The sequence below is a fragment of the Rothia mucilaginosa genome (assembly GCF_964210535.1).
GTDB lineage: Bacteria > Actinomycetota > Actinomycetes > Actinomycetales > Micrococcaceae > Rothia > Rothia mucilaginosa_F.
Genome location: NZ_CAXOMR010000013.1, coordinates 1 through 57,668, shown reverse-complemented (window position 1 = coordinate 57,668; position 57,668 = coordinate 1). Strand labels below are relative to the sequence as shown.

Here is a 57,668-nt window from a genome sequence, read left to right as displayed (position 1 = left end):
CTGTACCCAAAAACCTGGCACACATATGAATGTGCCTCCCCGGAACTTCCGGGGAGGCGTATTTATTCAATACCTAGAGCTTAGGCACCCTCAGTGATGGGGGTGTTCAAGGTTGCGTTCTCGGTACAGCTGTACAGCGCCGCCGAACCGGGGGAGCGCACACCCGCGGTCGGGTTCGCGTTCTGTGCGGTGGCAAGAGCGAAGTCAGAAACCACCTCGTGGTTAATGTAGCTGCCGCCTGCGCCGCCGCCGCTGCTCAGGGCGCTGAGCGAGTAGATGTTGCCTTCGCCCTCGAACTGCACCTGACGGCCGAAAACGCCCTCGTAGTATGAGCCAACGGTCCAGATGTTCAGGCCTGCGCCTCCGCCGCCGTAGCCGGCGCCACCACCGGATGCTACGGAGGTGAGGGAGAGCTTGCCGTGGGTTCGGGAAAGCAGCGCGCCGGAGCCGCCCTTACCGCGGTAAGAGCCGGTTGCGTTCGCACCGCCGGTGCCCTTCTCTCCCTCATGCACGGAGTCGCCCTGGTAAAGGTAGTAGCGCGGGAAATCGTACGACTCAAACCAGGAGGTAGACATGGGCATGAGCTTCAGCTCGTTATTCTCGTCGAGGACGCCGACCAGTGCCTCGCCGAGGGTGCCCGCTACGCCGGAGCGGCCGGCGGTACCGCCGGTGACCATGAAGCGCATGTCGAGGGTCTTGTCGTCCTCGTCGAGGGGCTTGAATTCCTGGTAAGGGCTTGCCATGAGCATGCCGCCCTGGCCGGGGTTGTCGGTGCCCAGGTCGCCGCCTGCGCTACCGCCCGCGGTGTTGTTGGCATCGCTGTGTTCCATGGCGATACGCAGTGCCGGGTTCAGCTGGTCCTTGGGCTGGGTGTCGAAGATGTGCTGGTGGGTGGTGAGGGTGCCCAGCTGTGCACCGCCGCCGCCCGCGCCTGCCACGGCTACGACGGTGACTGAGCCGTCACGAACGAGCTCGACCGCGGAGGAACCGCCGCCGGACGCGCCGTACACGTAGCCGCTGTCGGTGCCCACTACCTGCGCACTGCCGGTTGCATTGCTGGAGCCGGTGGAGTCGCCGCCTGCAGCGTAGCCTTCGCCGCCGAGTGCGGGCTGCGCGCCGGATGCAGAGCCGACGCCGCCGTTACCCGCCCAGACGCGCAGGATATCGCCGGACTTGACCGCCAGAACGCCGCTGAGCTGTGCACCGGCACCGCCGCCAGCCAGGGAAGCGTTCGTGACGTCAGTCAGGTAGCGGGGGGTGAAGGAAGTTGCGGCACCGCCGGCACCGCCTACAAGGTCGAAGCGGACTCGTCCAACGCCTTCGGGGACGAGCCATTCGGTGTATGCGCCTGCCTTGTCGTCGTAGCCGGTTGCGGTGGGCTTGAGGGTCAGGGCGGGGGAGCAGGTGGGCTCGCCGCTTGCCGCCCATGCGGGGACGGTTGCGCTGGCGAGGATGACGGGGGCACTCCATGCAGCGCCCTGTACGAGGCGACGGCGCGAAATGCGTGATGCAGTGTTGTGATGTGTCATTTTTGGGGTCCTCCGGTAGTTCGCGGATGCAGCCGCGAAGTAACCTGTGGTTGGTTGCGATGCGCCGTGGTTTTCGGTTGACTTTCGAATATTTACGGTGATGTTGAAGTGAATTTTTGAAGTTGAAGTGAACCAGGAAGCCGAACCGTTTTAGTTGGGCATCATCGCAAGGTTGTATGCAGTGTTTGCACGCCCGTTCCCTGCCGTGTGGCCCCGTACTGCGAGGAGCAACGGCAATGCCGGCGCCGATGCCGCAGTTGAGAGCTGGTTGGCTTCTCCTTGAGAGTGGAGGCGCCGCTCAGCGGGCACGAGTGTGCACGTTATTGTAGGGGTGAGGTTGCTCTCAAGTTCAAATTCGTGCGTCAAAAAGACGAAACTAGCGTCAAATTTCGGTGAAGAACTAGAAAATGTTTGCATTAGTGTGAATGTTTGTGTATCTTTTTGTTTTTTCCGGCTCTGATTCTGAGGGTTCAGACCGGTTTTTCACATACACAAAAATCCCAGTCACGAGTTCCAAAGGTTCTTCAGTGTTTGGAGCACCTTTACGCAGGGCTTAGAATAATGATGAATATATGCGCCCGTTTCGCCCTGCTACCGGCAGGGGCGCGGCACGACAGAACGCGGCGTATCGGCACACTGTTAAAGTTCGGCGTAAACCAGCCGACTCCACAAAGGATTTTTAATGACTGAGAACATCAGCAAGCTTCGCATTGAAGGTGGCACTCCGCTCGTTGGTGAGGTTCACGTTCGAGGCGCCAAGAACCTGGTGCCCAAGGCGATGGTCGCAGCACTGCACGGTTCGACCCCCTCGACCCTGCGTAACGTCCCTGACCTGAGCGATGTCGAAATCGTTACCACCCTTGTGGAGCTGCACGGTGCGAAGGTCGACTACGACCGTGAAGCCGGTGTTCTCACCCTCAACCCCGCACAGGATGCAACCACCGCGGCAAAGAACGCAGAGGAGATTCAGCTCTTCGGTGGTAACTCCCGCATCCCGATTCTGATGGTGGGTCCGCTGCTGCACACCCTCGGCACCGCGCGCATCCCCAACCTGGGTGGCTGCAAGATCGGTGACCGCCCCATTGACTACCACATGTCTGCACTGCGCAAGTTCGGCGCGGTCGTTGAGAAGGACGACGAAACCGGCACCACCCTGATCGTTCCCGAAGAGGGTCTGAAGGGCGCAGAGATTGTGCTGAACTACCCCTCCGTGGGTGCTACCGAGCAGGTTCTGCTCACCGGTGTGCGCGCTAAGGGTAAGACCATCCTGCGCAACGCAGCGATTGAGCCCGAAATTATTGACCTGATTGCTGTTCTGCAGAAGATGGGCGCGATTATCTTCATTAACGAGGACCGCACCATCGTCATTGAGGGCGTGGACGAGCTGACCGGCTACGATCACGCGTCCCTGCCCGACCGTAACGAGTCTGCTTCTTGGGCTTCTGCGGCGCTGGCTACCGGCGGCGACATTTTCGTGCGCGGTGCAGCCCAGAAGGACATGACCGCGTTCCTGAACCAGTTCCGCAAGATGGGCGGCCTGTACGAGGTGACCGCCGAGGGCATCCGCTTTACCCACCCGGCTCAGCGCACCCCCGGAGCTCAGCTGAAGCCCATCGTCTTTGAGACCAACGTGCACCCCGGCTTCATGACCGACTGGCAGCAGCCCCTCGTCGTGGCGCTGACTCAGGCTAAGGGCGCGTCCATCGTGCACGAGACCGTGTACGAGGAGCGTTTCGGCTTCACCAACGCGCTGAAGCAGATGGGCGCAGATATTGTCGTCATGCGTGACTGCGTGGGCGGCACGCCCTGCCGTTTCGAGGGTAAGGGCTACGGTCACTCCGCTATTATTTCTGGCCCCACCCCGCTGACCGGTGCCGACATTGAGGTTCCGGACCTGCGCGGCGGCTTCTCCCACATTATTGCTGCTCTGACTGCTAAGGGCACCTCTCACGTGAGCGGTGTTGAGCTGATTGCTCGCGGCTACGAGAACTTCGAGGAGAAGCTCAAGGGCCTGGGTGCCAACTTTGAGGTGCTGGCACGCAAGGCGTCGAAGGCTCCCAAGCCCGATGCAGCAATCGTCGTTGTTGAGCCCGAGGAAGTTGAGGTTCAGGACTAGTGAGCGGACAGCAGGGAAAGCAGGCTCTGCCTGAGATTGAGCCCACCGCCTCCGGTGATGCTCTGTACAAGGTGCTCGGTAACGCTGCGCGCGGGCTGTACAAGCTCATCGCGCGCGTTGAGATTACCGGCCGTGAGAACCTGCCTAAGAGCGGCGGGTACATTATCGTGGCTAACCACACCACCGAGCTTGACCCGGTGACTGTGGCTTTCCCTGCTTTCGTTGAGGGCGCCCTGCCGCGCTTCTTGGCGAAGGATTCGCTGTTCCGCGCCCCCGTGCTCGGCTACATTATGCGCAAGCTCGCGCATATTCCTGTGGTTCGCGGTTCGGTGGATGCGCGTAAGTCCCTGATTACTGCCCGCAAGATTGTTGAGGCTGGCGGTGCCGTCGTGATTTTCCCGGAGGGCACCACCACCCATGATCCGCAGCTGTGGCCCATGCAGGCGCGTACCGGCGCGGCTCGTCTGGCTCTTGCGACCGGTGCGCCCGTCTACCCGGTGGCGCACTGGGGTGATGAACAGATTCTCGGTTACGTGGATGAGGCTGGCGAGGACGGCCGCATCAAGGAGAAGCGTAAGATTTCGCTGTTCCCGCGCAAGACCGTTCGCGTAAAGGTTGGCAAGGCGCTGGATATCGCCTCCCTCGTTGAGGATACCAGCCCCGAGGCTAAGCACACCCGCACCGAACTGGGCGTGGTCACCGACGCCATGCTGGACGCTATTACCGCCGAGCTGGAGACGATCCGCGGTGAGAAGGCTCCTGAGGGTCGTTGGAACCCGCGCACGAAGCGTCGTGAAGCACCCGGTACCCCCTCGGGTCCGGTTGGTGGCGCGCTCGGCGAACCGGACGAAAAGTAGCATCCCAGATGGGAAAATCGTAGAGGCCCTGACAGAAGCCGCGGCTATTTGCTGAGGCGCCTGTCAGGGACTCGCACAATAACCTCACAAGGAAGAGAGGCAGGTGTTTTCGTGACCTTCTTTGGACGCACCCCCGCAGCAAGCCCTGAATTTACCCCTCCGGCAACCGTACAGTCTATTGCGGTGCTCGGTGCCGGTAGCTGGGGCACCGCTTTCGCTAAGATCGCGGCGGACGCTACCCGCGAGCGCGGCGATGACACCCGCGTGACCCTCATCGGTCGTGATGAGCAGGTGATGGCTGAGTGCGAACGCACCCGCGAGAACGCCCGCTATTTTCCGGGAATGAAGCTGCCGGATAACATGCACTTCACGGCGGATGCCCCCGCGGCGCTGACCGGCGCCGATATCGTGGTTCTTGCCTTGCCCGCGCAGGTTCTGCGTTCGCAGTTGCAGAGCTTCGCCCGCTATATTGAGCCGAACGCCATGCTGGTGTCTTTGGCGAAGGGCTTGGAGACCGGTACGGGTCTGCGCATGTCGCAGGTCATTACCGAGGAGCTGGAAGAATCCATGGCTCTGCGCGGTGCTGATCTGCGCGCGATCGGCCATATTCCGCACCGCGTGTGCGTGCTCTCGGGCCCGAACCTGGCGAAGGAAATCATGGGGGAGGAGCCTACCGCCTCCGTGGTTGCGGCTCGTACCCTGCCGGTGGCTGAGGCTGTTGCTCACGCGATTGCGTGCGGTTACTTCCGCCCTTACACCAACACGGATGTGGTTGGTACTGAAATTGGTGGCCTGGTGAAGAACGTGATTGCCCTTTGCGTGGGTATTTGCGAAGGCCGCAATTATGGCGATAACTCGAAGGCGTCCATTATGACGCGCGGTCTGGCGGAGATTACCCGCCTGGCGGTGGCGTTGGGCGGCGAGGCTGCGACGATGAGCGGTCTTGCCGGTATGGGCGACTTGATTGCGACCTGCTCTTCGCCGCTGTCTCGTAACCACACGGCGGGCCGCCTGCTGGCTCAGGGTGTTACCCCTGACCGCCTGCACGAGCACATGAGCCAGACGGCTGAGTCGATTAAGTCGGCACCGGTGGTGGCTGAGCTGGCTCGTCGCCACGGCGTGGAGATGCCCATTGTTGAGGCTGTGGTGGCTGTGCTTTCGGGCCGTATTGGCATTGAGGAGTTGGCGCCTCAGCTGCTGGGTCGCCGCCTCAAGCATGAGGGCCACTAGGTTTTGAAGCTTTCTGGTGTGCTGGCACCCCTTGATTCGGGTTGTGTGCCAGGACATACTAGAAGAAGATTGAATGTAGACATCCGAGGACGGATACCGTTGCGGAAAACCGGTGCGTGAGAAACGCATCAGTGACCGCGACGGTATTCGTGCGTTAGGATTATTGACGCATTGCCGTTCCACCTTCCGGACCTAAGGGTAGGGGAACATTGACTAGGAGAAATATATGACCGAGAAGAAGACCGTCGCCCTGCTGTGCGGTGGCCGCTCCTCCGAGCACCCGATTTCGCTCATTACCGCTGCCGGCGTTCTGGGCGCTATTGACCGCACCGCCTACGACGTCATCACTATCGGTATTACCCGTGACGGCCGCTGGTACCTGACCGACGAGCAGCAGCTTGCCGAGCTGACCGCTGGCACTCGCGGTACCGCAGAGTTCCCCGAGGGTACCCAGCAGGTGTTCCTGCCGATGGGCGCCGGCGATTCCCGCCTGACCCTGGTGGATGCTGAGGGTAACGTTACCCGCACCGCGCCGGTGGACGTTGTGTTCCCGCTGCTGCACGGCCCCTTCGGTGAGGACGGCACCGTGCAGGGTCTGCTGGAAATGGCTGACCTGCGCTATGTGGGTTGCGGTGTGACCGCATCCGCTGTGGGCATGGATAAGCACTTCATGAAGGTTGCTTTCGAGTCCGCTGGCCTGGAGGTCGGCCCCTACGAGGTTGTTACCAACCGTCAGTGGGAGCACGAGGACCGCGAGCAGATTCTGGAGCGCGTGCTGAAGCTGGGCTTCCCCATGTTCGTGAAGCCGACCCGCGCAGGTTCTTCCTTCGGTATTACCAAGGTGGATTCGGTGGAGGAGCTCGTGCCCGCGATTGAAGAGGCGCGCCGCCACGATCCGAAGATCATTATTGAGGCGGGTATTGTGGGCCGCGAAATCGAGTGCGCTGTGCTCGATGGCCACCACGGCGAGATGCCCCGCGCATCCTACCCCGGTGAGATTGAGGTTGTGGACGAGGATCACGGCTTCTACGACTTTGAGGCGAAGTATGTTTCTGAGTCTTCCGCTGTGACCGTGTGCCCGGCGAACCTGCCGCAGGATGTGCAGGATCGTCTGCGTGAGCTGGCTGTGAAGGCGTTCCTGGCGCTGGATGGTGAAGGTCTGTCTCGTGCGGACTTCTTCTACACCGAGGATGGCCGCCTGGTCATCAACGAGGTGAACACCATGCCCGGCTTCACCCCGATTTCGATGTACAAGACCATGTGGGAGAACACCGGCATCTCTTACACTGACCTGATTAGCGAGCTGCTGACCCTGGCGATGGAACGACCCCTGGGTCTGCGCTAGTTCTTGAGGCTGCGTTAGTTCTGAGACTGCGTTAGTTGTTCTTGAAGCTGCGTTAGTTCTTGGGCACGCTGTCGTTTTGACTGCGCTCAGTTATTGAATACGTAACGGTGGGGGAGTAGCCCCTGCTGTAAGGCGCCTCGGTGCGGATTCTTGAGGGATTCGCGCCGGGGCGCTTTTTGCGCGGTGGGCAAGTTCAGTCTGTGCGGGAGGGGTAATTGGTACGTATTGAGCCCCAAAAGCTTATGAGAATCGCTCGTTTTTCACTCATGAGAAAAATCACTTACACCCACCTCGGGGCTGCTTGGATGGTGGAGTGCAAGTTTTAAAGCGGTATTGATAAGGCAAAACGTAATTCTGCTCATAAGTGCATGAAATGATGCTTCTAGGTAACGAAAAGATGTCGTTGATGGTCGTTGCACATCTTGAAGCTCAAAGATTGGTATGAAAGCGCTAAAATGAGTAATGAAGAAAAAGCCGATTCGGTAGAATAGATGAAGGCATATCCAATCTGCCCTAGCGATTGGGTATCTATTCACTCACAACGTATCAGAAAGTCAAGGACAACCTTTGGGAAAACGAAACCGTAAGGTGGTCTCTGCGAGTCTGGCGACAGCACTGGTTGCTTCCGGAAGCCCCTACGTAGCCTCATTTGCTCAAGATGTGCAGGAGGCAGCGTCTCAGGTTCCGCCCAACCCTACCGCCACCGCAAGCCAAACCCTGGACCCCACCGCAAACGCGGCATCTTCCTCTCAGACGGCAGTACCCACGCTCGCAACCGTGAGCGCATGGCCCACCGCTCAGGGGGACAATAAGACTGACAAAGCGCAGGCAGAGCCCACCGCTCAGCCTAGCGCTTCTTCGAGTGCTCAGCCCACCGCTAGTGCTGAGCCTTCCGCAAGTGCTACGCCCAGCCCGGATGCGACTCCTACCCCGAACGCTACCGCGCAGCCTACTGCCGAGCCCACCGCTTCTGCTAGTGCGACTGCAAACCCGAGTGCTACAGCGAGTCCTAGCGTAGAGCCCTCTAAGGATGCGACCGCTGAACCTACTGCTACGCCGACCGTAGCTCCTAGCGCAAGTGCTGAACCGAGTGTTGCTCCTACCGCAACTCCGACGGTTGAGCCGACTGTAGCTCCGACTGCGGAGCCGACCGTTGCGCCTACTGTGGAGCCCACCGCAGAACCCACCAAGGATGCAACTCCTGAGCCTACTCAGGATCCGACTCCTGAGCCTACGGTAGAGCCCACCCCGGAACCTACTCCCGAGCCGACCCCGGAGCCTACTCAGGACCCCACTCCGGAACCGAATCCGGAGCCCACTCCTGAACCTACTCCCGAGCCGACGAAGGACGTAACTCCTGAACCGACCCCGGAGCCGACCCAGGATCCCGCTCCTGAACCTACTCCCGAGCCGAATCCGGAGCCCGCTCCTGAACCGACCAAGGACGTAACTCCCGAGCCGACTGAGGCACCCACCCAGGATCCTTCTCAGGTTCCGGTCGTCCCGGCCCCGGTTCAGGATCCGACTCAGGAGCCCTCCAAGGAAGCTAAGCAGGAGCCGACCAAGGATGCGGTCATCCCCGTGATTCCGGTAGCTCCGGTAGAGGATAACAAGGACAGCTCGGACTCCAAATCGGTTACCCCGATCGAGACCGAACCTGTTGCTCCGATTCCTCCGGCGAACAACCCGGTGACCGTCCCCGGCAATCGTCAGGAAGTCTCTGGGGAAGATGTCATCATCTCCATTGAGCTTCCGCGACCGGGCAACTCCTCTGAATCCTCAAGTTCCTCTTCGGGATCTTCGAGCTCTTCACCGAGCAAGGCACCGAGCGACAGGCTTGATGGCGACGATGACGATCCGTTGCGTTCCGGCGGTACCACCCTTGGACGAATTGCAGCCAATAACGGCTCGAATGACTCCATCCCGGGTGCGGCAGACTGGGTTGCTGGATACCTCTCGCGCAATAAGACCGAAGAGGACCACTCCCACGAGGTAAGCCCCTCGAGCTCCTCAAGCTCGGTATCGGCTTCGAAGTCGCCTAGCTCCTCCACCTCGGCTAGCGCCAGCCGCTCCGCAAAGAGCGTGGCAAAGGCTGACGGCGCGAACGCCGCCCAGGAGCAGGCCGTGAAGAATGCGGATGCGGACGATTCCGGACTTTCCGGTATTGCACCGCTGATCCTCTTCTCGCTCATCGGTTTGGTGCTGATTGCTCTGGCAATCCGCTACTTCAGCCGCGGAGCATAAGGCGAACATAACGCGTAAGAATACGCGATAATAGAGGATGTGAATCCTCAGACTTTTAGCGAAACGCGGGACAACCCCATGCGAGAGACACCTCTCTCAAAGCTGGGGGAGTCCCGCGTTCTGCGCGCTTTCATGCCGATTATCAACGCCCACAACGAGCAGGTTGCCGCAGCGGCACGCCAGGCGGGGCGCATCGAACCCCTCGAGGTGGGCCCCGGTGACGATTGTGCCGTCCTTGCCGTGCCTGCGCCCGGTCAGCGTACCGTGGTCACCACCGACACTCTCGTTGAGGACCAGGACTTTATGAACCTGTGGCCCGGCGGTATCGCACGGGCGGGTGAGGCCGGTGAGCTCATTCTGGAACCCGCCCGCAGTAGCGGCTACGATGTGGGGCGCAAAGCCGCGACCCAGAACCTCGCCGACGTTGCCGCCATGGGTGCGCGCCCGGCGAGCCTCTTCATCTCCTTGAGCCTGCCCGGTAGCACTCCTTACGGCTGGATTGACGACTTCGCCCACGGCATTGTGGACGGAATCAACGCCTGCGGAGCCACCGAATGCGTGATTGGCGGCGGCGATATTGGCGACTCCACCGAAATGTCGGTGACCGTCACCGCCCTCGGCTACACGGATCGCGCTGTACTGCGCTCCGGCGCACGCCCCGGCGACACTATCGCCCTGGCGGGACGTACCGCCTGGTCCGATGCCGGTCTGCGCCTGCTACTCAACCCGCTCTCCCTGCCCGCCACGGCACTGTTGCGTGCCATTGCCACAGGTCAGGAGGCTGAGGCGGTGCTGGGCACGGTCAGTCGGGCGTGGGCTCAGCAGCAACCGGAAGGTGCTGGCGCTCTTCCCGAAGGGCTCATCGAGCTTGCCCGCACCCTCAGCCCCGAAGAGGCCGCGCACATGATTGCGGTCTGCGAGCGCGCCGTCGACTCGCAGCACCACCCGGTCAGCCCCATCCCCGCCGGTGAGGTGGCGCGCCATCATAAGGCAAGCTCCATGCTGGATCTCTCCGACGGACTCGTCAAGGACGCCGGACGAGTTGCCGCCGCCTCCGGGGTGCAGATGCGCCTCGATCGCACCGCCGTGGATGCGTTCGCCGAGCCGTTGCTACCGCTGGCGCGCCTGCTGTTGGCGATTGGTGAGCGCAACGAGGCGGGGGAGAGCCCCGCATCCCTGGCGCGCACCTTCGTGCTGGTCGGCGGAGAAGACCACGGCCTGCTGGCGACCTTCCCCGGTGAGGTGCCCGAAGAGTTTGTGCCCCTGGGTACCTGCGTTGCGGACACCCCGGAACGCGGCCTGAGCGCCGAACTCTACGGTGCCGAACGCCGCCACAATGCGGTGACCGGCGCGGCGGTGGTCATGGACGGCCGCTCCCTGGACGGCATGGGCTGGGAGCACTACGGGGCTTCCGCGTAGGAGCTTCACCGAGTGCCGCGAGGTGCGTGCGGTTTATATGTTTAGTCCGTGCTTTCAGCCCGCGGGATAGACGACGGACAATACCGTACATTTAACCGAAATTGCCTAGAATAGAAGTACGAAATAGGCTGGATCCCGCCCGTGCCGCGGGCGCTGAGAAATCAGTCGGGAACTAACCGGGAAATCAGTCGGGAACTAGCCACAAACTCAGCCGAGAACCGCGCGAAACTGACGAAACCGACGAGGAGGGTAGCGTGAACGCAGAACAGAACCAGCGCACCGAAGAACGCGAGATTTACCGCCGCGCCTGCGTGCGCGCCTACCGCTTCGGCGTAGCGTGGTCCACCGCCGCCCGCACCACCATCGAACGCTACCGCGAGGCGCTCAACGAACTCAACGGGTTCCCCGTGCCCGATAAGGACACCGGCTCCAATATTGCCCACACCCTGCTGACCCTGACCGAAGAGTTTGAGCGGGGCATGGAACAGGTTCTGCCCAGTGAGGATCTGCCCCGTAAGGTTCTGCCCAGCGAGGTTCTTCCCGCTGGCGAAATTCCCGTCGGGGAGGGTGCGTGCGTGCCCGAGGCGGCGGGCGCCTCCGAAGAGGAAACCCTCGCCCACCTGTGGATTCAGCTGGGCGGAATCTACGAGCACGCGATTATGCGCGCATCCCGCGTGGCACGCGGCAATTCCGGTACCCTGCTCTGCGCCTGGGCGCTGGAGGCGGTGCGCAGCTACTGGTTCCTGCCCGGAAACCTCGCCCAGGAGCTTGGCGATGCGGCTGCCGAGTTGCCGCTCGTGCGCGCCCTGGAAGCAGACTACGAGCGTGTGCTGGCTGGCGGTTCCCTGCCGAAGCACCGCGAAGTGAAACTGGAGTACGCCCACGCGGAGGCGCGCGCGATGGCGTTCGCGGCTGAGCGTATTCGTGCCAGCGTGGGGGAGCAGATGGTGCCCTCCACGATGCTGTCGGTCATGGTGGAGCTCGCCCGCCTGGACGCACACTATGATGCATCGCAGGACGCAGAAGTTGCCGATGAGGTGCTGAAAGAGCGTCGACGTGCGCTGATGCGTGCCGCGCTGGAACGCACCGCGCAGTTCCCGCCCTCGCCCGAGCTTGCCGGTTTCGTGGATGCCGGCGCGCTCGGCTTCTACCTTGCCGTGGTGCACTCCAACCCGCGTTGGGAAGGTGCGACCCTGAACGAGGCGCAGGTGGAGTCCATGCTGCGTGCCCCCTCTGCCGATGTGACTTCTGTAGCCGGTTCTGCGGCACGAGTGGGTTCTGAACAGGCGGGCGCTGAACCTGCCGAGCACGCAGAAGGTGGGCACGCAGAACAGGCGGGGCAGATCGGCTGGGAGCTCATGGGTACGCTGACCTGCGAGCCCCTCGCCCTGGCGCAGTTGCGCCCCGAACTTGAAGCCATGGGTGACAGTCTGCTCATTACGCCCCTGGACATGGCGGCTGGACTCTGGGCGCTGCACGTGCATGTGCCCGACATCGACCCCGCCCGCGAGCTGATTATGGGCTACGGTCAGTGGTCGGATGAGCGTATTTCCTCCCTGGTGGATGGTCGTCACGCCGACCACGCGTGCGGTGCGGAGGGCGGAGCATGAGCCCCGCCCGACGTTCCGTGAACCCGCAGCAGGAAGCCCTGGACTTGGGTCTTCCTGAGCCTGCTCCGGTCAAAACTAAGCCGACAAATAAGCCCGCGAAAGCTGAGGCAGCGCAGAGTGAGCCCGTAGATTCTGAGTCCGTAGATTCAACGGTTGTGGAGCCTGCCCGTGCCGGTTCTGCGACCCGTGCTGATTCCGCGACCCGAGCTCGGCAACGGAAAAAGGATGCGCCGCTACTGAGCGATGAACAGCTCCGCACCACCGCCGAGCTGACCGTGCGCGATCTTGCCGCCTACGCCCGGGGCAAGGCGAGCCGCGCCGAGCTGAGCGAACGCGCGGCACAGCGCGCCAGCGCACCCTACCGTAAGGCACTCAAGACGCTCAAACATTCGCTGGGTCCCGCCGCGCACACCATGACCGACGACGCTATCTACGAGCTGGTCGATATTGCGTTGGCGGCACGGCAGGCAACTCAGCCGGAAGCACATCAGCCGGGGGAACCTGCCCGGAAGAAGCCTGCTCAGAAGAAGTCAGCGCAGAAGAAAACAGCTCAGAAGGAACTAACTCAGAACGAACCGATCCCGCAGGAGAGCGAAACTGCCGCGCGGGATATTTCGGCGCGCCCGCAAAAGGTAACGAAGGCAAGCGAAAAGGGCGAGCAGAAGCCTGCGCCGAAGAAGAATGCGCCGAAGAAGAGCGCGCCCGAGGCGGAAGCTGAAAAGCCCGCGACCAAGAAGACCATAGCGAAGAAGACGGCTTCCGCAGAGAACACGCCTGCCGCTCAACCCGCTACCACCGAGAAGACTCCGGCAAAGCCGAAGACCGCTGCGCCGAAGAGCCCAGCGCAGAAGAGCTCTGCGAAGAAAGCCCCCGCCCAGAAGACTTCCGCGAAGAAGGCAACGACTGCGAAGGTTGCGGCCGAGAAAGTTACGGCTGAGAAGCCCGCATCAGCCGCCGCGGAGGCTAAGAGCCGTGCCCTGGCGCGCTACGCCTCCGAAGACCGCATCGAAAATGCGCCGCTCAAAAAGTACCTGCCCGCGCCCAGCGCCAAGGCAATCTCCACGCACCTGGACCTGCACACCGTCGGGGAGATGCTCGAATACTTCCCGCGCAAATACCTGCCGCGCGGTGAGCTCAGCTCCTTCGCCGAACTCGTTGAGGGCCAGGACGTCACCATCATCGCCCGCGTGGTGCACGTGAGCACCCGAACCATGGCGGCGCGCCGCGGCAAAATCACGGAAGTGACCATCACCGACCGGCTTTCCGACGCCACCGGGCAGGAGGCACCCGCCGGTTTTGGTGCCGCTGGTTTTGGTGCTGGCGGTCCCGTATCCGTGGTGCCCGGCCGTGCTAACCGCCCCGGCGCATCCGGAGTATCCGGCGTGCCCGCGCAGAGTTGGCAGGCGACCGGGATGCACAACCCGCGCATCAACGCGCTCGCTAACTCCACGCACAACCCTGCCGCCCAGATTCCCAGTGCCCAGATTCCCAGCGCCCAGAACCCGGCACAAGGCAGGGGAACGCAACCCGCCTCCTATAGCGGCTACTCAGACAGCTACGGCCAGGATGATTTCTCGCAGGGAGGCCTCTTTGGCGTGCCCGCACCCAGCATGACGAAACCCGGCGCGCTCATCGGTTCGCAGATGAAGCTTTCCTTCTTCAATGCCTGGACCGCCGCCCGCGAAATCCGCGAGGGTGAAACCATGATGTTCTCGGGCAGGGTCGGCATCTACCGCGGCGAATACACCCTCACCAACCCGCACTACGCCCTGCTCTCGAAGGACGCCTCCGACGCGGACGTCACTGACGCCGCCACCGCCCCCGTGCCCGTCTATCGTGCACCCGTGAAGCTGCCCACCGACCGCATCAGCGGCTACATGGCGCAGCTGCTCGAAAAGGTGCCGCTCAAAGAGCTTGAAGACCCTGTGCCGTACACGATTCGTCGCGCCCGCAAGGTGCCCTCGCTGGAGTGGACGTACCGCGCCCTGCACACCCCCGATTCGGAGGACACCTGGCGTGCCGCGCAGGCGCAGATGCGTTACCGCGAGGCGTTCGTGCTGCAGAGCGCGCTGGCTCGCCTGCATTCGGTGCGTGCCGCGCACCTGACCCAGCCGCGCCCCGCCGTGGAGGGCGGCCTTGCCGATCAGCTGCTTCAGGTTCTGCCCTATGAGCTGACCGAGGGGCAGCAGAAGGTGGGTGCTGAGATTGCCGCCGACCTGTCGAGTGAATCGCCCATGAACCGCCTGTTGCAGGGCGATGTGGGTTCCGGTAAGACCGTGGTGGCTCTGCGCGCCATGCTGCAGGTTGCCGATGCGGGCGGCCAGTCCGCGATGCTCGCCCCGACCGAGGTGCTTGCCGAGCAGCATTTGCGTTCGGTGTTGGACATCCTGGGGGATATGGCGGCGCCCGAAGACTCTGACGGCTCGACTGGCGGCGGGGAAGAAACCGGTCGCGTGCGCGCGCGCCTGCTGACCGCCTCCATGGGCACCCGCGCCAAGCGCAAGGTACTGCAGGAACTCGCCGACGGCACCGCCCAGATTGTGATTGGCACCCACGCCCTGCTTTCCGACGAGGTGAGCTTCCACGATTTGGGTCTGGTCGTCGTGGACGAGCAGCACCGTTTCGGCGTGGAGCAGCGTGATGGCCTGCGCGGCACCGACGGTGCCCTGCCGCACCGCCTGGTCATGACCGCAACGCCCATTCCGCGTACCGTCGCCATGACCGTGTTCGGTGACCTGGATGTGTCCGTGCTCGACACCCTGCCCGCCGGTCGACAGAAAATCTCGACCCACGTGGTGCCCCTCGCCGAGAAGCCCGCCTGGGCGTCCCGCCTGTGGAGGCGCGCTCGCGAAGAAATCGACGCGGGCCACCAGGTGTATGTTGTCGTACCCAAAATCGGGGAGGACGGCGACAGCCTGGAGGAGGGCACCGCGTTCTTTGGCGCATCCAGCCTGAACGGTGCTGGAACCGGCGCGGGCAACTCAGCCCAGGGCTATTTCGGCCAGGGCGGTAGCGCCAGTAGCGACGGCAAGGTTCAGCTGACCTCGGTCGCCTCAATGTACTCCTACCTGAGTGCCGAGGACGCCCTCGTCGGCGTGCGTATCGGCACCCTGCACGGCCGCATGGACCCGGCTGAGAAGACCGCCGTCATGACCGCTTTCGAGCGCGGAGAAATTGACCTGCTCATCAGCACCACCGTCATTGAGGTGGGCGTGAACGTCCCGAACGCCACGCTCATGATCATCATGGATGCCGACCGCTTCGGCATCTCGGGCCTGCACCAGCTGCGCGGTCGTGTGGGCCGCGGCGGCTACGCGGGCACCTGCCTGCTGGTTACCCGCCAGGAGGAGGGCGGCGTGTCCCGCGAGCGCCTGGATGCGGTTGCCTCCACCACGGACGGCTTTGAGCTTTCCCGCATCGACCTGGCTCAGCGCCGTGAGGGTGATATTCTGGGTGCTGCACAATCGGGCTCGAAGAGCACCCTGCGGTTCTTGCGGGCGCTCGCCGATGCCGACATTATTGAGCGTGCCCGCGAGGATGCCCGCTCGGTGGTGGAGAAGGACCCGACGCTGGCTAAGCATCCGTCTTTGGCGCGTACGATTGACCGTGCCCTGGACGCTGACCGTGAGGCGTTCCTCGGCAGGGGATAAGCGCCTAACGGGGCAGAACGCCCTACCAGCCCCGCCCACCAACCTGCGTTGCCCACCACTCGCTGAAACCGTGACGTCAACACACCACACTAGTTAAGAGGAGAGACCTATGAGCCGTATTATTTCCGGTGCCGCCGGAGGCGTTCGCCTTGCCTCGGTTCCGGGGGATAATACTCGCCCCACCACCGACCGGGTGAAGGAATCCCTCTTCTCGAAGCTAGAGAGCTACGACATTATTCGTGGCGCCCGCGTGCTGGACGCTTTCGGCGGCTCGGGTGCGCTGGGTTGCGAGGCGCTCTCGCGCGGTGCCGCCTCCGTGACTCTGCTGGACACATACCCGAAGGCTGTTGCGGTGATCCGCAAGAACGTTGCCGCGGTGGAGAAGGCGATGGGCCGCACCGGTTCTTCTGGCGCTACCGGTTCTGCGGCGCGCGTACAGCAGTCTCAGGCGCTAACCTACGTGAAGTCCGCTTCCGGTCCGTGGGACCTGGTGTTTGTTGACCCGCCCTACGCCATGCCGAATGAGCAGGTCAGTGAGCTGCTGGAGGCGCTCACCCCCAAGCTCGCCGAGGGTGCCGTGGTCGTGGTGGAGCGTTCTTCGCGCGATGCGGAGCCGGTGTGGGGCGAGGGCCTGTACTGTTTTTCGACCCGTCAGCACGGCGAGACGGTTCTCTACTATGTGGAACCTGACGAGGTGGAGGAGCAGGCGGGCGACGAGTCTGGCGAGGATGCTGAAGAGCTCGCCGCCTAAAATTGCCGCCTGACCTTTCCGCCCGCATCCTGCGCTCGTCCGCATGCCACTAATCCGCATCCTAAATTCGCCCGCATCTACTCATTCCAACGTCTGATATTTATTTCGTGAAGGGACCGCCATGATTGCCCTCTGCCCCGGATCTTTTGACCCCGTGCACCACGGCCACCTGGAAATCATTGCCCGCGCCGCTCAGCTCTTTGACGAGGTGATCGTGGGCGTGGCGCACAATAGCTCCAAGAAGTACCGTTTCTCCCTGGAGGAGCGTGTGCAGCTGGTGCGTGAGTCTCTGCAGGAGCTCGGCATTGAGGGCGTGAGCGTGGAGCCGATTCCGCCGGGCGTGCTGCTTGCCGAGTACGCGGCGGAGCGTGGCGCGAAGGTGCTGGTGAAGGGTCTGCGTTCGGCGACGGACTACAGTTATGAGGCTCCGATGGCGAGCATGAACCGCCACCTGGCGCAGGTTGAGACGGTGTTCTTGGCGGGTGAGGACCGCTACGGTGCGGTGTCGTCCACGATTATTCGTGAGGTGGCGTCGCTGGGTGGTGACGTGACCCCCTTCGTGCCGGAGTCGGTCGCCCGCGCGCTGAAAAACCCCTAGAAAAGCGCCTAGGAAAACGCCTCATCAACCCAGGCGCACACCACCTTGTGCGCACCCATCCGACACGCCCGACATGCCCACCGGCAGGGCCCCGGCAGAATAACTCGCACCGCCAACCGGGTGCTTAACTATCTCTGCAGTACCCCCGACCGTCCGATTAAAAGCCGCGCGGCGCCTCCTTAAGGGGATATTTAAGAGGTGAGCGCCACTTAAAGAGATTTAAAAGGCGCTTAATCTTGATTAACGGTGCGAATGACCCCTAAAATGGGACTTTGGTTTATACATTTCGTAAGGAGAAACGCCATTTCACGTGCAGACGCATCGCCGCTGGTGGTATCGGTTACTAACCTGATTCACCGCCCCGGCACCATGGAAACTCTCGCTGAGGTCCTGCCCGCACCGGCAGACCTGGGTAACACGCTCATCGGCGTGGAAGAGGGTTCGGATATTGACCTCGATATTCGTATGGAGTCTGTTGTTGATGGTATCCTAGTTACCGGCTCCGTCGTTGTGGATGTACACGGCGAGTGTAGCCTCTGCTTGGATCCGATTGATTACGAGATGTCGGCCAATATTCAAGAGCTTTTCGTCTTTGAGAAGGCCCCGGCTGGCGGCCCCGAAGACGAAGTAGATGAGCAGTACGCCGTTGAGGATGATTCCATCGACCTTGAACCGGCTCTGCGGGACGCAGTAATCCTTCAACTGCCGTTCCAGCCTGTTTGTAGGGACACCTGCCAGGGTCTGTGCGCCGATTGCGGTGCGCGCCTGGAGGATGACCCCGGGCATCATCACGAGGTGTTGGATCCGCGCTGGTCGGCCCTGCAGGGCCTGCTCGGTGCAGATACCGAAAACTAAATTGTTGTTACTAGAGATTGTGAGATAGCTGTGGCTGTTCCCAAGCGCAAGATGTCCCGCGCTAACACCCGCGCACGCCGTTCCCAGTGGAAGGCATCCGTGCCCCAGCTGGTTAAGACCGTTGAAAACGGTCGCGTGACCTACAGCCTGCCCCACCAGGCAAAGGTTGTAACCGACGCTGCAGGCAACGCCCTGTTCCTGGAGTACAAGGGCCGTAAGGTTGCAGACGCCTAAGAAGCGGTGAATCCTTATGACTGAATTTCCTAGTGTTGATACTAGGGAGTTGCGTAAACGTCTCGGAGTCGATATCGACGCCGAGACGTTTTTGCTATCCCTAACCCACCGCTCCTACGCCTTCGAGAATCCCGGAGTGGAGCATAATGAGCGCCTGGAGTTCCTGGGCGATTCGGTGCTTTCCCTGGCGATCGCTGAAGAAGTGTACCGACGCTACCCTGACCTGCCCGAGGGTGAGCTCGTGAAGCTGCACCACGTGGTGGTGTCGACTGTGGCGTTGGCGAAGGTGGCACGCGACCTGGATCTGGGTAGGTACATCCTGCTCGGTAAGGGCGAGATTCACACCGGCGGCGCCGATAAGGACTCGATCCTTGCCGACACCATGGAAGCGATTTTTGGCCTGACCTACCTGGAGTGCGGTCGCGAGGCGGCTCGTGACCTGGTGCTGCGCCTGATTGCGCCGCTGCTCGACGACGAGAAGGTCCTGAACTCTGGACGCGACTGGAAAACCGAGCTGCTGAACCTCGCCACCGCCCGCGGCTGGGGAGACGTGCGCTACGAGGTCACCGGCGAGGGCCCCGACCACGCGCGCGTGTACACTGCGGTCGCTATTGTGGCGAACCAGCAGGCCGGTACCGGTGTGGGTCCGAGCAAGAAGGAGGCGGAGCGCCTTGCCGCTGAGCAGGCGTACCGCGTTCTGGTGTAGGCCCGCCGCATTACCCGCGGGCCGTTGAAGGGAGAGAACCCATGCCCGAACTGCCCGAGGTGGAAACCGTTCGCGCAGGTCTAGCCGACCATTCGTTGGGTCGGCCCGTGCAGGCGGTGCGCGTGGTCGATGCCCGTTCGCTGCGCAGGCACCTGCCCGGTCCCGCCCACTTTGAGGCGGCACTCACCGGCAGGACGTTGCGCGGTGCATACCGCCGCGGCAAATACCTGTGGCTGACCCTGAGCGAGTCGGATGGCACGCTTGCCGACGAGGCGCTCGTGGTGCATCTGGGCATGAGCGGTCAGCTGCTCGTGCGCGATGAGCCGGGCGGCAAATCGGACAGCAACTCGGGCGGCGACTCGGGTAATGAGTTGGGGGCTCGTGCGGCGTTTGATGAGCAGCCGCGGCACCTGCGCGTGGCGCTCGAGCTAGGACCGGCTGGAGCTACCGGTAGCGCGGCGAGCACCAACCGGGCAAGCGCTGGGCAGCGTCTGCTCTTCGTGGACCAGCGCATCTTCGGCGGTATGTTCCTCAGCCCGCTGGTACCGGACGTACCCGCTGCGGTTGCAGCGAATGAAGTAGCGCCCGGTGAATTGGGGCAGAGCGAAGTACCTGAGCGTTTTCTTGTGCCCGAGGCGGTCAAACACATTGCCCGCGACCCGCTGGACGAGTTCTTCGACCCCGCGGCGGTGCGCCGTAAGTTCCTGCGCACCTCCAGCGGCATTAAGAAGGTGCTGCTGGACCAGTCGGTCATCTCCGGGGTGGGCAATATCTACGCCGACGAGGCGCTGTGGCGTGCGCGGTTGCACTACGCGAAGCCCGCACGCACCCTCAGCGCCGCGCAAACCCGCGAACTGCTGGAGGCTGTCACCCAGGTGCTGCGCGAGTCCCTGGCGGCTGGCGGCACAAGCTTCGACGCCCTGTACGTGAACGTGCTGGGGGAGTCGGGCTACTTTGAGCGCTCGCTGAACGCCTACGGGCGTGCCGGGGAGCCCTGCCACCGTTGCGCGGAGGCGGGTCGCACCTCCCTGATAGTGCGTGAGCCCTTCCAGAACCGCTCGTCCTACCGTTGCCCGCACTGCCAGCGGGCGCCGCGTTCTCGCTAGATAAAGGCTCACGCTAGGTAGAAGCTTACGACAGGTAAAGGCTTACGACAGGCACAAGCTCACGCTAGATATGCGAATGACGGCGTAGCTACGTTCCTCCCGTACGGGGGATGTAGCTACGCCGTCATTTGTATAAACCTCAGTTGTATAAACCGGGGGCCGGGGAGTCAACCCGAAAACCACCCTAACAAGAAGCAACTGGCGGCTGTACCTATCGCCTGCACCTAGCGGCTGTACCTGTCCCCGTAGAACAGGCCCAGGCGCTCGTAGCCTTCCTCAATCGACACGGAGGGCTCCCACTGCAGCAGTTCACGGGTGCGGCGCTGATCAAACCAGTGCGCGGTCGAGAGCTGCTCCGCAAGGAACTCCGTCATGGGCGGCTCGTCACCGGCGGTCACGTTCTTCGGCAGACGCTCCCAGACGCGCTCAATGACCTTACCCGCCAGAGCCGCAACCTTCGCCGGAACCGAGAAACGCGGGGCGGGAACGCCCACCGCCTCACAGAAACCACCGAGCAGCTCGGCGATAGTGCGCGGCTGACCGTTCGTCACCACCAGCGCCTTGCCCGCAAAAGCGTCGAGGCGCTGATAGCCGCGTACCACGGCATCCGCGGCGTTATCAATGTAGAGCGTGTCAATCAGGCCCGTACCGCCAGAGAGCAGCGGCAGACGGCCCGCGGCGGAACGCTCCAGAATACGCTCGACCAGCTGGGTATCGCCCGGACCCCACATCAGGTGAGGACGCAACGCACCCACGCGCAACATCCCGCCACCGGGCAGGGTGGTGCCGTTTGCCTCCAGCGCCAGGAGCTCAGCGGCAGCCTTCGAACGAGCGTAGTTACCGCGCGCATGCTCCGGGGACGCCACGCCGGCACCGTCACCCACAATCGCCGCGCCGGCATGAGCCACCGACGGCGACGAAATGTACAGGAACGAACCCACCGAATGGTTCAGCGCCGCCTGCAACAGGGTGCGGGTACCCTCAATGTTGATGCGCTCATAATCAGTCCACTCGCCGCTGACCGAAACCTTCGCCGCGGCATGCACCACGCCGTTCACGCCGGTCATCGCCAGATCCACAGCCTGCGCATTCGTAATATCGCCGCGCACCTGCTCAAAACGCGGGCGCACCGAATCGGGCAGCAGAGCCGCAATACCCGAATCGCCACGCTGAAAAACGCGCACATCGTAGCCGGCACGCAGCAACGCCAGCACGCTCTCACGACCCAGCAGGCCGCTCGCACCGGTAAAGAGGATGCGCTCGCCAGTGCGCGGCGCGAAATCGGGCTCCTCAATCGGGCGCAACGAACGCGGGGCGGGGTCGGTGTAGCGTGCCGCCAGCGGCTGCGCCGGCTTGCGGAACCGAGCCGTCGGGGAAGTCACCGCATGCGAGGTCGACAGGCGGGGTACAGACTCACGGGACGCAGACAAACGGGGTGCAGACTCACGCGAAGAATGAGGGGACATCATACTCCTTAGACTTAGGGATCCGGCAGGCGCTTACGCCCCCGCAAGGACCTTCGACGCCCACTCACCCAGGGCGGGGCGGTCAATCTTCGAATTGTGGCGAATATCGGTAGGATGCTCGTGCACCACCAGCACCGCGGCAAGCTCCACGCCGGTATCCTCGGCAACCTTCTGACGCACTAGCTGCGACAGCTCGAAGGGCGCCACACCCTCCGCAATGGGGAAGCGGCGAGCGCCGGGCACGCGATCGAGCAGGGCACGCTTGAGGCCCGACGCCGACTGGCGCGCCTCCAAAGCGGCAGTATTCGCGGACGCTTCAATGACCAGCACCGGGGCGGCAGTACCTGCAGGACCCACAGCGACCAGGGCGGCGCGGCGCACCTCGGGCAGCGACTCGGCGGACTGCTCAGCCGCAACCGGGGTCAGCACGCCCTGCGAAGTCAGCAGCACGTGCGCGAGGCGACCCTCAACCCACAGGCGACCCGAAGCATCCAAGTGGCCGACGTCACCGGTATGATGCCAACCCGGAGTGCTAATGGACTGCTCCTCAGTCACCCACAGGGTGTCGTAGCGGTCCTTCACATGCGGCGCCGACACCAGAATCTCACCGGTCACACCCGGCTCATGGGTTAGCTCATCCGCGACCGAACCGTCCTGCAGCAGCGGCGCAATAGCCACCGCCGCACCGTACACCGCGAAACCAACGCACACGCCGTCACGGGCGAACGGGTCAAGCACCTCACCGGCAGCATTCGGGGTGCCCTCAGCAATCGCCTGGCGAATCATCTCGAAAGACACATCGGTCACCGGCAGACCCTCGGTCATACCGTACGGGGTGTGCAGGGAGGCGTTCGGCACCAGGGCGGAGAGGGCCTCCAGCAGCGGCACGGGAATCGGCGCGCCAGCACTCAGCACGGTCTGAACCTTAGCCAACGCCGCACGCTGCTCAGCGTTCAGCTCATCGGCGGTCGCCACCACATTCACCAGGGCGGCGGGGGAAGCAAACACGACCGACGCATCAATAGCCGCCGCAGCCGATGCCAAGGCAGAAGCCGTCAGAGTCTTCGGGCGGGTCACATCCATCGTCGGGGTCACGCTGGTAGCACCCAGCGCCGGGCCCAACAGCGCAAACGGCGCGAAGCCAGCCACCAGGCCGCTACCGGGCGCAAAACCGTACGTATTCGCAATGGCATCGCGCATACCCGCCAGCTGACGCTGCGTGTACACCACACCCTTAGCCGGGCCGGTCGAACCGGAGGTGTACAGCACCGCCGCATCAGCATCCGGCACGGGGGAGGGGAACTCCACCACGGTCGGGGTGGGCACCGGCGCGCCCGGAGTACCGTCAGCGGCGGGCGCGGTAAACACCGAACCGGCAACGCCCAACAGCTTCTCCTGCACCGAACCCAGCGGCTCCACAGAAATACGCACGCCCGGCCACAGCAGGGTACGGGCGGCACTGAGCGCGGCGGGAATACCCACCAGGAAGCTCGGGTTAGCGCCCTTCAACGCGCGAGTTAGCCCCGGAATACCCAGGCCGGTATCAGCCACCACAATGACAGCGCCCAGCTTCATGCAGGCGTAAATCAGGGTGGTCAGGCGGGCACCCGGAGGCACCATCAGGTTCACGCGGTCGCCCGGACGCACACCCAGGGCGTGCAGGCGGGTCGCGGCGGCGTTGACCTGCTGGTTCAGCTCAGCCCAGGTCAGGGTCACAGAAACGGAGGTGCCGTCACCCTTGGGATCCATGTCCACCACGGCGGTGGAGGCGTCGTCGGCGCGTTCGGTGAGGGCTGCGAGCATGGGGCGGAACGCCGCGGGAACAGCACCCTCAGCGGCAGTGCCCTCGCCGGTAGTCAGACCGTGGCGGCGTGCGCGGGCGGCACGATGCTCCGCCTCAACGTTGTGCGGGGGCACCAGAGCGCCATCCTCCAGCGTGCCGAAAGTCTGCGCAAGCCACGAAATCATGGGGGAGGCAATATCGTAATCCTCAATGACCAGGTGCGAGGCCTTCTCGTAGCGGTGCACCTTCGCCTGCGGCATGCGCTCCATCAGGTCGAACAGGTAGCGGCGCTGGAACACCGGGTCCTTCGTGCCCCACTGGAAGAACGCGGGCACATCCAGGTCACGAATCTGCTCGGCAATACGCTGCATCGGAGCGTAGGAGGGGATATCAGTACCGGTCGGAATATCACCCACAAAATTACGCACACCCTCACGCCACGCCGAATGAGTGTACGGCGCACGGTACGTACGGTAAATCGCCTCGTTCAGAGGGCTCGGGTACAGGCGCTTAGGCTGCTTGCCCACCGGCTGCGGCAGGGCACCATCAAGCGCCCCGGCACCGGCAGAACCCGGCGCAGGCAGGCGACCCTCATTCTGAGCCAAACCCAAGGTCACATCAATAAATGCGGTCGAATCGTGAGTACCCCACTCGTGCACTCCCAACGCCAGGCGCAGGGCGGCAGGGATATTCTCAATGCCGTCATGGTAGACCGCGGTGTTCGTCAGCATCACGCCCGAAAGAATCTCGCGATGCTCCAGCGCCCAACCGAAGGACACCAGCCCACCCCAGTCGTGAGCGAGGGTCACGACCGGCTTATCGGTCTCATCCAGACCGAGTGCCTTCGTGAAATCACCCAGGTCAGCAATACGGTCGGTCAGGGAGCGGCGCTCACCCTCCAAATCCAGGTGGGTGCGCTCCGAATAACCCATATCAATCTGATCAACCGCAACCACACGCCACGGGGCGCGCTCATTCACGCCCGCATCCAGCACGGTACGCCACAGGTACGACCAGGTCGGGTTACCGTGCACGCACAGGATCGTGCCAATCGGCTCCAAACCCTGCTCGACCAGCACCGGAAGGTTATCCAGGTAGTGCCAGCGGCGCGCGCCAGCCTGCTGCGCCCGCTGCTCAATGGGGGCGGTGGTGGGCACCTCCAGAAGGTGGGAGTAGCGCGGGTTCACGCCCGCCCATTCCTCCGGGTTATACGGGGGCTGAGCCTTAGGGAAGTTCAAATGGCGCATGCTGGGAATCCTTCCGGATCGAATCGGTGAATGTCTACCGCAAAAGCTAACGGGTTACCGGCTAAAGGTTGCTGGCTACCGGGTTACCACTGAATCTCAAGCAGGGCAGTGTTCAGGCCAGAACCCACACCCATGCACAGAATACGGTCGCCCTCCGTGTAGGTCGGCGCGCACTCGGCGAGAGTCATCGGCAGAGCCGCCGCAGCCACATTGCCCCACTTCGGGAAGGTCAAGGGGATGCGCTCACGCTCAATACCGACCGCCTCAATAATGGCGTTCGTGTGGGCGTTAGAAATCTGATGGGTCACGTAGGAGGTCATGTCGTTCCACTCCCAGCCGTCCTGATGCGCCTGCTCCCACGCCTGCGCCACCAGCTCCAGGCCGTGCTTGAGCAGGCCCTCGGCGTCAGTGTTCATGCCCTGATCCGCCTCGCCACCGATGCACAGGTTACGGTGCTCAGTGCCCGCGCGGGACACCGAACCGACGATGCGGTGACCCTCCGGGTGGCGGTCAGCACGGCCAATCACAGCCGCCGCCGCACCCGAACCGAGGGTCAGGGTCGCGAACTGAGCCAGCACATCCTCGCGGGTCGAATCGGGGTTGTTCAGGATGCGCACCGCGGTACGGTGCCAGGGGGAGGGGTCCTCACCGGCGACGATGAGGGCGTAGTCGATAGCGCCCGCATCAATCATGGTGGAGGCGACGGTCATCGCGTTCACGAAGCCCAGGCAGGCGTTCGTAATATCGAAGTTCAGGGCGTGACGCGGCAGGTCCAGGCGGTCGTGCACACCCACCGAAACGGCGGGCTCAAAGTTATCGCGAGTCACCGAAGCGTTAATCAGCAGACCAATCTGGGAGCGGTCAATACCCGCCTGCTCAATAGCCTTCTCGGCTGCGGCAACCACGCCGTCCTCGAAGGTCTGGCCCTCAGCCCAACCGCGGCGGGTGCTAATACCGGCTAGACGCTCCAGCAGGCCCTTCGGCATGCGCAGACGCTTATAGGTTTGGGCCAGCTGCTCATCGAAGTAGTCGCTCGTGACGACCTCCGGAGGTAGCTCATGGGTAATAGACAGCAGAGCTGCATTAGCGTGGCGAATGTCAGAGTTCGTGCCGACCTTATCGGCGGATGCATTCATCAATGGTGTGGCCCTTGAAAATAGAAGTCAGTGGGATACATAGAAAAACGCGGGGATGCGAACAGCGGCCCCGCAGAATTCGTGATGCTCATTCCAATCTACCGCACCGACCGGGCGAACCCGTATCCGTAGACCCAATATGAACGCGCCCGTTCACCCCGCGCGTAAGATGATGCACAATGAGGAACTTTGAACCCCCTTCACCCCGTGCACGTTCACGCCGCTCGCCTGCCGCACCGCGTACACTAGAGGGATGCCGCCACGCACCACAGAACGTGCCCGGCACACACCAGTTCTTCTGCAGAAAGGCCCCTTGTGCACCTGATGTCGCTGACCCTGCGCGGGTTCAAGTCTTTCGCCTCCGCCACCACTTTTGAGTTCACCCCCGGCATTAATGCGGTGGTCGGCCCCAACGGCTCCGGCAAGTCCAATGTGCTGGATGCGCTCGCCTGGGTTATGGGCGAGCAGGGCGCTAAGAGCCTGCGCGGCGGCAGCATGAAGGACGTTATCTTCGCGGGCTCCGGCGAAGCGGGTTCGGGCGACGGCGCCCAGCGTGCACCCCTGGGCCGCGCCAAAGTCACCCTGACTTTCGATAATTCTGACGGCACCCTCAGCATTCCCGCTGATCGGGTGCAGATTTCGCGCACCATGTTCCGCTCCGGTGGCAGCGAGTACGAGATTAACGGCTCCCCGGCGCGCCTTGCCGACATTCAGGACCTGCTCTCGGAGGCGGGTCTGGGTCAGCAGATGCACGTGCTTGTCGGCCAGGGTCAGCTGGATGCGGTCCTGCACGCCACCGCGCAGCAGCGCCGCGACATGATCGAGCAGGCGGCGGGCGTGGTCAAGTACCGCCGCCGCCAGGAGAAGACCAGCCGCAAGCTGGAGTCTGTGGCATCGAACGTTACCCGCCTGAGCGACCTGGTTGCCGAGCTGGATTCGCAGCTGCAGCCGCTGAGCGAGCAGGCAGAATCCGCCGCGACTGCACGCCAGCTGCAGGCACGCATCCGCCAGCTGGAGGCGGTACTTTTGGCCCGTCAGCTGGGTGTTCTGCAGGCTGAGCAGGCGCAGGCGCTCGCCTCCGAGGCAGAGGGTACCCGCCGCGCCGAAACCCTGAAAGAACAGCTGGAGGCGGCACGTGCCGCGTCCGCGAAGCATCAGCAGGAGCAGAACCGCCTGAACGCCGAGGTCACCGCCTGCCAGAAGGCTGTGTCGACCCTGCGCGAGTCTGCCGCGCGCGTGCGCACCGTGCAGTCCATCGCCGCCGAGCGCGTGCGCACCTACCGTGTGGAACTGACCGAGGCGACCGCCGCCGCCCGCGCCGGATACGAACGCGCCCTGGAACTGCTGGAGGAGCGCCGCGAAGAGGCAGAGCGCGCGGTGGAAAGCTACGCCAGCTTTGAGGAGCGCTACGATGCGGCGCTGAAGAATGTTGAGAAGGCGGCAGGCGAGGTGGCTCAGACTGAGCGCGCCTCGGGTGAGGCGGCGCAGTCTCGTGCCCGCGCGCAGGCTCGGCTGGATGCCGCCCGCGCCGCGGCGGTGGAGGCGACCCGCGCCTACGCGGCAGCGGCTGAGCGTGCCGCAACCCTGCGTGAGGCGCTGGGTCAGAGCCTGGGTGAGGCGCCCGCCGAGCCCGGTGCTGAATCTGCCGAGGCGGTGTTCGACCCCGAGACCGGCGAGCTCCTGGATTCTTCGAGTGGGGGCGCGAGCCTGCTGCGCGTGCTGGATGCCGTGCAGATTGACCCCGAGTATGCCCGTGCGGCGTCTGCGGCGCTGACCTCGCTGGCGACCGCGGCGTTGAGCGCGCCGGTTGAGGGTGCCGAAGTGTCGCAGCTGCGTGGTGACATGCACGGCGACATGCGTGGTGATGCCGGTGAATCTGCCGCGAAGGAATTTTCAGTAGAACTGCCCGAGTCCTGCGCCACCGAACTGCGCGAGCTGGGTATCCGCCCCGCAACCGAAATCATTGAACCGCTCAGCGAGGACGCCGCCGCGCTCGCCGGCATTGACGAGCACGCCCTGGCGCGCGTCACTGCGGCGCTGAGCGAGCGCCTGGCGGGCGTGCTGTTCGCGCCGGATGCCGCATCCGCAGAGCACGCCCTGCACCTGCTCGCAGAGAATACCCGCGCAGGTCAGTGCACTATCTGGCGTATTTTTGACCCCGCGGGCACCGAGCACACCCGCTACAGCCTGCTCTACCCGGCTGAGGGTGCCAGCCCCCTGGAACTTGCCGCCGCATACCGCGCCGCATCCCAGGTCGTGACCCGCACCCGCGCCGAACTAGACGAAGCCGAGCAGACCGTTCAGAAGGCTCAGACCGCGGCAGAGGCAGCGGTTGAAGCAGAACGCGAGGCTGCGAAGGCGGCGGGCGTGGCGAGCGCCGAGCATGCCCGCGCCCGCGCCCAGGCAGAGTCCCTGGAAGCATCCGCACAGAATATTCAGAATGAGCGCGCCCGCCTGAATGAGCGCCTCACCGCCGCGGAGGAATCCGTGGCACAGGCGCGTACCGCCTACGAGTTGGCGCGCACCCGCGAGGATTCCTACCTGGCGGGCACGGGGGAGCAGGCTCCCGCTGCGACAATTGAGCGCCGCGCCCAGCGTCTGAGTGAGGTGCTTGCCGAGCAGGTGGGCGAGCGTGAGCAGCAGCTGCACGAGCTGAACGGCGCCCTGAAGAACGCCCAGGAGGGTCTGACCAGCACGAACGAGGAGGCGCAGGATTTGCAGGCAGCGCACGCGGCGGCGCTGACCCTGCTGGCGCGCACCCAGACGGAGGCGGCACGTGTGCAGGAGCGCGTGCAGGCGCTGGCTGAGCGTGCCCGCCTGATGACCGGTTTGACCCTGGAGCAGCTGGAGGAGGAGTACTCCGAGCAGCTGCCGGTTGATGTGCCCGCTGAGGAGGCTTCCGAAAACGACGCTACCGAAACGGCATCAGAGACTACCGAAGCTTCCACCGAGAGCGTGCGCGCTCGCCTCAAGGCAACCCGCGCCGAACTGGAGGCGCTGGGCGCCATTAACCCCCTGGCGCTGGAGGAGTACGAGGCGCTGTCCGAACGCCACGCCTACCTGAACCAGCAGATTGAGGATTTGAAGGCGACCCGCCGCGACCTGAACACGGTCATGGACGAGGTCAGCAGCCACATTGCGGAGGTGTTCACCGCCGCGATGGAGGACATTAACACCCACTACCGCCGCATCTTTGAGACCCTGTTCCCGGGAGGCGAGGGCCACCTGGAGCTGGACGATCCGTCCGATCCGCTGAATTCGGGTGTGGAGATTCACGCGCGCCCGGCAGGTAAGAAGGTTAAGCGCCTGTCGTTGCTATCTGGCGGTGAGCGTTCGCTTGCTTCGCTGGCGCTGTTGATTGCGATTTATATGTCTCGCCCGTCGCCGTTCTACGCCCTGGATGAGGTTGAGGCGGCGCTGGATGACCGCAACCTCTCGCGCCTGCTGCAGGTGATTGGTGAGTTGGGGGAGCGTTCGCAGCTGATTGTGGTGACGCATCAGAAGCGCACGATGCAGATTGCGGAGACCCTGTACGGGGTGTCGATGCGCGGTGGTGTGTCGACGGTGCTTTCTCAGCAGATGGAGGAGTTGCGCGAGCTGCTGTAGCCCGCCGCGCTTGCCAGACCCTGCCCGACCCGGCCAGACCCAGCCGAGCGCCCCTGCCTCGCCGCTTCTTCCCAGCGTTTAAACCTTCCCATGCGAACCACCCACACCCGCGAGCGCCCGCATCCCGGCGAACGTCACATGTCCTAGGAATGGTCATGTGCACCTCAAGGTATTGTTCACTGCCCGCACCCGGGTACTATAGGGGGATATGTGCGAACGCCGCCCCGCCCTATTCGCGGTTGGCGTGGTGTTTCGTTGTGATCAGGCCTGATGCCCCGCCCTACCCGCGGCGCGCGTCCGGCGGCAACCATCCAGGGAAGGAATAGTGATGAGCGAGAACCTGGCAGAAGCTTTCCTCAACGGCGAGTCGTTGAAGAATGCCCCCGGCCCCTATTTTGGTGAGTACGGCGGGCGGTGGATGCCCGAGTCGCTGATTGCCGCCATGGATGAGCTGGAGGCGACCTTCAACGAGGCGAAGAACGACCCCGAGTTCATTGCCGAGTTCCAGCGTCTGTCTGCTGAGTATTCGAACCGTCCGTCGCTGTTGACTGAGGTTCCGAAGTTCTCTGAGCATGCTGGTGCGCGTGTGTTCCTCAAGCGTGAGGACCTGAACCACACCGGTAGCCACAAGATTAATAACGTGCTGGGTCAGGCTCTGCTGGCTAAGCGCATGGGTAAGACCCGTCTGATTGCGGAGACCGGTGCGGGTCAGCACGGCGTTGCGACTGCGACCGCTGCAGCCCTGTTCGGCATGGAGTGCGTGGTCTACATGGGTGAGGAAGACACTGAGCGTCAGTCACTGAACGTGGCTCGTATGCAGCTGCTGGGCGCGAAGGTGATTGCGGTTCAGAACGGTTCCCGCACCCTGAAGGACGCCATTAACGAGGCGCTGCGCGACTGGGTTGCGAACGTTGAGAACACCCACTACCTGCTGGGTACTGCGGCTGGTGCGCACCCGTTCCCGGCGATGGTGCGTTTCTTCCACGACGCTATCGGCGCGGAGGCGCGCGAGCAGATTCTGGCTGAGACTGGCCGCTTGCCCGATGGTATTGCTGCCTGCGTGGGTGGCGGTTCGAATGCGATTGGTCTGTTCCACGCGTTCTTGGACGATTCTTCGGTTGAGATTTACGGTTTTGAGGCTGGCGGCGACGGCGTGGAGACTGGCCGTCACGCGGCAACCATTACTCTGGGCCGCCCGGGCATGCTGCACGGCGCGATGACCTACCTGATGCAGGATGAGGACGGCCAGACCATTGAGTCCCACTCGATTTCGGCTGGTCTGGATTACCCCGGCGTGGGTCCGGAGCACTCCTACCTGTCCGATATTGGTCGCGTGACCTACGAGCCGGTGACCGATACCGAGGCGATGGATGCGCTGAGCCTGCTCTGCCGCACCGAGGGTATTATCCCGGCGATTGAGTCCTCGCATGCTCTGGCGGGCGCGTTGCGCGTGTGCCAGCGTTGGGCAGCTGAGGATCCGGAGGCGGCACGCGAGAAGACCATGATTGTGTGCCTGTCGGGTCGTGGCGATAAGGACATGGAGACCGCGCTGAAGTGGTTCGGCCTGGGTAAGGCGATTCCGTCTTCGACCCTGATGACCGGTAATAAGGAAGCGGCCGCATCCGCTGCTGCAGAGAACGCACAGGCTGAAAGTGAGGCTAAGTAATGAGCTACCAGGACGCTATTTCTCAGGCGGCACCGTTTGAGGTGCTGGATGGCACTTTCCCGACTGCTAACCCCGATTCGCCCCTGGCGACTCGTCTGGCTGAGTGTGAGAAGCAGGGTCGTGCGGCGCTGATTGGCTACCTGCCGGTGGGCTTCCCGTCCCTGGATGAGTCGATTGATGCGGCGATTGCTCTGGGCAATAACGGCGCGGACATTATCGAGCTGGGCGTGCCCTATTCTGATCCGGTCATGGATGGCCCGGTGATTCAGAAGGCGACCGGCGTGGCGCTGGAGAACGGTTTCAAGCTGTCTCAGCTGTTTGAGGCGGTTCGCCGCATTACCGAGGCTACCGACGCGGTGGTCGTCGTGATGACGTACTGGAACCCGGTTCTGGCGTACGGCGTAAAGAACTTTGCGCGCGACCTGGCGGCTGCCGGCGGCGCGGGCATGATTACCCCGGACCTGGTTCCCGATGAGGCATCGGCATGGTTTGAGGCGTCGAACGAGTACGGTCTGGATCGTATTTTCCTTGCCGCTCTGTCTTCTTCGCCGGAGCGCCTGGCGACCATTGCGAAGGCGTCGAGCGGCTTCGTGTACGCCGTGTCCGTGATGGGCGTGACCGGTGCCCGCACCTCCGTGTCGGAGGCGGCTCGCACCCTGGTTGCGGACATTAAGGCTGCCGGTGCGCCTCGTGCGTGCGTGGGTCTGGGTGTTTCGACTCGTGCCCACGTTGAGGAGATCGGCGAGTATGCGGACGGCGTGATTGTCGGTACCGCGCTGGTGAAGGCTTTGGCTTCTGGCGGTGTTGAGGCGGTGGCTAAGCTGACCCGTGAGCTGGCGGGGCGTGAAGGCTAATGTCTGATGTGCTGTCGCTGGCGAGTGTGCCGGTAGCTAACGTGCTGGCTTCGATTCCGCTGGGTTCGATTCCCTCTCCGAGCGTTTCGTACCTGCAGCTGGGCCCGTTCCGTGTGCATTTCTATGCCCTGTGTATTCTGGCGGGTATGGCGGTGTGCTTGTGGTTGGGTTCTCGCCGTTGGAAGGCTGCGGGTGGTACCCCTGAGCGCGTGTTTGACGTGGCGATGTGGGCTATTCCGGCGGGTATTGTTGGTGCCCGCGCCTACCACGTGCTGATTACCGACCCGGGTAGCTATTTCGGTCCGAATGTTGCTGATCCGTGGGCTTTCCTGAAGATTTGGGAGGGCGGCATCGGCATTATGGGTGCCGTGTCGGTTGGTGCGTTGGGTGCCTGGTATGGTTGCCGCCGTTACGGCATGAATTTCCCGGCATTCGCGGATGCGGTAGCGCCCGGTATTCTGCTGGCCCAGGCCTTTGGCCGCTGGGGTAACTGGTTCAACCAGGAGCTGTTCGGCAAGCCGACGACTCTGCCGTGGGGCCTGGAGATTAGCACTTCGAGCGGTAATTTCCCCTCGCAGTATCCGGCGGGTACGCTGTTCCATCCGACGTTCCTGTACGAGTCGCTGTGGAACCTGCTGGGCGTGGCACTACTGCTGTGGCTGGGCAAGAAGGGCATGCTGAAGCTGGGTCAGACCCTGTGGCTGTACGTGTTCTACTACGGCGTGGGTCGCCTTTTCATTGAGATGTTCCTGCGCATCGATACCTCGGAGATGCTCTGGGGCGTTCGTATTCACGTATGGACGGCTCTGCTGCTGGTTCTGCTGGGTGCCGCTGGTTTTGTGGTGGCTGGTCGTCGCGCGGCGGCGAAGGCTGCCGCGGGTATTGAGCCGGCTCCTGCGGAGTTCGCTCCGAAGCCCGTCGAGGGTAAGACCGCAGAGGACGCTGAGGAGAAGGCATCCAAGAAGGCAGAGTCCGCCGAGGATTCTGACCCTTCTGAGTCTTCGACGAAGAGCTCCTAGCTCAATCTAAATTTCATAGAAAAACCGCCGGATGGGGGAGCGCCCCCATCCGGCGGTTTTTTATGCCCGCTATTTGTGCCTGCTGTCTGCTTATTGCTGGTGGATGTTCTCATGGTGGCACATGCCGGTGCCCTGTACGGATTTGGGCCGTTGAGAAGGCATAATAGAGGTATTGCGTGTGGCGGGTGCCTGCGTAAGGGGCATGAGGCTCCGCGTAAGGAGTATGAGGCTCTTTGAGTGCCCGTCGCGTCTGCGTTTAGAAACACCCACTCAACGTACAGGATTTTTATCGTGAGCTCTTCTGCCGGCGATTCTTTGCGCCCCGTTTCTCCTTCTTCTCGCCCTGGTCTGTCTCGCCGCCGCCTGGTGGCTGGTGCGGCGTGGGCTGCCCCGGTTGTTGTGGCGTCGTCGGTGATTCCGGCGTATGCGGCTTCTGATGAGGAAGGCGAGTGCACCGGACCTTACGAGGATTCGACGATGGTCACTGCCGGTGACGGCGTGAAGAAGGTTGCCGTGCTGACGGTTCCTCCGGGTGCTAAGCGTATGCGTTTTGTGGCTGTGGGCGGTGCTGGCGGCACGAACTACACTGTGGCTGATGCCGGTTCCGGCGCCATGGTTGAGGGCTCGATGGCTGTGCGCGGCGGCCAGACTATTACTCTGACCGCCGGTTCGGGCGGTATCGGTAATGGTGAGCTGAAGCCCGCTGAGGGCGGCGACGGCTACGGTGTGGGCGGCTCCTCGAAGGCTTCTTCGCCGGTTCCCGCGAACGTTGTTTCTGCGATTAATGATTTGACCCGCATTTCTGGTGGTGTGACCGGTCGCGGCGGCATGAGCGCTGTGCTGTATTCGGCGTCCGGCGGTGGTTCGTCCGCTATTGAGGTGGATGGCGTGCCGATGATTGTTGCCGGTGGTGGCGGCGGTGCTGGCGTTCTGGCGTCGTATGCGACGGTTCTGCCGAACCCCGCGAATGCGGGTGCTGTGCGCCCGACCGCGCACTATTCGCTTGATAGCTCCGGTGGCGAGCACCAGTTCAGCACCGGTGGCGGCGCGGGTTCCGGTGACGGCGACGGTTCGCCCGGTTTTGTTGGTTTCACCTCGTATGAGGCGCAGTCCGAGCCGATTCTGACGGTGAACCCGGGTTCGGGCGCTGCCGGCGGTGTGGGTGGTGCTGGCGGCGAGAAGCTGAACCCGCCGACCACCGATGGTTCGGTGATTGGTTTTTCGAGCACCTCCACCCAGAAGCTGGTGAGCACTGCGACTGCCGGTGCGGCGGGTGCGAGCGGTTTCCGTGCGAAGGGCGCCGATGGTGTGGCGAGCTATTCGTACCAGTGGGATCAGACCCCGGAGGGTACCGATAACCGCCCGTCGAACGCTGGCGAGCTGTTTAACGGCTACCAGTCGGTGGTTTCTGGAGGCGGTGGCGCCGGTTATGGTGGCGGCGGCTCGGGTGCTGCGTTGAGCGTTTCGGCTCGTGTGGTGTCGCAGAAGTGGAATAATGATGCGGCTCGTGCCCGCTACGCGGTGGGTTCGGTGCAGTTGGCTGGTGGTGGTGCTGGCGGCGGTACGTTCATGGATACTACGGTGCGTGTGACGGATCTGGGTTGGGCGTTGAACGCTCCGAATGGTCCGGGTGAGCGTGGCGCCGGCTATATTGAGGTTGCTTTCTGCTTCTAGGCGGCGGCTGGAATCCACCGTGAATTGTATAGGTGCAGATTGAACCCTTTCTTTAGGGTGGTATGCGCCTCAAACTTAATATTTAAATTTTTTCTGAATGCCTCCCAGACCGCTTGTTTGGGAGGCATTCTCATCTTCTGTGTTGTTTCGTCATAGCGTCATATCAACCTTTGGCGGTTTAGCGCATTGGTCGGAATAGACCTTATCGAAAGATCATCCTTGCTCGTGAGAACGCCTCTATCTAACCCCTCTGTCATATTCGGGGAAGGTCCTTTAGATTGGCGGCTCATCATTTTACGGTGGAAATGTAAAGAATACACGCGCCCACCCCGCTAGGTTGCACAGCGCAGATTGCAGATTGCGGCTTGAGCGCGGCCACCGATGACTAAGGAGTTTAGGTCATGTGCAAGGAAACCATGAAGGCTGTTGTTGTCCCTGAGAAGGTTGACGGTTCGGTTGTTGTCCGTGAGGTTCCCGTTCCGGCTGTCGGTTACGGCCAGGCGCTCGTGAAGATTGAGTACTCGGGCGTGTGCCACACTGACCTGCACGTGGCTTCCGGCGATTTCGGTGAGGTTCCGGGTCGTATTCTGGGTCACGAGGGCATCGGCCGTGTCGTCAAGGTCGGCGAGGGTGTTGAGTCCCTGAAGGAAGGCGACCGCGTATCGGTGGCTTGGTTCTTCGAGGGTTGCGGCCACTGTGAGTACTGCACCTCGGGTCGTGAGACCCTGTGCCGTTCTGTGAAGAACGCAGGCTACTCGGTTGACGGCGGCATGAGCGAGTACACCCTGGTGACCGCTGACTACGCTGTGAAGGTTCCGGAGGGTCTGGACCCGGCACAGGCTAGCTCCATTACCTGCGCTGGTGTGACCACTTACAAGGCAATCAAGGAGTCGCTGGTTCGCCCGGGTCAGTGGCTGGTTGCTTACGGTGCTGGCGGTCTGGGTAACCTGGCTGTTCAGTACGCTAAGAAGGTCTTCGGCGCTAAGGTTATCGCCGTTGACATCAACGATGACAAGCTGGCTCTGGCTCGTGAGACCGGCGCTGACCACGTCATCAACGGCCGTGAGGTTGAGGATGTTCCGGCTCGTATTCGCGAGCTGACCGGCGGCGGCGCTCACGCTGCCGTGGTGACCGCAGTGTCGAAGGTTGCGTTCAACCAGGCTGTTGAGTCGGTTCGCGCGGGCGGTTCCGTGGTCGCTGTTGGTCTGCCCTCGGAGATGATGGAGCTGTCCATTGTGAAGATTATTCTGGACGGCATCCGCGTGGTGGGCTCCCTGGTGGGTACCCGTCAGGATTTGGCGGAGGCATTCCAGTTCGGTGCTGACGGCATCGTGGTTCCGGTGGTTCAGCTGCGTGAGGTTGACGAGGCACCGGCTGTCTTCGAGGAAATGGCGGCGGGTAAGATTACCGGCCGTATGGTTCTGGACTTCGCTAGCCTCTAAGCTAGCGGATGGGTCGAGGCGCCCGGCGGGGCTTCAAGGTCTCACTCGTGAGGTCCTGCCGGTAGCTTCGATGGTTATAGCGCCTAAGGCGCATCCCGTGTGGCGGGGGAGTAGGGGTACTCTTTCTGCTGTGCATACGACGCGGGGTGCGCCTTAGTGTTTTTAACGCGGCGTTTTAGGGTTCCGAGTTTTGAGAGCCGTTATCGTGAGGAGCTGAAAACCTCTGTGAGTACTAGGCACCTAAACGTAATATACGCGGGAATTTATTTTTGAAAATATCGGGGAATATCTCAAAATTTTCACAAAATTAGTTCAATATAGCATTTTGTTTGACATCTATAGGCCTCAAAATGCATACTTGTATTGTAAACATTCAACCACTGGTTGAAGCGTAATATTTGCCGAAGAGATAGGTTTCGAACGCCCCTGCACCTACCCTAGATGTAACGGGATATGACGTGTGAAGGTTTCGGCCCTCCTAGATATCGATTCCTTCTCCCAGAACGCCATACCCGGGTGAATTTCAGCATCTTCGTACCGTGCCGTTATTCACCGTTGAGTCCTTAATTCCGGCCAGGCGCCCCTCTAGACACCTTCGGATTGAGGTCTCACCAACGATTAGTGTGGGCCCCACGGACATAGTCAATGGGGACTATGTCCGCCACACTAATCCGGGGCTTTTAGGACACTGCATGACTTCGTGGTGGTTCGCCCGCCACACTATAAATTTACCTGCCGGCACGGGTAACATAGCCGGGTTCTCTACTCACTCGGTAACCCACCCGCTGCAGAACGCATCTTGATTTTTGTGTTGTTCAGAAGATGCTTCCTGTAGCAAAAGAACGAGGGGCACCTCTGCCAGGTGCCCCTCGTTTTTATATGCGCGTTGCAGTGTTTATTAGCTGCCGCGCCGTTGAGTAAATGCCACGCTCTTAGTAGATACCGCGCCGCGCGGTCCAGCGGATCGTGCCACGCTCAAAGTCCATGTAGTACACGCCGTTCGCGTAGGACTCGTCGCCGCGTGCCGCACCGTAGCGAGCGGTATTCTTCTCCCAGTGCTTGAAGATTGCGCCGTTACCGTTGGTCTCGTACGCACCGTACGCATCCGACCAGAGCAGTACCTTGCCGGAGGCGAATCGCACCTGAGCACCCGTGGAGGTGGCGGTTTCATCGGTCACCGGTGCACCCCAGGTGCCGCGGTGCTGCAGGAAACGGTGGTAGAACGCGCCGCCGGTGTGCAGGCGGTGGGTGCCGGTCTGTGCGGACCACACGTAGGTGGTGCTGCCGGTGAATTCCTGCTTGATGATGCCGTTGCCCAGATTCTGCTCGTCAGTGGTAGGCACGCCCCTCATGCCAGCTGCACGCCAGGTCGCGTAGATGGAGCCGCGCTCATTGATGATGTGGGTGCCGTACGCGTTGGACCAGTAGCCACCCTCACCGTTGGCGAAGGAGACCGCGATGGTGTCGGAGCGGGTTTCCTCGTCGGTGGTCAGGCCGCGGAATCGTGCCACGTCCGAGCGGAACTTATAATCCAGGCCGCCGTTGGTGACCAGCCAGTGCGAACCGTGAGAGTTCGTCCAGTAGATGGTCTTGCCGTTGGTGAACTTCTGCGCATACACGCCGTGACCCAGAGAGTACTCGGTGCCAATCGGGTTGCCGTAGAAGGAACGATTCTTATTCCAGAAGTTACCGATGCCGGTGCGAATATCAATGGAACCGGTCGCGGTGGTCACCACATTCGAATCCTGACCGTTCGACCAGTTGCGGTGCACCGCGTTGGGGTTCTTTGCCAGAACCTTCAGATCGTTCACGGTGCCGGGGAAGAAGTTCGAGTCACCCACGAACGGGCCCGAAGCGGAGAACTGCCAAATGTCGTAGCCGCTCCAACCTGCGGGAATTGCGCCCACAACGGTCGAGTAGCTTGCCAGGTGCAGCGGCAGAGTGCCGAACTGCTTCGAGCCCACGCACTGTGACCACCAGGAGGTTGCGGTGTACACCATCGGGGCGCGTCCGGTCAGCGAACGGTAGGTGTCCACGAAATCGCGGGTCCAGGCGGTCAGCTGCGCCGGGGTCATGTTGTAGCAGGTGTTGCCGTAGGCGGGGTAGGGGTTGAACTCAATGTCCAGCAGACCCGGCAGGGTCTGGCCGTCAGCAGTCCACGCGCCACCATTCTGCACAAAGTAGCGTGCCTGATCGGCACCTGAGGAGGTGCGGGGGTTCGCGAAGTGGTAGGCGCCGCGCACCATGCCGACCTGCGCCGAGCCGTTGTACTGCTGAGCGAAGTAGGGGTTGGTGTAGTAGGCACCCTCGGTTGCCTTCACGTAGGCGAAGCGGGAACCTGCGGCGTAGGCGCTCGCCCAATTCACGTTCTGCTGGTGCGAGGAGACGTCCATGCCGAGGGTACCGCCGGTGGGGGTCCACGCGGAGCGGCCCTGCGCTAGGTGCTGGCCCGCCGCCAGGCCCTGCGCGGAGCTCTGGGTCGCAGAGATGCCGCTCAGAGTTGCGGTCGAGGCGGGGGAGGTTGCGCCGGTGCGTGCGTTCGCGGTGCCCAATCGTTCGCGTTCACCCGCACCCATAGCGGGGTTGGAGCGTTCGACGAGGGAGGCATCCGGGGCGGGAGCGTAGGTGAGCTCCTCGTACGATGCGTTGGTGTTGACCTGTGCCGATGCGCTCGCGCTGGGAGCGGCGAAGGCTGCGGGAACGGAGGTGAGGGAGGCGGCGACGAGGGAGAGTGCACCTGCGGACGCCATGATGGAGCGGGCTGCCGCGGAGCGCGCGGCAGTCTGGAGTTTCTTCATAGTTTTGCCTGTATTTGAGAGGTGGATGTGTCGATGTAGCCTTGTGTGTTCGGGCTTACGAGCGAATATGTGGGTAGTTGACTATTGGGGTATATCAACTGTTGTTGTGTCAACCGGTGGACACAGCTAACAGCCTACGGTATTTGCACTGCTGTGCGCAATGTTTTGGGGACGCCTTTCTGGTGGCATATTTTTCACGGAGTGCACAGCAAATTGGCGTCTTTGGGGGACCTGTTTAGTTTTGCGGCTTGTCGGTGCATTTATGGGCTTGAATTTTTGCGAAGAATTTTAGGCGCGCGACACGCCGGGGCGTTGAGAATTTCACTCTGTGGACTGCTCTGTCGGAGGCTACGCTGCCGAGGCTTTGGCTTGCGGGTATAAGGAAAGGGGTGGGCCGCACACACAAAGACCCACCCCTCATGTTCCGGGTACTGTATTTGGCGCGGCCTCGCACCGGTACCCGGAGTTTCATGGTCGATGCAGGAGAGATGAAGAGTCATCGACCACGTATATGGTGCCTGTCGGCACGTTTTTCTCGACTCTTCCCGCCCGCTCTTTCAGGTTCTGGTGTCCGGCTGAAAGAGCGGGTGGGAAGAGGCGAAAGCTTATGTTTCCCGAAGGGCTTAGAGGAACTTGGCGATGTCCTCGATCAGCGGCTTGAGGGTCTCGCGATCGATGTACTCAGCCTTGCCGGTCTTGTAGCATTCGAGCATCTGCTGAATACCTTCGTTCGGGTGCGGGTTTGCCATGAGCCATGCGCGCACGGGACCCTTCAGGGCGGTCTTGTGAGCCAGTGAAATCTTGTCGAAGTCGATGCCGCCACGCAGGTGGTAGACGGGGCGACCTTCGGTCAGTTCGGGGGTGTAGCTCTTGGCGACGGCCTTGTCGAGCAGCTTCTTCGAGTACTCACCGGTGAAGGAGACGGTGAAGAATGCGGTGCGGTTCTTCTTGGGTGCAATGATCGGCAGAATCTTCTTGCGAAGAGCCGGTGCGCCGTTGAGGAATCCACCGTAGTCGCTGCCGGCGATCACGAAGGCGTCGAATGCCTCTGCCTGCTCGGGGGTGACCTTGGAGGCGGGGACAGTCTCAACTTCGGGAGCCTGCGGGAGTGCACGCAGATCTTCTGCCAGCCAGGTGGCGTACTGTTCGGTGTAGCCGTAGGTGGAGCCGAAGATAATCAGCACGCGAGTAGTCATCTGTGAACCTTCCAGATATATTTCGCATTTCAAATACTAATTATGGGTTCCAATATAGGCTAGGCGCGCGAAAATGTGAAATCGCCTAGCTCTTGGAGCCCTATCTATCTTCTCATAGCCCACTCTGAGTGTCTCTATGTTTTTGAAATACGATCGAATGTTCTCGAGTGTGACTAAATATTGCGCAGCAAGGGGTTTATATGGGTAAAAAGCACCCTAATTTACTTTCCGGGCGAGGTGGGGGTGGAAGCCGGCTTCTCGTGGTGTGCTCGACGGGGGAGAGGTGATGTTCAAAATGCGACGTGAAACACAATTTCTTCGATGGAAAGAGTTGGGAGAAACATACCCAAGAGGGCGTAAAACCCCTATAATTGAGAAAGAGTCCCACGCATCCGGCATGTGGTTACCTGTTAGAACGCGTGGGAATAATTGGGAATTTGACGTTAGTCTTCCCCGGAAAATCAGTGTGAACCCTCAGTGGTCGCACAAAACAACACACAAAGGTTAGGTACATGAGGCGCGCAAAAATCGTTGCAACCATCGGTCCGGCAATCGAGTCCCCCGAGAAGATCTCCGAGGCAATCAAGGCTGGCCTGAACGTCGCCCGTCTGAACATGAGCCACGGTGACCACGCCGAGCACCAGGCACGCTACGACACCATCCGTGAACAGTCTGCAAAGCTTGGTAAGGACGTTGCGATCCTCGCCGACCTGCAGGGCCCCAAGATTCGCCTCGAGCGTTTCGCAAACGGCAAGGAATACCTTGAGCCCGGCGCAGACTTCACCATCACCTCCGAAGACGTTGAAGGTACCGCAGAAATCTGTGGCACCACCTACAAGGGCCTACCCGGCGACGTAAAGCTCGGCGACAAGCTCCTGCTCGACGACGGTAAGATTCGCCTCGAAGCTATTGAGGTAACCCCCACCCGCGTTCGCACCCGCGTGGTCGTCGGCGGCCCCATCTCCAACAACAAGGGCATCAACCTGCCCGGCGCAGCAGTCTCCCTGCCCGCGCTGACCGAGAAGGACGCGAACGACCTGCGCTTCGCACTGAAGATGGGTGCAGACATCATTGCGCTCTCCTTCGTCCGTACCGGTGCAGACGTTGACCCCGTCCACAAGATCATGGAAGAAGAGGGTATCCGCGTACCCGTCATCGCCAAGATCGAGAAGCCCCAGGCTGTTGAGAACCTGCAGGACATCATCGACAAGTTCGACGGCATCATGGTTGCTCGTGGTGACCTCGGCGTTGAGCTGCCCTTCTCCGAGGTTCCCCTCGTCCAGAAGAAGGCAATCGACATGGCACGCCGCTGGGCAAAGCCCGTCATCGTGGCAACCCAGGTGCTCGAGTCCATGACCGACAACCCCGTCCCCACCCGTGCAGAGGTTTCTGACTGCGCTAACGCAATCCTCGACGGCGCAGACGCAGTTATGCTCTCCGGTGAGACCTCGGTCGGTAAGTACCCGATTCTGACCCTGCAGGCTATGGCTGCAATCGTCAAGGACACCGAAAAGGGCGGCCTGTACCGCGTGCCCGAACTGGACCGCAAGCCCCGCACCCGCGGCGGCGCAATCACCCGCGCAGCAGTGAACATTGCCGACCAGCTGGACGCAAAGCTCATCGTAACCTTCACCCAGTCCGGTGACTCCGCACGTCGTCTGGCACGTCTGCGTCCCGAGACCCCGATTGTCGCGTTCACCACCAGCTCGAAGGTTCGTTCCTTCCTGTCCATGCTGTGGGGTGTTGAAGCTGAGCAGGTTGAGATGATTACTGATCAGGAAGCTATCTTCACCTTCGTGGATGAGTACCTGCTCAAGAATGGTCTGGCAGAAGCTGGCGACCTGGTCGTCGTTGCTGCCGGTGCTCCCGCAGGCCGGGCAGGTACCACCAACATGGTTCAGGTACACCGCGTCTACGGTGCTGAGGGTGAGCGTGAGGCTCTGCGTCCTTACGAGGAGAACGAGGTCAAGCGCTAAGCCGCTCACCGATCTTTTCGATGCGTAGCGGAGGGTAATACTCAGGCTACGCTCGGTATATAGAACCGCCGCCCGGTCGTGAATTCTCACGGTCGGGCGGCGGTTTCTTGCGTCTCGATCTGTCTCTATCTATCTCTAGTGTTGCCGCATCTGATGCGCGGATGGGCGTAGAACCTGGAATGCATAGGGTAGATATGCAAAAAGCGGCGGGAAAGCTTCAAACTTTCCCGCCGCTTTTGCGTTGGTGCCCGAGGTGGGACTCGAACCCACACTCCGAAGAACCTGATTTTGAGTCAGGCGCGTCTGCCAATTCCGCCACTCGGGCGTATCACGCATTCGTGCGTAACACCTTTAGAATTCTAACCCAGGCTGTCTAGAAAATCTAATCTATCTGACGTGTTGGGAGCGCTGCGGTGGGGCGGGGAGCGTGTGCTGAAAGCTTCCGTCGGGCTCCCGGTGCGCCTCGACTGGAGACGCCCTGCGGCATAAATCCTGAGCTCAGGGTGAACCGGCGCCACTTATCCACAGGTGGAGGCGGGGGAGAAAGCGCGCATCCTGTATCCTTAAAGACTGACTAACCATCCCCGTTCGCCTTCGCGGCTGGGGGCCACCTCAACGTTAAGAAAGTGATCACGGCTCGTGTTCAATTCTCTCTCCGACCGCTTGACGGCAACTTTTAAGAACCTGCGCGGCAAGGGCCGCCTCTCCGAGGCAGACATTGATGCAACCGTCCGCGAAATCCGCCGCGCCCTGCTCGACGCTGACGTCGCCGTCCCCGTGGTCCGCGAATTTACCGCCCACGTGAAGGAACGCGCTCTTGGTGCGGAGGTTTCCGAGGCGCTGAACCCCTCCCAGCAGATCGTGAAGATCGTGAACGAGGAGCTGGTGAGCATCCTCGGTGGTTCGACCCGCCGCATCAACATGGCGAAGAGCGGCCCGACCATCATCATGCTGGCGGGTCTGCAGGGTGCCGGTAAGACCACCCTGGCGGGCAAGCTGGCTCACTGGCTGAAGGGCCAGGGCCACACCCCCATGCTGATTGCATCCGACCTGCAGCGCCCCAACGCGGTGACCCAGCTGAAGGTCGTTGGTGAGCGTGCGGGCGTGCCCGTGTACGCGCCGCACCCCGGTGTGACCAGCGAGTTTGACGTACCCACCGGTGACCCCGTGCAGGTGGCTCGTGACGGTGTGGCTGAGGCGCGCGCTAAGCTGCACGACGTGGTCATTGTCGATACCGCGGGTCGTCTGGGTGTTGACGCCGAGCTCATGCAGCAGGCACGCGATATTCGTGACGCGATTGAGCCGCACGAAGTTCTGTTCGTCATCGACGCGATGATTGGTCAGGATGCCGTGAACACCGCCAACGCCTTCAACGAGGGCGTGGACTTCACCGGTGTGGTCCTGTCCAAGCTGGATGGTGACGCCCGCGGTGGTGCGGCGCTGTCGGTGGCTTCGGTGACCGGCAAGCCGATTATGTTCGCGTCCACCGGTGAGAACGTCACTGACTTTGAGCAGTTCCACCCGGACCGTATGGCAAGCCGCATCCTGGATATGGGTGACATCCTGACTCTGATTGAGCAGGCTGAAGCTCAGTGGGATAAGGCTGAAGCCGACCGCATGGCGAAGAAGTTCATCGATCAGGAAGACTTCACTTTTGAGGACTTCCTGGCTCAGATGCAGCAGATTCGTAAGCTTGGTTCCATGAAGAAGCTGCTCATGATGATGCCCGGCGCGGCTCAGATGCGCCAGCAGCTTGAGGCTTTTGACGAGCGCGAGATTGACCGCGTGGAGGCGATTGTTCGCTCCATGACCCCGCACGAGCGTGTGGCTCCGCGCATCATTAACGGTTCTCGCCGTGCCCGTATCGCTAAGGGTGCGGGTGTGACCGTGTCTGAGGTGAACCAGCTGATGGAGCGTTTCGCTCAGGCTCAGAAGATGATGAAGAAGCTCGCTTCGGGCAAGATGCCCGGCATGCCCGGCGGTATGCAGATGCCCGGTATGGCGGCTGCGGCGGGTGGCGCTCGTAAGAACGCGAAGAACAACAAGAAGAAGAAGGCTCGCTCCGGCAACCCGCAGAAGCGTGCGGCTCAGGAGGCGGCAGCAGCTAAGGCGCAGCAGGCACGCGCCGGTGCTGCGTTCGGTCAGCAGGCTCAGAACCAGGAGATGGATCTGTCCAGCATGAACCTGCCGAAGGGCTTCGAGAAGTTCCTGCAGTAAGAGCAAATATGAGCCCCGCAAGGGGTGGTACGGGTGCGCACGTGGTTACGGGGCGCACCCGTACCGGTATGGTGCCCGGTTTGGGTGCATGAATGGGTGTGAAGGGAAGGTATCAATGGCTCAGAACGAGCAGAATTGGGATCGAGAGAACACAGATGATCAGCTGAATGAGCAGGTCACGCCGTGGTCTCAGCGCGCCTTCGCTGATGATTCTGTAGAGGAACCTGCTACTGAATCTGCTGCCGAGTCTGCAGATGAACTTGCAGATAACTTCGCGGGCGACCTTGAGGGTGACTTCGCGGGTGACCTCGATGATGACTCGAGCATCCTTCCCGGGTACACCCCCGTCTGGGCGCGCATCGCCCTCGAGTACGGTGAGCATTCCGCCGAGCTGGCGGGTGACCTGGTCTACTCGAGTGAGAGCGACGACCCCGCCGTTGACGATGTTGCCGCAACCATTCTGAACCTCATTCGTGAAGCCCGCAGCATGCACGATGAGGTGAAGGCAGAAGACCCCGATACGCAGCGCGCCTGGAACGACCGCACGAAGGTTGACCGCCTCGCCGCCGCCCTGGAGAGCGAAGAGTGGACCGTCGATAAGCTCACCGACATGTGGGAGGATGCCCCCGCACCCGCCGGCACCGGTGAGTCGGATAGCCCCGAGTACCTGCGCGCCCAGGATGAGGAGCGCACCGCCGAGAAGCAGCGTAATGAGCGCATCGAGCAGACCATGGAGCTGGAGGAGAAGATTCAGCGCCGCCGCATCATGGCTCGCTCCACCACCGATGAGGAGCTGATTGCCGCGCTCATTGAGGCGACCGCCGCCTCCCCGGAGCTGATTGCTTACGAGATGGGCGAGCATCAGGTGCAGCTCTACGTGCTCTGCGCCGTGGATGATGAGGGTTACATGAACGTGCTGGAGGTCGCTGACGGTCACCTGCACGTGGGTACTCCCGTTGAGGATTACGTGGCGCAGCTGGTGGAGCAGCTTCCGGTCACTGGTGCCGCCCTGGAGGGTGAGGCGACCGTGTGGGAGGAGCTACCCAATGGACAGGGCGAGCTGGAGTTCCTGGTGGACGGCGACGCCGCAATGCTCGTTGACCTGCCCATTGACATGATTACCGGGCTTCTTTTGGCGTACCTTCCTGCCGGTACTCGGCAGGTTGTTGCCGCACCGGCGGGGGAGTGGACCCTCATTTCTGCCGACCCGGTGGACCTGATGGCTCTGCTGGGCCTGCTGAACTGCAACGCCCTGATTGCTGAGGGCAACGCGAACCAGCAGCACCTGGTGGTGTACGAGGAGCCCGCCCGCGAACCCTACTCGGATGAGGAGTGGTACCTGGAGGCGTTCGGTGAACCCTACGAGAATATCGTGGAGGAGTTCACCTGGCAGCGTGTGCCTAAGCGCCTGAACCGTGCCCTCAGCCGCGAGGAAGTCGCACGCTTTGGCGGCGTGCTGGAGGATTTGCTCTCGGAGCTTCCCGGTAGCGCCCCGGAGCTTTCGGGCTCGAAGATTTTCGGTTCCGATGAGGACGAAATTGAGCAGGGCATCGCTAATGTTATGGCGATGTTTGGCGTGGAAGCTGATTCCATTACCGGCCGCCGCCTGAACGCGTACCTGCGCGATACGAGCAACACCCTGGCGCTGGAGTCGGTGCTGCAGCTACTGGACGTTCCTACCGAGCTGGCGCTGGTTCCGACCACCGGTTTTGATGTGGCATCGATTAGCACCGCGCGCGTCTTCGGCAACGAGGACGAGGGCTTCGCGCAGCCTGCCGGTTCTGCTGAGCCTGCTGAGTCTGAAGCTACTGATGCGCAGGCATCTGAAGCTGTGGACGTTATCTTCCCCCTGGATGACTCGGTTGCCGAGGCGCTTGCCCCTGACCATGAGGCGGCTGAGCTCGGTGATGCAGAGGCCGATTCCTTCGAGGACGACGAGGAAATCGAGCCCTACCCGGGCGGCTACACCTCGCCCCTGGAGCGTAGCTACCGCCTGGTGGCTACCGGTCGCCGCGTGACCCTCGCCGAGTGGATGGACGCCATTAGTGAAGGTCATATTCCCTTCGAGTACACTCACATGTCTTTCCCGGAAGACGCTGAGGAAGAAGACTTCCTGGACTCTGAGGCGTTTGACGACTTCGAGGGCCACTACGAGCAGGACCGCGATTTCGATAAGGACGACGCGCAGCCTACGGGTGGCAGGAATTTCACCCCGGAGGAAGAAGAAGCTGTTCTTGCCCATTTGAGGGCCGCCCTCGCACCGTACTCCAGCCAGTCTTCCGCAACGCAGGCTGAGGCGACCTCGGCTGATGCCGCGGCGGGCGACGAACCTGCGCCGAATGCATCGCAGGATACCAAGCATCAGGCACCGGTATCCCAGAGCCCCGCACCGCAGAGTTCATCCACTCAGGGCCCCGCTCCGCGTTCGCGCCGCAAGCGCCTGACTCCGGAGCAGATTCGTGCGAAGACCCGTCGTGTGGGTCTTGTCCTGGGCGCGGATGTGACGGCTCAGAGCGCTATTGCCCTGACCCTGGCGAATGTGGCGCGCCGCCGCCGCGCGCGGGGTAAGGCGAGCCGCAAGTTCTCGGTGGCTGCCGCGCTCTTTGCGCTGAACGCTACGGTCGAGTCGGCTCTGATTCCGACGGTTCTGCGTTCTTTCGAGCAGACCCAGTTGAAGAAGCATGCCCGCCCGGTTGCGGATGCTGAGCTGGTGCATCCGGGTGACACTGCAGGTGAGCAGCCCCCGACCAAGCGCACTCTCATTGATGACCTACGTGAAGGCCACTACCGCACGGTGGAGGATGCCGCCCCGTCCACGGAGCAGGCACCCTCTGGACTGCGTGAGCGTGCCCTGGGTATAGTGCGTAGCATCAGGCAGCGTGCTGCGAAGAAAACCGACCGCTAAAGGAAAGAAGCCATGAAGGATTCCTATCTGAGCGATGAAGAGCTGAAGGCTTTTATCGCCACCCTCCCCACGCGCCGTTTGGCGGCGGGCGCGCTGATTCGTAATGAGCGCGGCGAGATGCTGCTGGTGAAGCCGAACTATAAGGACGGCTGGATTCTTCCCGGCGGCACCGTGGAGGCGGGCGAGGCGCCCAAGCCCGGTTGCGAGCGCGAGATTGTGGAGGAGCTGGGCCTGGACCTGAAGTTGGGCCGTGTGCTGCTGATTTTCCACGGCCTGTCGCTGGGCGTGTGGGGCGATTCGACCTACTACATGTATGACGGCGGCGTGATTGCGGCGGATACGAAGATTACCCTGCAGGATGCTGAGCTGGTGACCTATGAGTGGGTTGCTCCGGAGAACCTGGAAGGCTACGTGCGTCCGTCGATGGTGGAGCGTCTGCGTGAGTGCTACCGCGCCCTGGAGACGGGGGAGACTCTGGAGATGAGCAACCTCGACTAGCGGCGGCTACAGGGCGGTTGCGCAGGGGGCTACTGGGCACAGAACGCTGTTTAAAAGTGATGTTCGGTGCCTGTGGCAATTATTTTTCCGTGTCGCTAGCTTAAAATCTCGGGCTCTGATACCCTAGCTGAGTACCCGGCGACGCGCGACCCCTCTCTTCGCGCGCCGTTGTGTCCATAGAGGCGCCGTGAATGGCCCGCCCCACGGGTGCTGAACCGCGTGCCTCGCACCAAATTATGAAACAGGAGTAACCACTAAAGTGGCTGTTAAGATTCGTCTCAAGCGTATGGGTAAGATCCGCGATCCTCGTTACCGCGTTGTGGTCGCTGATTCGCGCGTTAAGCGCGACGGTAAGACCATCGAAGAGATCGGTATTTACCACCCGACCGAGCACCCCTCGCGTATCGAGATTAACTCTGAGCGTGCTCAGTACTGGCTCTCCGTCGGCGCACAGCCGACCGAGCAGGTTCTGGCTCTGCTGAAGCTCTCGGGCGACTGGGCTGCATTCAAGGGCGAGAAGGCAGAGTCCAAGGTTCTGCCCGTCGAGGCTAAGGCTGAGTTCGTTGTTCCCGAAAAGGGTTCCGTGATCCTGCCCGAGGCTATCACCCCCAAGGCTGAGAAGGCTGAAGAGGCTGCTGAGGAAGCAGCACCCGAGGCTGAGGCTGAGGAAGCAGCTGAGTAATTATGTTGGCTGACGCACTCGAACACCTGGTTCGAGGGATTGTCGATCGTCCGGAGGACGTGAAGGTGCGCCTGCGCACTCAGCGTCACCGTGAAACCCTTGAGGTTCGCGTGCATCCGGATGACCTGGGCCGAGTGATCGGCAGGTCTGGTCGTACCGCCAAGAGCATCCGTCTGGTGATGGACGCTATTTCTGATGGCGAGCCGATGCGTATCGACATTATCGACACCGACAAAAAGCGACGCTAGCTCGTAAACGCTTGAAGCCCCCGCTCCCGGAATTTTTCCGGAAGGCGGGGGCTTTCGCGTACCCGCTTTCTCGGTCTGAGTTATCTGCGTGAGTTCTTGGCGTGAGTTATCAGCAAAGTTATCTGTGCGAGCGCTCGCGCCGGTCACCGCGGAGGAGAGGTGGCGAGACTGCAGAATGCGCCCGCCCTAAGTGCCCGGTAGAATAGTGGGAGCCGTGCACGTGCGCGGCGTAGGTTTTTAGCTTGTATCCAGCGGAGGAAAATTATGCAGGTTGTGGTGGCTCGTATCGGTAAGCCTCACGGTATTCGTGGTGAGGTGACGGTTCAGCTCTTTACTGATGCCCCGCAGGAGCGTTTTGCCCGCGGTGAGGTGCTCGGTATCGAGAATTTCAAGCCCGGCTCTGCTGCCGCTTCGGTGGCGCCTACCGGTGAGCTGACGGTTGCCGGTGCCCGCTGGAACAAGAAGATTCTGGTGGTCCGTTTTGATGAGGTGACTACCCGCAACCAGGCTGAGGAGCTGCGCGGCAGCCGCCTGGTCTACGAGGTTCCCGAGGATGAGGGCGATGAAGAGGGCTTCTACGAGCAGGAGCTGGTGAACCTGCCCGTGTACCTGCTCGCTGATGTGCCCGAGGGGGAGAGCCCCGTGGATAACCCGGCTGTGGGCAAGCCGCTGGGTAAGGTAACCGGTCTGCAGACCATGCCGGTTCAGGATTTGCTGCTGATTAAGCTGGCTCGTTCGCCGCGTCTTGCCTCCGGCGCGGGTGAAGAGATCATGATTCCTTTTGTTGAGGAGATTGTGCCCGAGGTGGTTCCCTCGACCGAGGATGAGCCCGGCTTTGTGCTGCTGACCCCTCCGGCGGGTTTGATTGACCTGGTCGAGGACGCTGGGCAGGATTCTGCGCAGGCGACCGAGCAGGCGGGGGAGTAGTCCGTGCGCTACGATGTGGTCACGATTTTCCCCGAGTACCTGGAGCCGCTGAAGCTGTCCCTGCTGGGTAAGGCTCGCGAGAAGGGTCTGGTGGATCTGCACCTGCACGATCTGCGTGAGTACACGTTTGACCGTCACCGCACGGTGGATGACACCCCGTATGGCGGTGGCGCGGGCATGGTGATGAAGGCGGAGCCGTGGGGTTTGGCTCTGGATGAGGTGCTTGCCGCCTCCCCTCTGAATGCTTCCGAAGACTCTACTGAAGGTGCTGGGCCCGCCGCTGATACTCGCCCGCTGCTGATTGTCCCGTCCCCGGCGGGTGCCGTTTTCGATCAGGCGATGGCGTACGAGCTGGCGGAGGAGAAGCATATTGTCTTCGCTCCGGCGCGCTACGAGGGCATTGACGAGCGTGTGCTGGACTGGGCGCAGGAGAGCTTCCGCGTGATGCCCGTGTCCCTGGGCGACTACGTGCTTTACGGTGGTGAGGTCGCGGTCATGGCAATGATTGAGGCGATCACCCGCCTGATTCCCGGCGCGATGGGCAACCCCGCCTCCCTGGAGGAGGAGTCCCATACGGGTGGCCTGCTGGAGTACCCGGTGTACACGAAGCCCGCCGTGTGGCGTGACCGTGAGGTGCCGGAGGTGCTGCTGTCGGGTAATCACGGTGCGATTGCGCGTTGGCGTCGTGACCGTCAGATTGAGCGCACCCTGGAGCGCCGCCCGGACCTGCTGGAGGCGTACCCGGTGGAGCAGTGGGATAAGAAGGACCGCCGCTTCTTGGCTGAGCGCGGGGTGCATTTTGCGAACCCGGCGAAGGCGGCTCAGAAGAAGGCAAAGAAGAGCCCCGCACCGCAGGCTGATAGTGCGACTCAGACAGATACAGCCCAGCCCGAGGCAAATTCCTAGGGGCCGAACAAGCGCTCGCGAGCGCCTCGTAAACCTCTGGATGGGGGTTAGCGTCATATAATTGTTAGTTGGCGCTGACCCCTATTTTTTGTGCCCGCGAACCGTTATTCTGAGGGTAACCTCGCTAAGAACATAGCCTACCTATAGGTGGTGCGAGGTGGTAATACGCTTTCATCGTTGAAAGCACGTACTCAACAGAAGGAGGACACATGTCCGTTGTTAAGGTTCACCGTCTTGCTGTCGTTGGCGACAACCAGGCTGAGCTGGAGAAGCGCTTCGCTGCTGCCCGCCACATTGCTGACTCTTTCCCCGGCTTTGAGGGTTTTGAGCTGTGGCGCCCCCTGGATGAGGGCGGCGACTACTTTGTGGTGACCCGCTGGGTTGATGAGGCAAGCCACGATGCGTACGCGGCAGCTCGTCGTGAGCGTGACCCGAACACTGTTGTCTCGCACGCTGATGGCACCATGAGCTTCGAGAAGGTGGAATTCGACGACTAACATCTGTGTTTGTCTGCGTCTGACCGGATTTATGGCTGAAGCCCATGTGAGATGAAGAATTTATCTCATATAGTGAGGGGTCGCGCTAACTTTTCTGAATATTGCTTTAAGTGGGTATTAGCCCATGTGGAGGCGATATAAGGGAGGGTCGGCGCGGCCCCTCCTTGATTTTTCGGGGCATAAAATCTGTAGGTATTTCGTGGTGATTGGATATGTGGGTTCGGCGCTATAAAACACCTGAATTGTGGTCAATAAATGCCCTCTATATCCTTCAATCCGAAAGTGACACTTTAATGCAAAAAGGTTATTATTGTTCCCGAGAGCACACTTCGTCCGTGCCGGTAGTTCGGGCGAGGACAGCGATCCCCTCTCGGCTACATCGCATGAGACAGCCGAGTCACTCAAGGGAATATTCAGCGCACCCGTGTGAGTACCTCCTCTGCATAGGAAGGTCTGGCAGGGGAGCCGACTCAACTATCACGTATTCACACAAGTGGTGCATGGTACTGGACCCCGCAATATATGGGATGGGAGCTTGGTGGTTCGAGCGTTCATCGTGGTTGATGACCCTCCCAGCCGCGGATAGAAAAGTGCTTTGCTTAGCGGGTGAGCAACTCGGTGGTCCGGACCGAAGCTCACCCGCTCCGCTATTTAAAAGATTCCTTCAGACCCTAATGCTTTTCGGGTACCGGGCGCTCGCGGAACTCGATGGGCCGCTTCGCCTTGGGCAGCGAGTACATGACGCGCAGGTACGCATCCTCGACTAGTTCCTCCAGAACCTGCTCGGTGACACCCTCGCCGGCTCCCGCAGAAATCCAGTGCCGCTTATTCATGTGCCATGCCGGAATGATGCTCGGGTAGATGCGCTGCAGCACCTCGGATTCTTCCGGGTCGGTTTTGAGGTTCACGATGGGGTAGCCGATACCCTCCGTGTACATGGCGAACATCTTGCCGCCCACCCGGTACACCGTGTGCTCGGGCCCGAACGGCTGGTCGGAGGTTGCCAGCGGCATGGCGAGCGCGAGGCGGTACAGGGTCTGCTCCAAGTCCTCGGGCCGTAGAAGCTTAGGGGAGGGGTTTGTACTCATAGCTTCGAGTCTAGTGCCCCGCACGGTACCCCGCCTAGCACGCAACCAAAAACTCTCGTACTGCCCGGCAAATCCACGCTAAAATAGGTAACTATGGCTGAATTTATTTATCAGATGATCAAGGCCCGCAAGACTGTGGGCGACAAGGTCATCCTTAACGACGTGACGATGTCATTCTTCCCCGGCGCCAAGATTGGTATGGTTGGTCCGAATGGTGCGGGTAAGTCGACCATCCTGAAGATTATGGCTGGCCTCGACCAGCCGTCCAACGGTGAGGCACGCCTGACCCCCGGTTACACCGTGGGTATCCTCATGCAGGAGCCGCCGCTGAACGAAGAGAAGACCGTTCTGGGCAACGTTGAAGAGGGCGTGGGCGAGATTAAGTCCAAGCTGGACCGCTTCAACGAAATCTCCGCTCTGATGGCTGAGCCCGACGCTGACTTTGACGCCCTCATGGAAGAAATGGGTCAGCTGCAGGAAGCTATCGACGCCGCTAACGCATGGGACCTCGACTCCCAGCTGGAGCAGGCTATGGAGGCGCTGCGCTGCCCGCCCGCTGACATGCCCGTCACCCACCTCTCCGGTGGTGAGCGCCGCCGCGTGGCACTGTGCAAGCTGCTGCTGCAGAAGCCTGACCTGCTGCTGCTCGACGAGCCCACCAACCACCTGGACGCAGAGTCCGTGCTCTGGCTGGAGCAGCACCTGCAGTCCTACGAGGGTGCTGTCATCGCGATTACCCACGACCGTTACTTCCTCGACCACGTGGCAGAATGGATCGCTGAGGTTGACCGCGGTAACCTGTACCCCTACGAGGGTAACTACTCCACCTACCTGGAGAAGAAGCGCTCCCGCCTTGAGGTTCAGGGCAAGAAGGACGCTAAGCTCGCTAAGCGCCTGAGCGAGGAACTGGACTGGGTCCGCTCCAACGCTAAGGGCCGCCAGGCTAAGTCGAAGGCTCGTCTGGCACGCTACGAGGAAATGGCTGCGGAGGCTGAGAAGACCCGCAAGCTTGACTTCGAAGAGATTCAGATTCCTCCGGGACCCCGCCTGGGTAACGTGGTTATTGAGGCTGAGAATCTGCAGAAGGGCTTCGACGGCCGCTCCCTGATTAACGGTCTGTCCTTCTCCCTGCCCCGTAACGGCATCGTGGGTGTGATTGGTCCTAACGGTGTGGGTAAGTCCACCCTGTTCAAGACCATCGTTGGCCTGGAGCCCCTCGACGGCGGCAACCTGAAGGTCGGCGAGACCGTGAAGATTTCGTACGTTGACCAGAACCGTTCCAACATTGACCCGGAGAAGAGCCTCTGGGAGGTCGTCTCTGACGGTCTGGACTACATCCAGGTCGGCAACGTTGAAATGCCTTCGCGTGCGTACGTGTCCGCGTTCGGCTTCAAGGGCCCGGACCAGCAGAAGAAGGCGGGTGTGCTCTCCGGTGGTGAGCGTAACCGTCTGAACCTGGCGCTGACCCTCAAGCAGGGCGGTAACCTGCTGCTGCTCGATGAGCCCACTAACGACCTGGACGTTGAGACCCTCGCATCCCTGGAAAATGCGCTGTTGGAATTCCCCGGCTGTGCAGTGGTCGTCTCTCACGACCGTTGGTTCCTGGACCGCGTGGCAACCCACATCCTGGCGTGGGAGGGCACCGATGAGAACCCGGATCAGTGGTACTGGTTCGAGGGTAACTTCGAGTCCTACGAGAAGAACAAGATTGAGCGCCTCGGCCCTGAGGCTGCTAAGCCGCACCGCGTGGTGCACCGTAAGCTGACCCGCTAGGGTTGATTCGGTAGCGAGCCCCGCCTCCTGCGCTGTTGTGAAGCGTGGGGAGGCGGGGCTTTGCTGTGCCTGCTGGACGCTGTGTGCGCTGGGGAGGGGTGTGTGTTCACCGGTAGAAATAGTTCGCTCAGTGGCGACCGATATATCGTGGCGGACTTCATATTTACGGTTTATAATGGGTATGTGCGTAAGTACAACTGACACATGTGATTACGAAGAGAAGAGCATTATGCTTTCAAAATATAACTGGATGTCCTTGGTTACCGGTCTGTTGCTGATTGCAGCGGCAATCTACATGTTCGCCAATCCCGCTATTCCGCTGGTAGTTCTGGGTTATGTGTTCTCCATTTCGGTGTGGCTTGGTGGCGTGTTTGAACTGGTACGTTACTTCGGCACGCCAAAGCAGGCACGTACCGGCTGGGACCTGGTTGACGGCATCTTGACCGTGGTGGCTGGCCTGATTCTGCTGACTGCCTCGGTGGGTGCACAGGCAACCTTCATCCCGACCATTGTGGGTACGTGGATGATTATGTGGGCGCTGATTCGTCTGATGACTGCCCAGGCCATGAAATACCTGAGCTACGCCGCCGGACGCCACCTGCAGCTCTCTGCTATTGGTACCCTTATTCTGGGCTTGCTCGTGGTGCTGTTCCCGATAATCTTCGGCGTGGCGGCAGTATGGATGGCAGCACTGGGTCTTCTGGTGACCGGTCTGGTATTCGTGGGTGACTTCTTTGTTTCCCGCCGCACCAAGAGCACCGTGCACATTTCCCCGGACGGTGTGATTGACGGCGAAGCTAAATAAGAGCTTCCTAACGGCTTCTAGACCGTACACTAGAACATAAGAAGGACCGTGTGAGACAACCACCTCACACGGTCTTTCTGTATGCTCTAACGTTTGTATCGGAACTTTAGCGGTATTCCGGCAGGCGGAACATCATTTCCTGCGCCACAGTCGCCACCAGCTCACCGGAACGATTGAAAATCGAACCCTGCGCGAGCATCCTGCCACCCTGCGCGCTCGGGGAATCCAGCACGTACAGCAGCCACTCATCGGCACGCGCCGAACGGTGGAACCACATCGCGTGATCCAGCGAGGCGCTCTTGAGGCCCGGCTCCAGCCAGAACTTGCCGTGACGGCGCAGCGCGGGCTCCAGGGGCAGGTAATCCGAAGCGTAAGCAATAGCGGCGCGGTGCTCCGCCTCCGACGCCTCAGAACCATCAGCGTGTACCAGACGGTCAAAGGTCTTGAACCACACGCAGGCACGCGGCTCCGTCGAGGAGGAATCCGGCTGAGTGTACAGGGGAGCATCCACGTGGCGCATATCAATCGGACGCTCCCACGCCACCGCCTGCGCAATCGGATGCGGTAGCTCGCCCAGGTAGTCGCTGACCTTCGGCAGGGACTCGGGGCCCGGAACCTCCGGCATGGTCACCGCGGTGTGCTCGGGGCCGCGGCTCTCAGCCTGGAAAGACATAATCGCCGAGAACATGGGTGCCTCATCCTGGAACACCTGCACGCGGCGGGTCGAGAAGGAGCGGCTATCGTTCAGGCGCTGAGTGGCGAAGAACAGTTCACGCTCAATATCGCCGGGGCGCAGAAAATAGGCGTGAATCGAGTGGATGTCCTTGCCCTCCACCGTGCGGTCGGCGGCAATAATCGACTGGGCGAGAACCTGACCACCGAAAGTGCGCGGCTGCTCGCGGGTGAGCGTCACACCGGTAGACACTTCATCGCTACCGAAGGAGGCGGGCGCCGCCTCCACGGGGGAGAGGTCCAGCATCCGCATGAGGTTTTGGGTCACAGTGGGCTTGGTCATGGTTTTATTCTCGCACGTTTTCAATGAACCGGTTTCTGGCGTAGAGTGGGAGAGCATACTCTGAGACAACCACGACAGGTTGATTCGGAACATTGACTAGGAACGATGACCCGGATTGTCGATCCGGAACGTCTGCCTAACACACCATCGCAGATATCACCCACCCCTTGCCACCGAGCAGGCTAACGCCGAAAAGGAGCAGAAATGACTACGCCGTCTGAAACCACCCCTGACAATACCCCCGTGCAGGAGAACGCTCCCGACCAGAACAGCGCACCGAACGCGGCGGCACCCATTGAACTCAAGTACAACCCCCACGAAGGCGTGGAGGAACCCTTCCTGATTCTGCCCGGCGGCGCGCAGGGTGCCGCAGTGGTGAAGGACCTTGCCACCTACATTTCTCGCGCCCTGGCGGTCAACCCGGACGCCGCTATCCGCCTGACCGCGCGCGGCCGCGTGGTGGCGGTATTCGCCTGCTCCCTGGAACCGGAGGACGCCTCCTCGAACACCCCGGTCATTATGGGTCTGCGTGCCCTGCACCTGCTGGCTGATTCCACCCTGGACATGACCGTTCAGGCGCAGGCACTGCTGGACCGCTTGGCGCGTCTGCAGAAGCAGGCAGAAGAGCAGGCTAACGAGGAGAACCCGCAGCTGGTGCTGTTCATGCCTCCGGTGACCGTCAACGCTAGCTGGGCGGGTAAGTCCGCCCCGATCAGCGGCTGGTACGAGGTCGGCACCGTCCCGGTCGAAGAGTTCCACCGCGCCACCGCAGAGGGCCTGGAGGCGGTAGAGCGCGCCCTGCCCGAGAACCCCGGCGCCGCGGTGCTTTCTACGGTGCGCTCGCGTATTTGGTCCTCCGATATGGTGCTGGAGTACCTGCCCGAGTTCGATACCGTGCTTGTGCCGACCGGTGCGGCATTCGCCCTGCGCGTGTTCGGTTTCATCCCGGAGGGCTTCACCGGGGATCTGCCGCTGTTTGCCGCGAACGTAGGTTCGGATGAGTGGCTGCGTATTGTGGCACCCGCCGGCATGGTGCTGGTGCGCCGCGGATCCGGTGCGCTGCTCTAACTCTCTCCTTGAGACAGTTTTAGTCTTTTGACGCTGGTGGTGTGGGCTCTTAGCCTACGCCACCAGCGTTCTTATGCTGCATGACATCAACGGGGTGGTTGTAATAATGACATTCGATAGGACATTACTTTACGCAAATAAGGTATTCTAAAAAGACTACGCCCTTCACCGGGGCGTCTATGACACACCGATTTACCAGCCACACCGCACGGGAATCTTCCGCCGCGCCCTCACCAGGCGCATTCTTCCCGTACGGATCGAAAGTGAGACCTTTATGGATCTGATTGCAGTCGACATTGACGGCACCCTTGCCAGTAACCGAGATCAGATGGACAAGTACCTGACCGGTTTCTTCGCCAGCAACCGCCGATTCTTCAAGGCTATCCGCAACGCCACGGTCAATGTTGAAGTTGCCGACCGTGTTCGCGAAATCGCGGCAGAAACCGGCGCAGAGGTCGTAGTGATTACCGGCCGAGACGGCACCTACATGAAGGAGCTGAACCAGTTCATCACCCGCGCTGGTCTGGAACCCAAGCACGTATTTGCTAAGCCCGGCAACGATGGCTCCAATAGCCCCGCATGGAAGGACTCCATCCTTGAGTCCCTGATTGCTGACGGCAACCGCATTATCCACGCTTTTGAAGACACCGACCATGAGGTGTACCTGCGCCGCGGTATTCCCGTGACCTTGGTTGCCCCGATTCGTGACTACATTGGCGAATGGCACTACGAGGCAATCGACATTGACCCGGTTGCTTGGGCTGCTGAACAGCGCGAGAAGGAAGCTGCTCGTGAGCGTCAGAAGCGTCGCCTTGCGGAGGGCGTGCTGGCACACCAGAAGGCTGAGGCGAAGGAACGCCGAGCAGGCATCGCGGCATAAAACCCGCACACTAACTGTAGAGCTGCGGTGGGTAACCCACTCAAAC

41 protein-coding genes and 1 tRNA gene are annotated in these 57,668 nt (G+C 61.7%); 33 read left to right on the top strand and 9 right to left on the bottom strand.

From position 1 onward, the window contains the following. Positions 1-80: 80 nt before the first annotated feature. Positions 81-1,529, bottom strand: coding sequence for a transcriptional initiation protein Tat (locus AB8C10_RS05745; RefSeq protein WP_368867128.1), 1,449 nt, complete (start codon positions 1,527-1,529; stop codon positions 81-83). A gap of 682 nt (positions 1,530-2,211) precedes the next feature. Here AB8C10_RS05745 and murA point away from each other — a divergent pair. The 14 genes from murA (at position 2,212) to mutM (ending at position 20,250) form a co-directional block, all read left to right on the top strand. Then, entirely contained in the window at positions 2,212-3,645 is a 1,434-nt protein-coding gene (gene murA, locus AB8C10_RS05740) for a UDP-N-acetylglucosamine 1-carboxyvinyltransferase (protein ID WP_049347430.1), read from the top strand. Further along, a complete protein-coding gene (locus tag AB8C10_RS05735) occupies positions 3,645-4,502 on the top strand; it encodes a lysophospholipid acyltransferase family protein (protein WP_049347432.1) in 858 nt (285 codons plus the stop codon). Before murA ends, AB8C10_RS05735 begins: the two co-directional genes overlap by 1 nt. A 111-nt stretch (positions 4,503-4,613) precedes the next feature. Next, a complete protein-coding gene (locus tag AB8C10_RS05730) occupies positions 4,614-5,732 on the top strand; it encodes an NAD(P)H-dependent glycerol-3-phosphate dehydrogenase (protein ID WP_070642638.1) in 1,119 nt (372 codons plus the stop codon). A 226-nt stretch (positions 5,733-5,958) separates the two neighbouring features. Continuing rightward, entirely contained in the window at positions 5,959-7,077 is a 1,119-nt protein-coding gene (locus AB8C10_RS05725) for a D-alanine--D-alanine ligase family protein (protein ID WP_070690546.1), read from the top strand. 567 nt (positions 7,078-7,644) lie between these two features. Then, positions 7,645-9,321, top strand: a complete 1,677-nt coding sequence (locus AB8C10_RS05720) for a hypothetical protein (RefSeq protein ID WP_368867127.1) — start codon at positions 7,645-7,647, stop codon at positions 9,319-9,321. A gap of 78 nt (positions 9,322-9,399) precedes the next feature. Continuing rightward, the gene (locus tag AB8C10_RS05715) at positions 9,400-10,740 is read left to right on the top strand and encodes a thiamine-monophosphate kinase (protein WP_368867126.1); all 1,341 of its coding nucleotides are present in this window, start codon (positions 9,400-9,402) and stop codon (positions 10,738-10,740) included. Positions 10,741-10,994: 254 nt separating this feature from the next. After that, a complete protein-coding gene (locus AB8C10_RS05710; RefSeq protein ID WP_368867125.1) occupies positions 10,995-12,350 on the top strand; it encodes a Dak phosphatase in 1,356 nt (451 codons plus the stop codon). Then, the gene (locus AB8C10_RS05705; RefSeq protein WP_368867124.1) at positions 12,347-16,000 is read left to right on the top strand and encodes an ATP-dependent DNA helicase RecG; all 3,654 of its coding nucleotides are present in this window, start codon (positions 12,347-12,349) and stop codon (positions 15,998-16,000) included. The genes AB8C10_RS05710 and AB8C10_RS05705 overlap by 4 nt, the downstream gene beginning before the upstream one ends. A 109-nt stretch (positions 16,001-16,109) precedes the next feature. Further along, on the top strand, positions 16,110-16,751 hold the full coding sequence (rsmD, locus tag AB8C10_RS05700; RefSeq protein WP_070688450.1) for a 16S rRNA (guanine(966)-N(2))-methyltransferase RsmD: 642 nt from the start codon (positions 16,110-16,112) through the stop codon (positions 16,749-16,751). 121 nt (positions 16,752-16,872) lie between these two features. Continuing rightward, positions 16,873-17,349: a pantetheine-phosphate adenylyltransferase gene (gene coaD, locus AB8C10_RS05695; protein ID WP_368867123.1), complete on the top strand. Its 477-nt coding sequence runs from the start codon at positions 16,873-16,875 to the stop codon at positions 17,347-17,349. A gap of 246 nt (positions 17,350-17,595) precedes the next feature. After that, a complete protein-coding gene (locus AB8C10_RS05690) occupies positions 17,596-18,204 on the top strand; it encodes a YceD family protein (RefSeq protein ID WP_049337938.1) in 609 nt (202 codons plus the stop codon). Positions 18,205-18,234: 30 nt separating this feature from the next. Then, a complete protein-coding gene (rpmF, locus tag AB8C10_RS05685) occupies positions 18,235-18,438 on the top strand; it encodes a 50S ribosomal protein L32 (protein ID WP_005505656.1) in 204 nt (67 codons plus the stop codon). Positions 18,439-18,454: 16 nt separating this feature from the next. After that, positions 18,455-19,144, top strand: a complete 690-nt coding sequence (gene rnc, locus AB8C10_RS05680; RefSeq protein ID WP_012903342.1) for a ribonuclease III — start codon at positions 18,455-18,457, stop codon at positions 19,142-19,144. A 41-nt stretch (positions 19,145-19,185) separates the two neighbouring features. Continuing rightward, positions 19,186-20,250 carry a bifunctional DNA-formamidopyrimidine glycosylase/DNA-(apurinic or apyrimidinic site) lyase gene (gene mutM, locus AB8C10_RS05675; RefSeq protein WP_368867122.1) on the top strand — a complete coding sequence of 355 codons (1,065 nt, stop codon included), beginning with the start codon at positions 19,186-19,188 and terminating at the stop codon, positions 20,248-20,250. A gap of 224 nt (positions 20,251-20,474) precedes the next feature. Here mutM and AB8C10_RS05670 read toward each other — a convergent pair whose 3' ends face one another. From AB8C10_RS05670 to AB8C10_RS05660, 3 genes are all read right to left on the bottom strand, one after another. After that, positions 20,475-21,716 (bottom strand): NAD-dependent epimerase/dehydratase family protein, encoded by a 1,242-nt coding sequence (locus AB8C10_RS05670; RefSeq protein ID WP_368867130.1) that lies wholly within the window; start codon positions 21,714-21,716, stop codon positions 20,475-20,477. A gap of 33 nt (positions 21,717-21,749) precedes the next feature. Beyond that, positions 21,750-24,746, bottom strand: coding sequence for an alpha/beta fold hydrolase (locus AB8C10_RS05665; RefSeq protein ID WP_368867121.1), 2,997 nt, complete (start codon positions 24,744-24,746; stop codon positions 21,750-21,752). An 83-nt stretch (positions 24,747-24,829) separates the two neighbouring features. Beyond that, positions 24,830-25,882 (bottom strand): 3-oxoacyl-ACP synthase III, encoded by a 1,053-nt coding sequence (locus AB8C10_RS05660; RefSeq protein ID WP_284513752.1) that lies wholly within the window; start codon positions 25,880-25,882, stop codon positions 24,830-24,832. 324 nt (positions 25,883-26,206) lie between these two features. On the opposite strand from AB8C10_RS05660, the gene AB8C10_RS05655 reads away from it, so the two are divergent. From AB8C10_RS05655 to adhP, 6 genes are all read left to right on the top strand, one after another. Continuing rightward, a complete protein-coding gene (locus AB8C10_RS05655) occupies positions 26,207-29,488 on the top strand; it encodes a chromosome segregation SMC family protein (protein ID WP_368867129.1) in 3,282 nt (1,093 codons plus the stop codon). Positions 29,489-29,816: 328 nt separating this feature from the next. Beyond that, a complete protein-coding gene (gene trpB, locus AB8C10_RS05650) occupies positions 29,817-31,154 on the top strand; it encodes a tryptophan synthase subunit beta (protein ID WP_294642021.1) in 1,338 nt (445 codons plus the stop codon). Further along, positions 31,154-32,008 carry a tryptophan synthase subunit alpha gene (gene trpA / locus AB8C10_RS05645; RefSeq protein ID WP_368867120.1) on the top strand — a complete coding sequence of 285 codons (855 nt, stop codon included), beginning with the start codon at positions 31,154-31,156 and terminating at the stop codon, positions 32,006-32,008. The genes trpB and trpA overlap by 1 nt, the downstream gene beginning before the upstream one ends. After that, positions 32,008-33,027, top strand: a complete 1,020-nt coding sequence (gene lgt, locus AB8C10_RS05640) for a prolipoprotein diacylglyceryl transferase (protein WP_368867119.1) — start codon at positions 32,008-32,010, stop codon at positions 33,025-33,027. The genes trpA and lgt overlap by 1 nt, the downstream gene beginning before the upstream one ends. A 291-nt stretch (positions 33,028-33,318) precedes the next feature. Beyond that, positions 33,319-34,701, top strand: coding sequence for a phosphoenolpyruvate synthase (locus tag AB8C10_RS05635; RefSeq protein ID WP_368867118.1), 1,383 nt, complete (start codon positions 33,319-33,321; stop codon positions 34,699-34,701). Between the two features lie 401 nt (positions 34,702-35,102). Beyond that, a complete protein-coding gene (gene adhP / locus AB8C10_RS05630) occupies positions 35,103-36,143 on the top strand; it encodes an alcohol dehydrogenase AdhP (protein ID WP_083313506.1) in 1,041 nt (346 codons plus the stop codon). Positions 36,144-37,075: 932 nt separating this feature from the next. Here the strand turns inward: adhP and AB8C10_RS05625 are convergent. Together AB8C10_RS05625 and AB8C10_RS05620 are read right to left on the bottom strand one after the other, a co-directional pair. Then, positions 37,076-38,941: a GH25 family lysozyme gene (locus AB8C10_RS05625; protein WP_368867117.1), complete on the bottom strand. Its 1,866-nt coding sequence runs from the start codon at positions 38,939-38,941 to the stop codon at positions 37,076-37,078. Positions 38,942-39,564: 623 nt separating this feature from the next. Continuing rightward, the gene (locus tag AB8C10_RS05620; protein ID WP_049354549.1) at positions 39,565-40,137 is read right to left on the bottom strand and encodes a flavodoxin domain-containing protein; all 573 of its coding nucleotides are present in this window, start codon (positions 40,135-40,137) and stop codon (positions 39,565-39,567) included. A gap of 512 nt (positions 40,138-40,649) precedes the next feature. Between AB8C10_RS05620 and pyk the strand changes: the two genes are divergently transcribed. Then, the gene (gene pyk, locus AB8C10_RS05615) at positions 40,650-42,113 is read left to right on the top strand and encodes a pyruvate kinase (RefSeq protein ID WP_368867116.1); all 1,464 of its coding nucleotides are present in this window, start codon (positions 40,650-40,652) and stop codon (positions 42,111-42,113) included. A gap of 242 nt (positions 42,114-42,355) precedes the next feature. Here the strand turns inward: pyk and AB8C10_RS05610 are convergent. Then, a tRNA-Leu gene (locus AB8C10_RS05610) sits at positions 42,356-42,438 on the bottom strand. Positions 42,439-42,752: 314 nt separating this feature from the next. On the opposite strand from AB8C10_RS05610, the gene ffh reads away from it, so the two are divergent. The 8 genes from ffh (at position 42,753) to AB8C10_RS05570 (ending at position 50,993) form a co-directional block, all read left to right on the top strand. Next, on the top strand, positions 42,753-44,330 hold the full coding sequence (ffh, locus tag AB8C10_RS05605) for a signal recognition particle protein (RefSeq protein ID WP_049349072.1): 1,578 nt from the start codon (positions 42,753-42,755) through the stop codon (positions 44,328-44,330). A 115-nt stretch (positions 44,331-44,445) separates the two neighbouring features. Further along, the gene (locus AB8C10_RS05600; RefSeq protein WP_368867115.1) at positions 44,446-47,235 is read left to right on the top strand and encodes a hypothetical protein; all 2,790 of its coding nucleotides are present in this window, start codon (positions 44,446-44,448) and stop codon (positions 47,233-47,235) included. A gap of 12 nt (positions 47,236-47,247) precedes the next feature. Beyond that, positions 47,248-47,733 carry an NUDIX domain-containing protein gene (locus tag AB8C10_RS05595; protein WP_303955298.1) on the top strand — a complete coding sequence of 162 codons (486 nt, stop codon included), beginning with the start codon at positions 47,248-47,250 and terminating at the stop codon, positions 47,731-47,733. A 259-nt stretch (positions 47,734-47,992) separates the two neighbouring features. Then, the gene (gene rpsP, locus AB8C10_RS05590) at positions 47,993-48,415 is read left to right on the top strand and encodes a 30S ribosomal protein S16 (RefSeq protein WP_049358453.1); all 423 of its coding nucleotides are present in this window, start codon (positions 47,993-47,995) and stop codon (positions 48,413-48,415) included. Between the two features lie 2 nt (positions 48,416-48,417). After that, the gene (locus tag AB8C10_RS05585; protein WP_005505691.1) at positions 48,418-48,663 is read left to right on the top strand and encodes an RNA-binding protein; all 246 of its coding nucleotides are present in this window, start codon (positions 48,418-48,420) and stop codon (positions 48,661-48,663) included. 264 nt (positions 48,664-48,927) lie between these two features. After that, positions 48,928-49,590, top strand: coding sequence for a ribosome maturation factor RimM (rimM, locus tag AB8C10_RS05580; protein WP_296548469.1), 663 nt, complete (start codon positions 48,928-48,930; stop codon positions 49,588-49,590). Positions 49,591-49,593: 3 nt separating this feature from the next. Then, entirely contained in the window at positions 49,594-50,496 is a 903-nt protein-coding gene (gene trmD / locus AB8C10_RS05575; protein WP_368867114.1) for a tRNA (guanosine(37)-N1)-methyltransferase TrmD, read from the top strand. A 209-nt stretch (positions 50,497-50,705) separates the two neighbouring features. After that, positions 50,706-50,993 (top strand): antibiotic biosynthesis monooxygenase family protein, encoded by a 288-nt coding sequence (locus AB8C10_RS05570; protein ID WP_012903365.1) that lies wholly within the window; start codon positions 50,706-50,708, stop codon positions 50,991-50,993. Between the two features lie 671 nt (positions 50,994-51,664). Here the strand turns inward: AB8C10_RS05570 and AB8C10_RS05565 are convergent. Next, complete coding sequence (locus AB8C10_RS05565) at positions 51,665-52,081, bottom strand: MmcQ/YjbR family DNA-binding protein (RefSeq protein WP_368867113.1); 417 nt, start codon at positions 52,079-52,081, stop codon at positions 51,665-51,667. 93 nt (positions 52,082-52,174) lie between these two features. Between AB8C10_RS05565 and ettA the strand changes: the two genes are divergently transcribed. Beyond that, a complete protein-coding gene (gene ettA, locus AB8C10_RS05560; RefSeq protein ID WP_311469426.1) occupies positions 52,175-53,854 on the top strand; it encodes an energy-dependent translational throttle protein EttA in 1,680 nt (559 codons plus the stop codon). 229 nt (positions 53,855-54,083) lie between these two features. After that, positions 54,084-54,659, top strand: coding sequence for an HdeD family acid-resistance protein (locus AB8C10_RS05555; RefSeq protein WP_368867112.1), 576 nt, complete (start codon positions 54,084-54,086; stop codon positions 54,657-54,659). A 106-nt stretch (positions 54,660-54,765) separates the two neighbouring features. On the opposite strand, the gene AB8C10_RS05550 is transcribed toward AB8C10_RS05555, so the two are convergent. After that, the gene (locus tag AB8C10_RS05550; RefSeq protein WP_368867111.1) at positions 54,766-55,674 is read right to left on the bottom strand and encodes an acyl-CoA thioesterase; all 909 of its coding nucleotides are present in this window, start codon (positions 55,672-55,674) and stop codon (positions 54,766-54,768) included. Positions 55,675-55,878: 204 nt separating this feature from the next. On the opposite strand from AB8C10_RS05550, the gene AB8C10_RS05545 reads away from it, so the two are divergent. Together AB8C10_RS05545 and AB8C10_RS05540 are read left to right on the top strand one after the other, a co-directional pair. Further along, the gene (locus AB8C10_RS05545; protein ID WP_368867110.1) at positions 55,879-56,742 is read left to right on the top strand and encodes a transcriptional regulator; all 864 of its coding nucleotides are present in this window, start codon (positions 55,879-55,881) and stop codon (positions 56,740-56,742) included. A 274-nt stretch (positions 56,743-57,016) separates the two neighbouring features. After that, positions 57,017-57,622, top strand: coding sequence for a phosphatase domain-containing protein (locus tag AB8C10_RS05540; RefSeq protein ID WP_368867109.1), 606 nt, complete (start codon positions 57,017-57,019; stop codon positions 57,620-57,622). Positions 57,623-57,668: the final 46 nt, after the last annotated feature.

Excerpts from the sequence above, each read along its gene's own strand:
- AB8C10_RS05745 (WP_368867128.1), bottom strand. The coding sequence starts at position 1,529 with ATGACACATCACAACACTGCATCACGCATTTCGCGCCGTCGCCTCGTA.
- murA (WP_049347430.1), top strand. The coding sequence starts at position 2,212 with ATGACTGAGAACATCAGCAAGCTTCGCATTGAAGGTGGCACTCCGCTC.
- AB8C10_RS05725 (WP_070690546.1), top strand. The coding sequence starts at position 5,959 with ATGACCGAGAAGAAGACCGTCGCCCTGCTGTGCGGTGGCCGCTCCTCC.
- AB8C10_RS05715 (WP_368867126.1), top strand. The coding sequence starts at position 9,400 with ATGCGAGAGACACCTCTCTCAAAGCTGGGGGAGTCCCGCGTTCTGCGC.
- AB8C10_RS05705 (WP_368867124.1), top strand. The coding sequence starts at position 12,347 with ATGAGCCCCGCCCGACGTTCCGTGAACCCGCAGCAGGAAGCCCTGGAC.
- rsmD (WP_070688450.1), top strand. The coding sequence starts at position 16,110 with ATGAGCCGTATTATTTCCGGTGCCGCCGGAGGCGTTCGCCTTGCCTCG.
- coaD (WP_368867123.1), top strand. The coding sequence starts at position 16,873 with ATGATTGCCCTCTGCCCCGGATCTTTTGACCCCGTGCACCACGGCCAC.
- rnc (WP_012903342.1), top strand. The coding sequence starts at position 18,455 with ATGACTGAATTTCCTAGTGTTGATACTAGGGAGTTGCGTAAACGTCTC.
- mutM (WP_368867122.1), top strand. The coding sequence starts at position 19,186 with ATGCCCGAACTGCCCGAGGTGGAAACCGTTCGCGCAGGTCTAGCCGAC.
- AB8C10_RS05670 (WP_368867130.1), bottom strand. The coding sequence starts at position 21,716 with ATGTCCCCTCATTCTTCGCGTGAGTCTGCACCCCGTTTGTCTGCGTCC.
- AB8C10_RS05665 (WP_368867121.1), bottom strand. The coding sequence starts at position 24,746 with ATGCGCCATTTGAACTTCCCTAAGGCTCAGCCCCCGTATAACCCGGAG.
- AB8C10_RS05660 (WP_284513752.1), bottom strand. The coding sequence starts at position 25,882 with ATGAATGCATCCGCCGATAAGGTCGGCACGAACTCTGACATTCGCCAC.
- AB8C10_RS05655 (WP_368867129.1), top strand. The coding sequence starts at position 26,207 with ATGTCGCTGACCCTGCGCGGGTTCAAGTCTTTCGCCTCCGCCACCACT.
- trpB (WP_294642021.1), top strand. The coding sequence starts at position 29,817 with ATGAGCGAGAACCTGGCAGAAGCTTTCCTCAACGGCGAGTCGTTGAAG.
- trpA (WP_368867120.1), top strand. The coding sequence starts at position 31,154 with ATGAGCTACCAGGACGCTATTTCTCAGGCGGCACCGTTTGAGGTGCTG.
- lgt (WP_368867119.1), top strand. The coding sequence starts at position 32,008 with ATGTCTGATGTGCTGTCGCTGGCGAGTGTGCCGGTAGCTAACGTGCTG.
- adhP (WP_083313506.1), top strand. The coding sequence starts at position 35,103 with ATGTGCAAGGAAACCATGAAGGCTGTTGTTGTCCCTGAGAAGGTTGAC.
- AB8C10_RS05625 (WP_368867117.1), bottom strand. The coding sequence starts at position 38,941 with ATGAAGAAACTCCAGACTGCCGCGCGCTCCGCGGCAGCCCGCTCCATC.
- AB8C10_RS05620 (WP_049354549.1), bottom strand. The coding sequence starts at position 40,137 with ATGACTACTCGCGTGCTGATTATCTTCGGCTCCACCTACGGCTACACC.
- pyk (WP_368867116.1), top strand. The coding sequence starts at position 40,650 with ATGAGGCGCGCAAAAATCGTTGCAACCATCGGTCCGGCAATCGAGTCC.
- AB8C10_RS05600 (WP_368867115.1), top strand. The coding sequence starts at position 44,446 with ATGGCTCAGAACGAGCAGAATTGGGATCGAGAGAACACAGATGATCAG.
- AB8C10_RS05595 (WP_303955298.1), top strand. The coding sequence starts at position 47,248 with ATGAAGGATTCCTATCTGAGCGATGAAGAGCTGAAGGCTTTTATCGCC.
- AB8C10_RS05585 (WP_005505691.1), top strand. The coding sequence starts at position 48,418 with ATGTTGGCTGACGCACTCGAACACCTGGTTCGAGGGATTGTCGATCGT.
- rimM (WP_296548469.1), top strand. The coding sequence starts at position 48,928 with ATGCAGGTTGTGGTGGCTCGTATCGGTAAGCCTCACGGTATTCGTGGT.
- AB8C10_RS05570 (WP_012903365.1), top strand. The coding sequence starts at position 50,706 with ATGTCCGTTGTTAAGGTTCACCGTCTTGCTGTCGTTGGCGACAACCAG.
- AB8C10_RS05565 (WP_368867113.1), bottom strand. The coding sequence starts at position 52,081 with ATGAGTACAAACCCCTCCCCTAAGCTTCTACGGCCCGAGGACTTGGAG.
- ettA (WP_311469426.1), top strand. The coding sequence starts at position 52,175 with ATGGCTGAATTTATTTATCAGATGATCAAGGCCCGCAAGACTGTGGGC.
- AB8C10_RS05555 (WP_368867112.1), top strand. The coding sequence starts at position 54,084 with ATGCTTTCAAAATATAACTGGATGTCCTTGGTTACCGGTCTGTTGCTG.
- AB8C10_RS05550 (WP_368867111.1), bottom strand. The coding sequence starts at position 55,674 with ATGACCAAGCCCACTGTGACCCAAAACCTCATGCGGATGCTGGACCTC.
- AB8C10_RS05545 (WP_368867110.1), top strand. The coding sequence starts at position 55,879 with ATGACTACGCCGTCTGAAACCACCCCTGACAATACCCCCGTGCAGGAG.
- AB8C10_RS05540 (WP_368867109.1), top strand. The coding sequence starts at position 57,017 with ATGGATCTGATTGCAGTCGACATTGACGGCACCCTTGCCAGTAACCGA.